A 52,634-nucleotide genomic window follows, 5' to 3' on the forward strand; every position below is an offset into this window, starting at 1 on the left:
CCCGCGCGGAGCCCGGGGTGGCCGGGATCGAGCACGCCCGGGTGCAGCGGCTGCTGGCCCGGGCGCTGGCCCCCGAGCCGGGCCGGCACGTGGTCGTCGACGCCGACGGCGACCCCGACGAGGTCGCCGCCCGGGTCGGCGACGGTGTGCTGCCGCTGTTGCCGGCCGCACCCGGCGTCGTCGTTTTGCCGGAGGGGGCGTCGTGAGCGTCTGGGCCGACGTCGTCGGCCAGCCCGCCGCCGTCGCCGAGCTGGGCGGTGCCGCGTCCGATCCCTCCGCGATGACCCATGCCTGGCTGTTCACCGGGCCCCCCGGATCCGGCCGCTCGAACGCGGCGCGGGCGTTCGCGGCCGCGCTGCAGTGCCCTTACCAGGGCTGCGGCGAGTGCGCGGCCTGCCGGACCGTGCTGGCCGGCACGCACTCCGACGTGCGCGAGATCGTCCCCGAGGGTCTGTCGATCTCGGTCGCCGAGATGCGCTCGCTGGTGCAGCTCGCGGCCCGCAGGCCGGCCACCGGGCGCTGGCAGATCGTGATCATCGCCGACGCCGACCGGCTCACCGAGGGCGCGTCGAACGCGCTGCTCAAGGCGGTCGAGGAACCGGCGCCGGAGACGGTGTTCCTGCTGTGCGCACCGTCCGACCATCCGGACGACGTCCCGGTCACCATCCGCTCCCGCTGCCGGCTGGTGCACCTGCGCAGCCCGTCCCCGGAGGCCGTCGCCGGAGTGCTGCGCGACCGCGACGGGATCGATCCCGAGCAGGCGCAGTGGGCCGCGTCGGTGTGCGGGGGGCACGTCGGCCGGGCCCGCCGGCTGGCCCGCGACGCCCAGGCCCGCGCCCGGCGGGAGGAGATCCTCGGTGTGCCGACGAAGCTGCGCCGGCTCGGCGACGCGTTCTTCCACACCGAGGTACTGATCCGCTCCGCCGAGGGCGAGGCCGAGGAGCTGCGCTCCTCCCGGGACGACGCGGAGCGCGAGGAGCTGGCCGTCGCCATGGGTGCCGGCGGGACCGGCAAGGGCGCCGCCGCGGCCGCCCGGTCGGCGAAGGCGGCCGAGCGCGACCTGGAGAAACGGCAGAAGAGCCGCGCCACCCGCACCCAGCGCGACGCCCTGGACCGGGCGCTGGTCGACCTGGCCGGTTTCTACCGGGACACGATCGTCGTGGCGTGCGGCGCGCAGGTCGCACTGACCAACCCGGACCGGGGCCGCGAGGTGCGGCTCGCCGCGGCCGAGTGGGGGGCGGAGTCGTCGCTGCGCAGGCTGGAGGCGGTGCTGGCCTGCCGGGAGGCGCTCGAACAGAACGTCAAGCCGCGGATCGCGGTCGAGGCGATGATGACCGCGCTGCACCGTGGATGACCGGCCGCTGATCCTCACCGCCCTGCTCGACGAGCCCACCCGGCTCCACCTCGACGGGCTCCGCACCCGGCACTTCCCGCCCGAGCGCCTGCTGGTCGGGGCGCACCTCACCCTGTTCCACGCGCTGCCCGCACCGACGCTGTCCGATGTGGTCGCCGACGTCACTGTCGCCACCGAGCGGGCACCGATGACCGCGCGGGTGTCCGGGATCCGCTCGCTCGGCCGCGGCGTCGCGTACACACTGGACTCGCCGGAGCTGCTCGCCCTGCGCCGGTCCCTCGCCGTTCGCTGGCACGAGCACCTGACCGGGCAGGACGCCGGCAAGTCCGACCTGCACGTGACCGTGCAGAACAAGGTGACCCCGGAGCGGGCCCGGGTACTGCACGCGTCGCTCACCGCGGGCTTCACGCCATGGGACGCGACGGTGACCGGGCTGGCGCTGTGGCGCTACGACGGCGGGCCGTGGGAGGCCGGTCCGCGGTTCCCGTTCGCCGGCGGACCGGTACCGGACGCCGGGGGCGCCGGGTGACGGGGGCTGCGCGGGAGGCTCGTGGGCGGTCGCTACACTTGACCCGCAGCACGCCGCCTTAGCTCAGACGGCCAGAGCAACGCACTCGTAATGCGTAGGTCGCGGGTTCGATTCCCGCAGGCGGCTCCGAGAATCCCCTGGTAGCTCGACTACCGGGGGATCTTTCATACACTAGACGAAGCCGGCAGTGTGACAACGCGACGACGACGCGCGTGCCGTATCGGTGCGGCCGTCGTGCCGCGGCCGCCATGAGGCTCCGCCGACCGCTCTGAGATCGAGGACCAGCGCCGAAGGCCTGGGCGGGACGGGTGGAACGCCGCGACCGGGCCGGTGATCCCCGGTCGGTTGCGCAGGACAGCGGACTTGACCCAGCGCTGATGCTCACGACTCGAAGAGGCCGGGCGTCCATGCCGCGGCGCGGGGACGCAGCGCCCACCAGGCGCGCGCATACCCGCGACGCACCACATGGGTCATTCGCCGGCTGCGACGGATGCGTCGAGCCGTCCGCTCGTCCGCGGCGTCCGTTCGAAGATCCCGCATCCGCATGCGTGAGAGTTCGATCCACACGTGCTCGTTCACGACGAGCCCTCGTGTGTGTCCTCGGTCGTTGCCTGCCCGGGTGCCGAGTAGTCCGGAGGGCGCGGCAGCCAGGTGCTGAGGAAGACCTCTGCCGGGCGTGCGCCTGCCGGTCGGGTTCCGGGGTCGTGCACCCGCTCCTCGTATCGGCGGAGGAATGTGCCGAACTGCTCGGTGAGGTCGGCCATCTCCTCGGCCGTGAGCCAGGTGGTTCCGGCCCAGAACCCGGCCGCGTGCCGCCACGGGGCGGCCTCCTGGCTCGACCGCCGGTGCCAGTGCTTCATCTTCTCCGCCGCACGGTCGATGTAGATCTCGGACAAGGTTTCGGAGGCCATGGCCGTCTCCGGCTCCATGTCGTCCTCGATGCCCCAGGTCTGTCCGTACTTCACCAGCTGCCACGGCTTCTCCCGCCCGCGTCCGCCATCGGCCGGTTCGACGAACCCGTACTTCGCGAGGATCCCCAGGTGATACGCGCAACTGGCCACACTCTGCCCGGTGAGCTCTGCGCAGCGGGTGGCGGTCGCCGACCGCTCCAACCCGATCACCTCCAGCAGCTCCACCCGCAAGGGATGCGACAGGGCACGCAGCCGGGCGGGATCGGTCAACGTGTACGGCTCTCGCGGCATGCGAATCAAGGTATCTTGATTAAGAGATGCTGAGCAAGATGTCTTGATTCGCCCGCACCGGATCGCGGGCCTAGGCGATGCTCGAACGGAGACACCCCCGGGCCGGACCGACGACGGTCCGTGGCCTCCACGTCACCGTCCTCGCACCGCTCACCGCCGCCGCCGGCGACATGGCTCCGAGTCATGACATTCGAGGTCCGGCGGCAGGGTCGAGGAACCGTGTTCTCCCCCGCTGACCGGGGGAGCAGGTCATCGGAGTTGATGAACTGCGGAAACGTTCCCGAGATCGTCCTCGAAGCGACCGCCGAACGGACCAATCAGGGTTCGTCCGTGCAGTGGAGGTCGGGGACGATGGACAAGCAGACCTGGGAGTCGATGACACCAGAGCAGCAGCACGATGCGTGGATTCGGTATCAGCAATGGCAGCCGCCCCGCCACCGGGCCGCGACCCCGAGCGAGATCCCACTGCAGCGGGTAGGGACAAGGGAGAACCAGGCGCAGCAGCCCGCCGGTCGGCGTCGACGTTGGCCCTGGGCAATCCTGATAGGAACAGTCGCGCTGGCCGCCGGAGTGTCCGTGGCACTGGCCACCGACCGTTCCACCGACACGGCGAACTCTGCTGCATCTACGAGTCCTACCGCGAGCGCACCTACTGCAGAGGAGGCGTTCGTCGCGGACGTGCTCGACACCCCCGGCCTGACGAGCACGATCAGCGAACAATCCATGATCGACGTGGGCTGGGGAGCATGTGACGTGATGGCTTTCCAGGCATACGGCCGGGAGGACTTCGTCGCCGAGTTCGGCACCACGAAGTTCGGTCCCGAGGTCGCCGCAGTGATGATCGACGCCGCGCACCGCAACCTGTGCCCGCAGTACGAGTTCCCGCTCGTCTCCTCGGCGGCCCCGGTCAATGCCGGCGACCCCTCCACCTCCGCGACGAGCGGCCCGGCGACATCGGCATCGGATGGCACGTACGAAGTCGGAGTGGACGTCGAGGAGGGCCGCTACAAGACCACCGGGCCCGAGCCCGGTGCACGCCGCTGTTACCAGGCGCGGCTCAGTGACGACACCGGCGACTCGTCGTCGATCATCGCCAACGACCTCAGCGACGCCCGACCTCGATGACGGTCAAGGTCGGCGAGTTCATCAAGTTCAACGGTGGCTGCACCTGGACCAAGCAGGACTAGCTGTTGGAGGTGCTCGTAGCGGCGCAGCTGCTCGTCGGCGACCCGGTCGATCCGGGAGAGCCGGTTCATCCGGCAACGCGCCAGGACCGCATGCACGGTCGCGGCAGGGATCCCGAGCAACCGGCGATCTGGACAGGGCACAGCCGATGCACCAGCCCAGCCGCACGATCAGACGGACCAGCCCAGGACTAGCGAGCTTCCTGGCGCGTCAACAGGTAGCCGGCCGGGGGCTTGCCCGGGGCGGGCGGAGCGATGCGCATGCGCCCGAGCTCGCGGAAGCCACGGACGCGCACCAGATCGCTGAGCACGTCCATGTTCCACAGGTAGGCGGGCGAAGCCTTGTGGTCGTACGGGATCCAGCCGTCGGCGCCCGCGGTGTCGGTGACCTGCACGCCAACGAGGAGCGGCCCGCCCGGCTCGATCGCTCGGGCGAACTCGGCCAGGATCCGGGGCAGGAGGTCCGGCGGCGTGTGGATCAGTGAGAAGCCGGCCAGGATGCCGGCGATCGACTGGTCCGGTGCGTCCAGCTCGAGCATGGAGCCGACCTCGAAGCGCAGGTCGGGGCGACGCCGACGGGCGATCGTGACCATGGCCGGCGACAGATCGATCCCGTGGGCCCGGACGCCCGCCCGATCCAGGTGGTCGGTCCACTGGCCGGGTCCACAACCGGCATCGAGCACGTCGTTCTCCGACCCGCCCGCGCGGACGAGACGAGCGAAGGTGTCGACCATCGCTGTGCAGAAGGCATCGGTGACGAGGTCACCCCGTCGCACCATCTCGTCGTAGATCTCGGCGACGGCGTCGTAGTCCCGACGTGTCCGATCGAATGCCTCCGGCTCGCCCATGTGGCGGACGATAGGCACGGGCACCGACACTTCCGCACCGGCCGGCCCACGAGCGTGCGCACGGCTCGCGTGATGATCAACGGCGGTTACCGGCGGATCGCTCCGTCCGGCGGATCCGGTGCTCACCGGACCGTGCGGTGCCGACCGCCGGATCAGCTCGACAGCGCTCGGTCCTCGGACCGCTCCGCCACCGGCGCGAACCGCCCGGTGGCGACGAGCAGGACGACCACGACCAGCGGGACGATCCACCCGCTCCAGCCGAGGACGGTCGCCTGCGTGGTGTCCACGGGTACCCCGGCCATCGCGAACAGCAGGAACGACCCGGCCGTCGCGTTGAACGCGGAGTGCGCCAGCGCCGCGGGCCACACCGATCCGGACCGCAGTCGCAGCCAGCCGAAGACCGCGCCCACCACGGTGCACATCCCGACCATCGAGAGCACGCCCAGCCAGCCCGGAGCGTCCGGGTAGTTGTAGCCGAGCAGCAGGACCGGGGCGTGCCAGGTGCCCCAGACGACGCCGGAGACCAGGATCGCCGGGACGGCGCCGAGCGGCATCAGCTTCGGCAGCAGCCAGCCCCGCCATCCGATCTCCTCGCCCAGTGCCGGGAGGACGCCGAGGACGGCGGCGACCGGCACCAGGGCGAGCTGGGTGGCGACGATGACGCCGACCGACCCGGGCACCAGGTCCGGGCCGACCTGGGCCGCCAGGGTCTCCCGGAAGGCGGAGAAGCCGGTGAAGTCGGCCGGGTACACCCCGAGCAGCGCCCCGACCGGGAGCGCGACGAGGACGAGCGCCATGGCCACCGCGATGCCCGCCGCGATGTAGCCGAACAGCCTCCCGAACGGTCGCAGCGGCCACAGTCCGAGGGCCTGCCACCGGTGCGCCGGCCGTTCCACGAGGAACATGACGACGAGGGCGGCGATCGCCGGGGTCGTCATCATGACCGCGGCCACGAGTGTGAACGAGGGCTCGGCGAGCCCGTCGCCGAGCCAGAGCGGGAGCGTGACGAGCCAGGCGAGCCCGAACGCCACGACGAGGAACACGAGGATCGACCGCAGGTCGATCCCGGCCGTGCGGCCGGCGCCCCCGGTCGCGGACGGGGCCGTGACCGGGTTCGCGCCGCCGGTGGACGTCGTGGTCACGACGCGTCCGCGGGGAGGATGTAGAGGCCCGCGATGGTGCGGTCGTCGCGGTAGCTGATGCGGGCGGTGTAGTCGCCGGCCTCCATCGTGAGCCGGGTGTCGGTGACGGTCAGGTCGCCGGCCCGCGAGACCTCCGGCTCGCCGTGCGCCTCGAAGGCCCCGGACAGGCCGATGATCTGTGCCCAGGCGGCGGCGAGCGCGTCCTCCGACAGGCCCTCGCGCATGGTCGGGTCGAACTGCGCGGTGACGCGCGACCAGCGGCCGGCGGCGAGGTCCTCGACCGTCGTGGTGGCGAGATCGGTGGCGCCGGCGAGGGGGGTGGTGTTCATGGGTTCTCCGGTTCTGGGGTCGATCGGTTTCCCGTAGCGCTGGAAGGCGGCCTGGCGGCTCACACCGAGTGCGTCGCCGATGACCTGCCAGGTCGCGCCGGCCCGTCGCGCCTCGTGCACGACGGCACGCACCACGTCGTCGGCGGCGGACCGGACGGCCAGCGCCCGCTCGACGGCGCCCGCCCAGTCCTCGTCGGCGGTGAGCACGCGGGCGGCGAGGAGTGCGTCGGCCCGGCCGCGCAGGGCCCGGACGGCTTCTGTCAGGTTCTCCTTCACGATGTCAACTCTACATTGACATCGTCAACCTGTCACACAGCGCGTCTGCGGTCGGGCAACCGGACGTGCGTTACCGGGGGCTTCCGCTGAGGTCGCCGGCGTCGAGCGGGAACTGGCCGCGCTCCAGGGCGAGCAGCGCCCTCTTGACGGGCAGGCCGCCGGCGTAGCCGGTGAGCGTCCCGGTGGCCGACACGATCCGGTGGCACGGGACGACGACCAGGACCGGATTGCGCGCGCAGGCCGCCCCGGCCCGGCGCGGGCCGTCCTCGGTCAGGCCCGCGGCGCGGGCGAGCTCCCCGTAGCTGCGGGTGCGCCCGTAGCCGGTCGTGCACAGCTCGTCGAGCACCCGGCGGTGCTCCGGCTCGACGCCGGACAGGTCGACCGGCACCTCCGAACGTGCTGCGGAGACCGGTCAGGTACTCGCCGAGCTCGGCGGCGGCCTGCTCCAGCAGCGCGTGCTCGGCGCTGCCGGGCCCGGGCCGCTGATCGTGCGCGGCCGCGGCGGGGCGGCCCAGGCGCAGGCGGGTCAGGCCCTGCGGGGAGGCGGAGAGGGTGATCGGCCCCAGGCTGGTGTCGCGGACGACGGTGCGGCGGGTGGCGGTCTCTCGGGCACCATCGCGTCGGACGGGTCGTGGCGCGGCGGGGGCGCCGGGCGGCGGCCGGCGTCCCGGGCCCGGTTGCGTGCGGTGTTGCGCAGGATCGTGAGCAGCCACGGGCGCACCCGCAGCGCCCGGATCCGTTCCGCCGGGTACCCGCAGAGCGCCCGGTAGGCGCGCAGCAGGGCGTCGGCGGCGAGGTCCTCGGCGTCGGCCGGGGTGTGGACGACGCTGCGGGCACCGAGAACAGCAGGTCCCGGTGGGTGTCGACGAGCCCGGCGAACCCGGCATCGAGATCGGCGGCGAGCGCGTCGGCACGGCCGTCGGTGCCCGCGCCGGGGTCGTCGGTCATGCCGTGCAGAACACCACCGCCGGCGGCCCGGTTGCACCCACCGGCTCAGCGCGCGTTGTGGAAGATGATGCAGAGCACGTGCCGGTTCCCGCTGTGCACGGCGCTGACCCCGTGCCGCATCTGGACCCGGTGGTCGCCCCGCGTGCCGCGGCGCGGCCGGGTGCGCACCGGGAAGATCACGGCCTGGCCCTGCCCCGGCCGCAGCACGATCGGGCGGGACTGCTGCCGGGGCCGCTGCTCGACGAACACGTTCTCGCCGCCGGTGAAGTCGACGTCCGGGCGGGACAGCATGACCAGGAACTGCAGCGGGAAGGTCAGGTCGCCGTAGACGTCCTGGTGCAGGCAGTTGTAGCCGGACTCGCCGTAGCGCAGCACCAGCGGCGTCGGCTTCGTCTGCCCCTGCGCGGCACAGGCGTCCAGCAGGCCGTCCAGGGTCTCCGGGAAGCCGTCCTCGCCGAGCCGGCGCGCCCAGCCGTTCGCGATCCGCGCCAGCGGCGGGTACAGCTCGGTGCGCAGCGTGTGCACCAGCTCCGGCAGCGGCTCGGTGAAGTACCGGTAGCTGCCCTCGCCGAACGCGTGGCGGGCCATCCGGACGGTGGAGCGGAACCGGTCGTGCTCGTCGAACATCGCGGTGATCTCGTCGCACCGCGCCGGGTCCAGCAGCGGCGGGGTCACGGCCACCCCGTCGGTGTCCAGCTGCTCGGCCAGCCGGGGCCAGTCGAGCGCGTCCAGGTGCGGGTCCGCCGGGATGGTGGTCATGTCGCTGCCTCCGGGTCGGTGAGGGGTGTCCGGTGGTCCGAACACCGCCGCCGCCGGTCCGGTTGCGGGCGGCCGCTAGATGGGGTCCAGGATGCGGGCGAGGAACTGCCGGGTGCGGGCCTGCCCGGGCTCCACCAGCACCTGCGCCGGCGGCCCGGACTCGGCGACCACCCCGCCGTCGACGAACAGCACCTGGTCGGCGACCTGCTGGGCGAACCGGATCTCGTGGGTCACGATCACCATCGTCCAGCCGCCGGCCGCCAGGTCCTTGATCACCCGCAGGACGTCCCCGACGAGCTCGGGATCCAGTGCCGAGGTGGGCTCGTCGAACAGCATCAGCTGCGGTTCCAGGGCGAGCGCCCGGGCGATCCCGACGCGCTGCTGCTGGCCGCCGGAGAGCTGGTACGGGTACTGGTCGGCCTTCTCGGCCAGGCCCACCTGGTCGAGCAGCCGCCGGGCGTCGGCGACCGCCTGCTCGCGCGGGCGCTTCTGGACGACGATCGGGCCCTCGACGACGTTCTGCAGCACCGTGCGGTGTGGGAACAGGTTGTGCGCCTGGAAGACCATCGCGCTCTGGGCGCGGAAGCGGGCCAGCGTCGCCCGGTCCACCGGGCCGCCGAAGTCGACGGTGACGTCGCCGATGCCGATCACCCCGGCGTCCGGCCGGTCGAGCGCGTTCAGCGAGCGCAGCACCGTCGTCTTGCCCGACCCGGACGGCCCGATCACCGCGGTGACGGACCCGGCCGGCACGTCGAACGAGATGTCGCGCAGCACCTCCAGCGTCCCGAAGGACTTCCGCAGGCCCCGCACGGTCAGCAGGTCGCTCATCGCGCCACGTACCTCTCCAGCCGTGTCTCCACCCGTACCTGCACCGAGGACAGCAGCAGGCAGAGCACCCAGTAGTACACCGCGGCGACGCCGTAGAGGGCGAAGAAGTCGAACGTCGGCGCCGCCGCCAGCTGCGCCACCCGCAGCAGCTCGGTGACCAGGATGGTCGAGGCCAGCGAGGTGTCCTTGACCAGCGAGATCAGCGTGTTCGACAGCGGGGGGACGGCGGTCCGCGCGGCCTGCGGGAGGATCACCCGGCGCAGCGTGGTGGGGTACCCCATGCCGATGGTCTGCGCGGCCTCCCACTGCCCCTTCGGGATGCTGAGGATCGCCGCCCGGATCACCTCGGCCGCGTAGCCGCCGACGTTCAGGCTGAACGCGATGATCGCCGACGGGAACGGGTCGATCACCAGCCCGAGCTGCGGCAGCGCGTAGAAGACGATGAACAGCTGCACCAGCAGCGGCGTGCCGCGGATGATCGAGATGTAGACCCGGGCGAGCCAGGACAGCGGCGCGATCGACGAGATCCGGGCCAGCGCCAGCAGCAGTGCCAGTACGAGACCGATGACGAAGCTGATCGCGGTGAGCGGGATGGTCATGGTGACCGTCGCCCGCAGCATCGGCCACAGGTTGCGGCCGATCAGCTCCCAGGTGGCGGGATCCACCTACCGGCCGCTGACGTCGGCGCCGAAGTACTTCTCGGACAGCTGGGCCAGCGTGCCCTCGGCCCGCAGCTCGGCCAGTGCGCGGTCGACGTCGGCGATCAGCCCGCTGTCCTTGCGGGCGGCGAACGCCTGCTCGCTGGTGTCGCCGGTGGTGCCGGCGACCTTCACTCCGGTGTCGCCGGTGGTCTGCTCGTACTCGCCGACGGCGAGGGTGTCGTTGACGGTGGCGTCGACCCGGCCGTCCTTGAGCAGCTGCACGGCCTGCACGAAGCCCTCGACGGCCTCGACGTTCGCGCCGGCCTCGCGGGCGACGTCGGCCCAGTTGCTGGTCGCGGACTGCGCGGTGGTGCGTCCCTGCAGGTCGGCGAGGGTGCTGATGGTGGTGTCGTCGGCGCGGGTGACGATCACGCCCTCGGACACGGTGTACGGGGTGGACAGGTCGTAGCGGGCCTGCCGCTCCTCGTTGATCGTGACCTGGTTGGCGACCAGATCGATGCGCTGGGACTCCAGCGCGGCGAAGATCGAGTCCCACGGGGTCTGGACGAACTCGACCTCGCGGCCGAGCTTGGCGCCGACGGCGCGGGCGACCTCGACGTCGTAGCCGGTGAGCTCGCCGTCCGGGCCCTGGAAGCTGAACGGGCTGTAGGTGCCCTCGGTGCCGATCCGCAGCGTGTCCGAGCTGTCGGAGCCACCGCTGCTGCAGCCGGCGAGAACGGTGAACGCCAGTAGGGCGGCTGCGATGGCCAGGAACGTGCGGCGCACGGGGGTCTCCTTCTCCGGGTGACGGGAGGACGGTCTGCGACACCCCCGCAAGATCGAGGGAACACTAGGCCGGACGGTCCAGCCGGTTCAACGTGCGGAGCCGAGCCGTTCATCCACGGGGACGGAGGCCGATGGTGTGCGGACAGCCCGCCGCATCACCGCAGCGGCCGCTCCGACGCGAACTCCCAGACGATCGTCGACAGGTCGGGCCCGGCCCGGTCGGTGAACGTCCCGGACGCCCGCGGCCCGGACCAGGTGTGCCCCATGCCCTCGACCAGGTAGGAGTCGATCGTCGCCTGGCCGGGGACCCGGTGGGTGGTGCGGGTGTAGGGGTGCGCACCGGGCGGTTCGACGCGTTCGACGGCGTGCGGCGTGGTGTCGACGTCCGGCCGGCCGGTCGCGACGAGCGCCCCGAGCACCAGCCACTGGTGCACCAGGCGTTCGGCCATGAACGGTCGCACGACGTCGTCCTGGTCGCCCTGCACGACGATCAGCGGGACCTGGCGGGCCCGCGGCCCCATCGCCGCCAGCGCGAGCTGCGCGGTGTCGACCGGCGAGACGCCGTCCAGGTCGTGCTCGGCCCGGTGGAAGCGGTACTCGCCGCCCGCCACCGAGGTGACGGTCGCGAACAGGTCGGGGTAGGTCGCGCCGAGGATCACCGCGGTCCCGGCACCGGACGACGCGCCGGACACGTGCACCCGGGCGGGATCCGCGCCGTACTCCTCGATCACCTGGCGGACGGCCCCGGCGAGCAGCTCCGGCTCGCCGCGGTCGCGGTCCTGGTGCTCGGGGGACAGCGAGTTCCAGCAGAGGAACCCGTTGCGCAGCAACGACTGGGTCGGGTAGACGACGAGGAAGCCCAGCCGGTCGGCGAGCTCGTCGAACCGGGTCATCGACTTCATCGAGTTCAGCCCGTAGCCGGTCATGCCGCAGCCGTGGACCGCCACCATCACCGGCATCGGCCGGTCCGGGCGCCAGGACGGCGGGACGTGCACCTGGTACGCCAGGTGCCCCTCGGACGAGGAGTAGCTGCCGATGCGGTCGGTCCCCGCGCCCGGGTCCCGGGCCGCGGCGGATCCGGCCGTGACGAGCCCGGCCAGCACCAGCGCCGCGGCGAGCGCCGCCACCAGCCGGCGCCCGGTCCGGCGCCCGCTCACGGCCGCGTCCGTTCCGTCGGGTCCCGGTCCACTGTGATCGCTGCACACACGGTGCTCGCCCCTCTCCGTCGTCGGTCCCAGTAGAGGCCGTGCCGCAGCGGCACGGTCAATGCCGGACGGGCCGGACGACCCGTCCGGTGCGGAGATCCGCGACACAGGGGCTAGCGTTCCCTCCGGACGCGCCCCGGCCGCAGCGGGCACCCGGGCCGACCGGAGGAGGGCTGCGCGATGCGGGAGGGATCGGCCCGGTTCTGGCTGCCCGAGTGGCGCCGCTCCGGTGCGAGCTCGGCCCTCGCCGTGCTCGGCGGGATCGTCACGGTCGTGGTCCTCCGGACGCAGGACACCACGCTCGCCGTCGTCGACGGCTGGGTGGTGGTCCTGCTCATCTACCTGAGCGCCTACCTGGTGCTGACGATCACCGCCTTCGTGTCGGCGACGCCGGCCCAGATCCACGGCTGGGCGCGCCGGGAGAGCCGCGGGACCGTCCTGGAGCGCTACGTGCTGGGCACCGCACCCGGCCCGGGTGTCTCGATCTTCATCGTGGCGACCGCGCTGGCCGTGGCGGTGCTGTGGCTGCCCGGCCACGGCGGCGGCAGCCTGCCCGACGGGGCCCGGATCGCGGTGGCGGTCGCCCTCATCGTGGTCGGGTGGGTGTGCGTGCTCGTCTCGTTCGCGGTCGCGTTCCACGCGGACGACCTCGTCGAGGACCGGGCCGCCCTGCGGTTCCCCGGCGGCGGCGTGCCCCAGTGGGCGGACTACGTGTACTTCGCGGTGTCGGTGATGACGACGTTCGGCACCACCGACGTCACCGTGCTCTCCCGCGAGATGCGCCGGACCGTCACGGCGAACGCGGTGATCGCGTTCGTCTTCAACACGGTGACGATCGCCGCGACCGTCTCCGCGCTGGCCTCCGGCTGACCGCCCGGCTCGTCATCAGAGTTGATGAGCTGGGGAAACACGCCGGACGCCGTACTCGACAGGACGTCTGAACAGCTCATACGGGTTCGTCCGGACGGTGGAGGTCGGGGAGTGGACAGGTCGGCCGGGGAGCCGATGGACCGGCTGGAGCACGAGGAGTGGCTCCGGTTCCAGGCGTGGCAGCGGCACCGCCACAGCGACCGGCACGCCGTCGCCGCGGCCCAGACGCCGCCCGAGGTACCCGGCATGTCGAACTGCCGGCGGGCCCTCGTCGTCACCGGGCTGGTGCTCGCCGCCGTGCTCGCCACCCTCGCCCTGTCGGCGGTGGACGACACGATCGCCGGCGGCGACGGCATCCGGCCGGCGTCCGCGGAGTTCGGCGCCCGGCCGTGGGACACCGCCGAGGTCCGCCACGGCCCGGGGTGACGGCGGGCCGCCCCGCTACCCGGTGTCGCGCAGCAGCGCGCGGTGCAGCGCGGCGGCCTCCGGGCCGGGCGAGATGCCGAGCTCGTCGCGCAGGGTCCGCTGCAGCCGCGCGAAGACGGCCAGCGCGGCGGCCCGGTCGCCCTGGGCGTCGAGCGCCCGCATCAGCAGCAGGTGACCGCGCTCGGCCAGCGGATCGGCCGCGACCAGCCGGCGCGCGCAGCGCTCGGCACCGGTCAGCTCGGCGCCGCCCAGCCGCAGGCACGCCTCGGCGTAGCAGGTCATGGCCCGGTCGTGGGCCGGCCGGAGCTCGGCCCGCCGCTGCTGGACCCACTCGTCGTCGAACCCGGGCAGGAACTCGCGCTGGGTGACGAACACGGCGCTCAGCGCCTGCGCCCACGCCCGCCGCCAGTCGCCGCGGCCCGCCGCGGACTCGGCGTCGTGCAGGGCGGCCGCCGCCCGGTCGGAGTCGACGGACGCGCCGGACGGCAGCACCAGCCGCAGCCCGGACCGGCCGCGGATCTCGGCGGGGGCGAGCGCGCCGCGGGTCTTCGACAGCACCGAGTCGAACACCCGTGGCGCGCCGGGGTCCGGGACGCCGGGCCGCCACAGCACCTCGATCAGCGCGGACCGGTCGACCGCCGCCGACCGGTGGGCAGCCAGGTAGGCCACCAGCAGGCGGCCCCGCCGGCCGGGCAGCCGCGCGTCGACCGGACGGCCGTCGTGCTCGACGACGAAGGCCCCATGCAGCTGGATCCGCACCGTGTCATGGTGACAAGGTCGCTGCCACGTCGCGACAACGTCGCCGCAACGACCTCCGGGACCCTTCGGATATCCACAGTTCGACGGACGGGGCGCGATCCCGTCCCTGCCCGCAGGGGAGTCCGCCATGCTCCATCAGGTCAGCTGCGAGTGCGGCTACGAGGTCCGCGACGGCGACGAGCAGGTGCTGGTCCGCCGGGTCCAGCAGCACGTCCGGGAGAACCATCCCGAGCTCGCCGACCAGGTGACGCCGGAGGTGATCCGGGGCTGGGTCGAGCTGGTCCCGTAGCGGCGGCTCAGCGGCCGGGCGCGTAGGCGCGGAGGAACGCGTCCACGCCGAGCGCCACCGCCGAGGCGACGAGGTCCTCGTCGGCCTCGGCGGATCCGCCCGCCGTCAGCTCGGGGAGCTGGGACTGGGTGAGCGCGATGAAGTGCTGGGCGGCGACGTCGGCGTCGTCGATGTCGAGCAGCCCGGCGTTGCCGAGCCGGGCGAGCCGCCCGGCGAGCGCCTCCCGGATCGGCCCGAATCCGGCCCGGCGGACCTCCTCGAACACGGCCGGATCACGCCGGCTCTCGGCGAGGACCAGCCGGGACAGCGACGCGGCGCACCCGTCGCGCTGGCAACGGGTGAGTGCGACGCCGAGCTCGTGCAGTCCGGCCCGGAACCGGTCGGGATGCAGGTCGAGCGCGATGACGTGCCGGTAGGAGACCTCGTTCACCTGCCGGGCGACGTCGGCCATGGTCTCCCGGAACAGCTGCTCCTTGCCGCCGAAGTAGGAGTAGACGGTCGGCTTCGAGACACCGGCGTCCCCGGCGATCGCGTCCACGCTCGCCCGCTCGTAGCCCGCCTCGCCGAACACGGGTGCGGCGGCGTCGAGGATGGCGCGCCGCTTGTCGCGTGCATGACAACCGAGTCGGCGCGGGTCGCCGGTGCACCGGGGACGCGCCGGGTCCTCGCCTCGATGGCGCTGGCCGCGTTCATGGCCGTGCTCACCGGGACCACCGTCACCTCCACGCTGGGGGCGCTCGGCGCCGAGCTGGGTGCGCCGGTCTCCGGCATCGTCTGGGTCACCGTCGTCTACCTGGTGCCCGCGTCCGCCTCGGTCCCGCTGGTCGGCTGGCTGTCCGCGCGCTGGGGCCCGGCCCGGCTGCTGCAGGCCGCGCTGGTCGGCTTCGCGCTGAGCTCGCTGCTGTGCGGGTTCGCCTGGGACCTGCAGAGCCTGGTCGTGTTCCGGGCGGTACAGGGCCTGTCCGGCGGGTTGCTGGAGCCGGCCGCGATCGCGGTGGTCGGCATGGTGGCACCCGCCGACAGCCTCGGCCGGGTGATGGGGCTGGTCTCGCTGGTGATCAACGTCGGCCCGGTGGCCGGCCCGCTGATCGGTGGCGCGCTGGTCGGGGCGGGCGCGTGGCCGTGGATCTTCTGGCTGAACGTCCCGCTCGCCGGGCTGGTGGCGCTCGGGGCCTGGCGGCTGGTGCCGGGCACGCGCTCGACCGGCGAGCGGGCCGCCGTCGACGTCCGCGGGCTGCTCCTGCTGCCACCGGGGTTCGTGCTGCTGCTGCTCGGGCTGAACCGGGCCGGTGCGGGCAGCGGCGCGGTGACCGTCGGCGTCTGCGTCGTGCTCGGGCTCGCGCTGCTGGCCGGCTACGTCCGGCACGCGCTGCGCGCGCCCGCCCCGCTGCTGGACGTGCGGCTGCTGCGGATCCCGTCGTTCGCGGCGGCGCTCGGCGTGATGAGCGCGGTCGGCCTGGTGATGTACACCCAGCTCACCGTGCTCCCGGCGCTCGATCCGGCTGGCCGGGCGTTCCCGGTGGCCGTGCTCGGGCTGGGCTTCGGCGCGGTCGCCGCACCGACCTTCGCCGGGCTGTACCGGGTGCTCCCCCGGGAGTCGATCGCGCAGGGCACCGCGGCGCTGTTCATCGTCGTCCAGCTGTTCGCCTCGGCCGGGGTGACGCTGGTCGGGTTCCTGACCGCGGCCTCGGCCGATCCGGTCGGCACCGCCTACGGGGTGGTCGCGGTCGCCGCGCTGATGGTGGCGGTGGCGGCGCGGCTGCTGCCGGGGCGGCCGGTCGCCGTGCCGTGATCCGGACCGGATCCGGCACGACCACGGACGGGTGCTCGTCGCCGCTCCGCCGCGCGGGTGCCCCGTTCCGGGCGACAGGGTGTCCACATGCGAACCACACGCGCACCGTTCATGGCCGGTCTGCTCGCCGCCGGTCTGCTGCTCGCCGGCTGTGGCGGGGACCCGGCGCCGTCGGCGTCCGGGGAGATGGCCGCGCCGCCGGAGCAGGCGGCGCCGGAGCAGGCGGCCGGATCGGCGGACCAGGCCACCGCGGCGGCCCCCTGCACCGACGCGATCCTCACCGCCACCGTCAACGAGCCCACCGGTGAGGGGCAGCAGCGGACGATCCTGTCCTGGCGGAACACCTCCGACCAGCCGTGCACGATGACCGGCTTCGGCGGCGTCGACCTGCGCGGACCGGACGACCCGACGTTCGGGCCGTCGTACTCGCTGCCGCGCTCGGCGGAGGAGCCGTCCGCGATCACGCTGCAGCCCGGCGGCACCGGGATCACTACGATCACCACGCTGTCCGGCGGGGACTGGACGCCCACCGAGGTCGTGGTCACCGCGCCGGACGAGACGACGTCGCAGACGGTGCCGTGGCGCGGCGGGCCGGTGCAGCGTCAGGACGGGGCGACCCGGCCGGGCTCCTTCATCGGACCGGTGGAGCAGGGCTCGGTCTGAGCTCCGGGCCGGACGACGACCACGCCCGCGTCGTCGTCCATCCGGCCCCGGGAGTGCTCCAGCGCCGCGGCCACGACGTGCCGCGCGATCCGGCCGGCGCCGGCGTCCGGGGGCGCCGCGGTGAGGGCTGCCCGGACGCCGTGCTCGTCGAACTGCACCGGGCTGCGGTGCTCCCGGGCCTCGGTGACGCCGTCGGTGTGCAGGACCAGCGCGTCCCCCCGGTCCAGGGTGAACTCCTGGCAGGAGACCGGCGTGTCGGTCAGCAGGCCGAGCACGGTGCCGCCGCCCTCGAGGTCCTCGACCGTGCCGTTCCGGCGCAGGACGTAGCCGTGCGGATGGCCCGCCCCGGCGAGGACCACCCGGCGGCCGGTCGCCGACCCGCCGGTGCCCTCGGGGTGCAGCTCGGCGTAGACGGCGGTGACGAAACCGGTGGGGCCGTCGCGGAACCAGTCCCGCAGGACCGTGCCGACCGCACGCAGGACGTCGTCGGGCCGGTCCAGCAGGTGCGCCGCGGTCCGGATCGCGGACCGGGCCATCGCGGTGGCCCGGGCGGCGGTGGCACCGTGCCCGGACACGTCGCCGATCAGCAGGCCGGTGATCCCGCCGCGCCGCACGACGTCGTAGAAGTCGCCGAGCACCTCGGTCCCGGTGCCGGCCGCGCGGAACGCCACCCCGATGTCGAGCCCGGGCACCCGCGGGGTGCGGGCCGGGATGAGGCTCTCCTCCAGGACGGCGGCGAGGGCCGCGGACTCGGCGGCGAGCGTCTCGCTGGTGTGCAGCGCGGTGCGCAGGGCGATCTCGCTGTCGGCGGCCAGCGCCAGGGTGCGCAGCGACTCGCGGTCGGCGTCGGTCCACTCCCGCACGTCCGGGTCCATCGCGCAGAGGTTCCCGACGACCTGGCCGGACGGCCCGCGCACGGGCGTGCCGAGCCAGGCCCGCGCGCCGAACGCGATCATCTGCGGCAGGTCGCGCAGGCGCGGGTCGAGCCGGACGTCGGCGGCGCTGACCTCGGCGCCGGTGTCGATGATCAGGTGGCAGGCGGCCTCGTCGAGCGGCCGGACGTAGGTGCCGTCGGGATCGCAGACCGCGTCCGGGGCGGGGGTGCCCTTCAGCACGGTGCGGACGTCGTCGGCGACGGTCAGCGCGACCATCGGGGTGCCGAGGAGCTGGGCGGCCAGCCGGGTGATCCGGTTGAACGCCTCCTCCGGCCCGGACTCCAGCAATCCGGCGGTCCGCACCGCGTCGAGCCGGCTCTGCGTGTCGATCCCGAACCGTTGCACCTGTGTCCCTGATCGTCTCGTGCGGGCGCCGCAGGCTACAGAGCCGCGTGCCCCGGCCACCAGACCCGCCGGGGCGACACGCCGCCCGGCCGGATCAGCAGTTCGGGTCGTGGTTGTCCCTGCCCTGCATGCACGGCTCGCCGTCGCTGTTCCGCGGACCGTCGGCGCGTCCTTCGAAGTAGCCGTACTCCGGTGACCACGGGCGCCCCTCGGTCGGACCGGTGTAGGTCGGCGCCCCCGGTCCGGCGGACGCCGCCGGGCAGTCCAGCTCGCCGGGCATGCAGGCGGTCGCACCACGGTCGACCCAGTACCGCCAGGTCCCGCACGCGGCGACGTAGTCGCTGGGGTCACCCGCACCGCGCGCGTTCCACCAGGCCGGGTCGTCGCACCGGTCGGCCGGAGCAACGTCCACCGGCTCCGGTTCGTCGGCCCGCAGCGGGAACTCGGGGACGACGCGTGCCGGGACGGGCGGTGCCGGGACGAGCTCGGCGACCGTCGCCCCGGGCACGACCACGGGCGCCCCGGCCGCCTGCACCCGCGGTGCCGCCGTGGCGAGCGACAGCGACCCGGCGACGACGGTCGCGGCGATGAGCAGCGCAGCCAGCACGCCGACGAGGACGGCGCGCTGCTCGGAGGGCTCGTGCCGACGGTGTGCGTTCATCGCTGCGGTCCCCGCTCGGTCCGGGCCGCCCGACACGACCCACCTGCGGCGTACATCGCGGCGACCGGAGCAGCGTTAGGCGTCCGATCGGACGCTCATCGGATCTGATGACGGCGCGACACGCCGCTCACAGGGCGAGCTGCCCCACGAGCAACCCCGCCCCCATCGCGACCATCGCCCCACCGGACACCCGGGACACCGTCCGCGTCCAGGACGGCCGGGCCGCGAGCACCCGGCGGGCGCCGATCCCGACCGCCAGGTACACGACGCCGCAGCAGGCCACGTGCACCGCGCCGAGCACCAGGATCTGCCCGGCGACCGGCCAGTCGCCGGCCGGATCGGTGAACCGGGGCATCAGGGTCAGGAACAGCAGCAGTGCCTTCGGGTTCAGCCCGCTGGTCCCGGCACCCTTCGCGGCCGCCCGCAACCGGCCGCCGCTCCCGGAGCCGGTCCCGGTCCCGGAGCCGGTGCCGAGGCCGGTGCCGGTGCCGGCCGGACGGGCCAGGCCGGTCGCGCCGAGCCAGATCAGGTAGCCGGCGCCGATCCCGGTGAGCACGGTCAGCGTGGCCGGGGAGCCCGCGACCAGCGCGGCGATCCCGGCGGCGACCGCCCCGGTCAGTGCCAGGTGCCCGGTGAGCAGCCCGGCCACCGCCGGCAGGATGGTCCGCTGCCCCAGCCCGGCGCCGATCACGTACGCCCAGTCCGCCCCGGGGGTGAGCACCAGCAGCAGCGACAACCCCCAGAACGCGACGACCGCGTCCACCGCCATGTCCGTCTCCCCCGCTCGTTCCGACCCGGGAAACGCTATGGCGGAACCGCCGGAAGGTGTTTCCAAGCTTGCGCGGATCGGCCCTGTATGAGGGAAGATTCGGGCTGTGGACGCGATCGACCGGAAGATTCTTGCCGAGGTGCAGCGGGACGGCCGGATCACCATCACCGAACTGGCGGAGCGGGTCCGGCTCAGCGTGTCGCCGTGCCACCGGCGGCTGCGCGCGCTGGAGGAGTCCGGCGCGATCGCCGGCTACCGGGCGCATCTCGATCCCGGCGTGCTCGGCCTGGGCTTCGACTCGCTGGTCTTCGTCACCATGCGCGACGCCGACCGGGTCACCGTCACCGCGTTCGAGGCGGCGGTCGCGGGCATCGACAACGTCGTGCAGGCGCAGCGGCTGTTCGGCGATCCCGACTACCTGCTCCGGGTGATCACCCGGGACCTGTCGGCGTTCCAGCAGCTCTACGACGACCGGCTCGCCGCGCTGCCCGGCGTGCAGCGGCTCAGCTCGACCCTGGTGATGAAGAGCATCGTCGAGGACCGGCCGCTGCCGGTGTGAGCCGCGGGGTTCACGACCGTCCGGCACGGGAACCCGGTGCGCACCGTCCCCGACCGGAGGTGACCCGTGTACCTGGCCGACCGCCCGCTCTGCCCGCGCTGCGGCGTGCAGTTCCCGCTCGGCGACGGCACCGGACCGTGCCCGGTCTGCACCGACGAGCGCGAGTACGTCGACTGGGACGGCCAGCGCTGGACCACCCCGGCCCGGCTGCGCGCCGACGGGTTCCGCGGCGAGGTCCGCGAGGAGGTCCCCGGCCTGTGGGGCGTCGGGACGACTCCCGACCTCGGGATCGGGCAGCGGGCGCTGCTGGTGCCCGGCGACGGCGGGAACGTGCTGTGGGACTGCACGGCACTGCTCGACGACGACACGGTGGCCCGGGTGCACGAGCTCGGCGGCATCGCGGCGATCGCGATCTCGCACCCGCACTACTACTCGACGATGTCGGCGTGGAGCCGCGAGTTCGGCGACGTGCCGATCCACGTGCACGCCGCCGACCTGGACTGGGTGCCGCGCGGCGCCGAGGTCGAGCCCTGGAGCGGGACCGAGCGCGAGATCCTGCCCGGCCGCACCCTCGTCCACCTCGGGGTGCACTTCGCCGGCGGCGCGGTGCTGCACTGGGCCGACGGCACCGACGGGCACGGCGCGATCTGCGCCGGCGACATCGTCACCGTCGTCCCGGACCGGCGCTGGGTGGGCTTCATGTACAGCTACCCGAACCTGATCCCGGCCCATCCGGACGTGGTGCGGCACGCCGTCCGGACGCTGTCCGGGTACCGCTACCGCGCGCTCCACGGCGCCTGGTGGGGGCACGTCGTCCAGGGGGACGCGCACGCCGCCGTGGTCCGGTCGGCCGCCCGCTACCTGCGGCACCTGGGCCTCGAACCGGACACCGAGGGCGGCTGAGCGGTTACGGTCGGGGGTTCGCCCCCGCCCGATCCCGACTTCCGGAGGAGCCGCCGGCATGAACGACCTCGATCCGGAGGAACTGCACCGGGTGCTGTCGCGCAGCGCGGCCGCACTCGTCGAACGGGTGGCGGACGACGCGCCGGAGGCGGTGCTGACCCGGCTGTGCTCGGCCGCCGTGGTCAACGTGCCCGGCGTCGACCACGCCGGGCTGACCATGTGCGACCGGGACGGCAACCTGTTCTCGTACGGTTCCGCCGATCCGCTCGTGGCCGAGCTGGACGCGCTGCAGGCCGAGCTGGCCGAAGGCCCCTGCGTCGACGCGGCGCTGCCCGGGACGACGACGACCGTGCACGTCGAGGACTTCGTCGGCGAGACCCGCTGGCCGCGGTTCTCCGCGGCGGCCCGCGACCGCGGCGTGCGCGGGCTGCTGTCCTTCGCGATGGCACCGGTGGAGGAGTCGCCCGGCGCGCTGAACCTCTACGCCCGCACACCCCGGGCGTTCGGCGAACCGGCCCGGCTGATGGCGGGGGCGTTCGCCACCCAGGCGGCGATCGCACTCTACGGGGCCCGCCGGATCGAGGGCCTGACCGACGCCGTCGAGACGCGCGACGTGATCGGCCAGGCCAAGGGGATCCTGATGGAGCGGTTCACCATCGACGACCGGGCCGCGTTCGATCTGCTGGTCAGCCTGTCGCAGGACTCGAACCGCAAGCTCGTCGACGTCGCACGCTGGCTCACCGCCGAGGCCGGGACGGCCGCGGGCCGGACGGCCGCCGATCCGGTGCCCGCCCGGCGTCCGGAACCGGTGCCCGGCGATCCGCACCGAAAAGGTGAATAACCACACGGAAAGTAATATGCGGGCACGATGGTGTGGCCGGGTTTGATGGCGACGATTCCGGCCGTTACGTTGTCTCCAGCCGGCACGGGCTCCCCCTTTTTTGTCAGCGTGCCGGCAGGTGCCGGGAACGCGGATCCGCGTCCCGTAACTCATCAGGAGAAGAACTGTGCTGAAGAAGAAGGCCGGCCTCGTCGTCGCCGCGTCCGCCGCGGGCCTGCTCGCGCTGTCCCCGCTCGCGTTCGCCGACGGCAACGTGATCGACAAGGACGCCAAGGGCGTCGTCGCGGGCCTGAACGGCAACAACGCCCAGGTTCCGGTCCAGGCGTGCAACAACAACGTCCCGGTCAACGTCCTGGGCGTCCAGGTTCCGGTCGAGGACGCGGCTGCGGCCAACGGCCTGACCGGCGCGGCCGGCATCGCGGGCGAGGGCGCTGCGCTCTCCGGCGACTCCGCCACCGACCAGTCGGACGCCTGCGCGCAGGAGGCCGGCGCCGGGGACTCGATCAACTGATCGACCCGGATCACCGGGGTGCCCCGGGACCGCTTCGGTCCCGGGGCACTTTCGTGTCCGGCGGACCCCTCGCGAACACGCTGGGTGGCCGTCGTGAGTGGTCGGTACCACTTCGTCCGGTTCACCGGAGAACCGGATCGAGGGAGTATCCGAACGGAAAGTGATTTCGCCACCCGATGGGGTCACCGAAATTGTTTCCGGGGCGACCGGTGGATAGATTGCAGCGCAGCAGGCACGGGCTCCCCCATTTTGTCAGCGTGCCGGCAGGTATCCGGGGCCGTCGTCGCACGGGCTCGAGAGTCATCAGGAGAAGAACTGTGCTGAAGAAGGCCGGAATCATCGTCGCGGCGTCCGCCGCCACCCTGCTCGCGGTCAGCCCGCTGGCGTTCGCCGGCGACTACGCCGCCGAGAGCTCGAAGGACGCGAAGCACCACGGTTCGCACGACGGCGGCGCGATCGACAAGAGCGCCGACGGCGGCCTGGTCGGCGCCCTGAACGGCAACAACGTGAACGTGCCGATCCAGGTCTGCAACAACAACATCCCGGTGAACGTGCTCGGCGGGCAGGTCCCGGTCGAGAGCGGCGCGCTGCTCAACGGCCTGACCGGCGCCCTGGGCCTCGGCGGCGACGCGAAGACCAAGTCCGGCGACTCGGTCACCGACCAGTCCGACGCCTGCGCGCAGGAGTCCGGCTCGGGCGACGCGATCGGCTGATCCACCGCTCTCCCCCGTGCCCCCGCCGACCGTCCCGGTCGGCGGGGGCACGCGCACGTCCGGGACCGGGCGGCCTCAGCCCGCCGCCCGGCGCTGGTCGCGCCGGGCCTGGGCGTCGCTCCAGCGGCGACGCTCCTCGTCGGTGGTGGGCACCAGCTCCGGCACCGGCACCGGGCGGCGGTGCTCGTCCATCGCGACCATCGTGAAGTAGCAGCTGTTCGCGTGCCGCTGGGTGTGCTCGGTGATGTTCTCGGTGGTCACCCGGATCCCGACCTCCATCGAGCTGCGGCCGGTGTGGTTGACCGACGCCTGGAACGTCACCAGCTCCCCGATGTAGATCGGCTCGCGGAAGCGCACCCGGTCCACCGACAGCGTCACGACGTAGGTCTGTGCCCAGCGGCTGGCACAGCTGAAGGCGACCTGGTCGAGCAGCTTGAGGATGGATCCACCGTGGACGTTGCCGGAGAAGTTGGCCATGTCCGGGGTCATCAGGACGGTCATCGCGAGCTGGTGGCGGGGCAGCCCCCCGGGAGCGGTCACCCGTCGGAGGTTAGCGGTCCCGGCGCGGGTGTCCCGAACGTTGCGATCCGGGCGGTCCGGCACGATCGGCCGGGCGTCGCGCGCGGACCATCTTGCGCACCTCGATCCAGGACACCGCGACGACCGGCACCAGCACCGCCGCGAGCCACTGGCCGCCGGTCAGCGGGACCAGCCGCAGCGCCTCGCGCAGCGGGTCCACCGTCGTCACCACGACCAGCGACGCCGCCGTGACCAGCGTCCACAGTGGCAGGAACCGGTTGGAGAGCAGGCCGGCCCGCAGCAGCGGCGTGCGCTCGGTCCGCATCACCCAGGCCAGCGCGAGATAGCCCGACATCCAGCCGACGAAGGCGAGCGTCTGGGCGGTCGCGGCGTCCGTCCCGGTGAAGGAGGAGACCAGGTAGAGCCCGCCGACCGCGGCGAACAGCGACGCGCCGCCGGCCAGCAGGTCGGTCACCAGCGGCCGGTCCAGGAAGCGGTCCGTCCGGCCGCGCGGCCGCCGGTCCATGGCGTCGCGCTCGCTGCGCTCCGCGGCGAAGGTCGCCGTCCCCGCGACGTCCATGTACATCTCCAGCACGACGATCTGGATCGGCGCGAACGGGATCGGCAGGCCGGCGGCGACCCCGGCCGCGGCCGTCGCGACCAGGCCCGCCTTGCAGGCCAGGTAGTACTTCACGCCCTTGCGCAGGTTGTCGTGCAGCGTGCGGCCCTCGCGCAGCGCGCGGGTAAGGGTGGAGACGTCGTCGTCGGCGAGGACGAGATCGGCGGCGTCCCGGGCGACGTCGGTGCCCGACGATCCCATCGCGACGCCGACGTCGGCGCGGGCCAGCGCGGGGGCGTCGTTCACCCCGTCGCCGGTCACCGCGACCACCTCCCCGCCGTCCTGCAGCGCGGTGACCAGCCGCAGCTTGTGCGCGGGCGTCACCCGGGCGAACAGGGTCACCCGGGTGACCGCGGCGGCGAGCCCGTCGTCGTCGAGCAGGTCCAGCTCGGGGCCGGTCAGCAGCTCGTCGCCGTCGATCCCGACCTGCCCGGCGATCGCCCGGGCGCACGCCGGATGGTCGCCGGTCACCATCAGCACCCGGATGCCGGCGCGGTGCGCCGCGGCGACCGCGTCCGCCGCGCCGGGCCGGGGCGGGTCGGACAGCGCGACCAGGCCGATGAGCTCCAGGTCCCGCTCGGCGTCCTCCACCCGGGTGGGGATCTCCGCGGCCGTCCGGCCGGCGACGGCGATCACCCGCAGGCCGCGGGCCGCCAGCTGCTCGGCCCGGGCGAGCACCGCCGGGTCCGCGTCGCGGCACCGGGCGAGCACGGACTCCGGGGCGCCGGTGGTGACCACCCGGCGGTCCGGCAGCACCACCGTCATCGATTCGCGGACCGGGTCGAAGGCGAACCGGTGCACCGGTTCCGGCGGCGGTGCCAGACCGCGGTCCCGGGCGGCGACCAGGAACGCGACATCGGTCGGGTCGCCGGCCCAGCCACCGTCCGGTTCCGGGGTGGCCTCGGTGCAGGCCGCCCCGGCGGCGAGCAGCTCGTCGGCGCTGCCGCGCACCGGTTCGGCGTGGTCGACGGCCATCCGGTTCTCGGTCAGCGTGCCGGTCTTGTCGGTGGCGATGACGGTGACCGCGCCGAGCGACTCGGCGGCGCGCAGCCTGCGGACCAGCCCGCGGCGCCGGGACAGCCGGTACGCGCCGAGGCCCAGCACCAGGCTGATGATGATCGGCAGCTCCTCCGGGATGGTCGCGAACGCGAGCGTCAGCCCGGTCAGCACCATCTCCCGCCACGGCTGCCCGCTCAGCACGCCGATCAGCGGGACCAGCACGCTGAACGCGATCGCCAGCGTCGCGAGCGCCTTCGACAGGTCGCGCATGGCCTGCTGCAGCGGGGTGCGCGGCGGCCGCCCGGCGACGACCAGGCCGGTGATCGCGCCGAGCTCGGTGGCGGTCCCGGTGGCGACGACGACGCCGCGGGCCCGCCCGGCGACGACGGTCGTCCCGGCGAAGGCCAGGTTGGCGCGGTCGCCGAGCGCGGCGGTCTCGTCGAGCACCCGCCGGGCGTCCTTGGCGGCGGCGACCGACTCGCCGGTCAGTGCGGACTCGTCGATCCGCAGGCCCCAGGTCTCGGTCAGCCGGACGTCCGCGGCGACCCGGGTGCCTGCCGCCAGCGGCAGCACGTCGCCGGGCACCAGGTCCTCGGTCGGCACCGAGCGGGTGCGGCCGCCGCGCAGCACCGGCGTGGTCGGCGCGGTCAGCGTGCCGAGCGCGGCGATCACCGACTTCGCGCGGAACTCGGCGAACACCTCGACCAGCACGACCACCACGATGATCGCGACGATGGCGACGGTGTCCTCGAGCCGGCCCCAGATGCCGTAGAGCACCGCCACCGCGACCAGCAGCAGCATCATCGGCTCGGTGATCTCGTCGGCGAGCACCTGCCGGAAGGTGACCCGGCGCGGCAGGATCCACCGGTTCGGGCCGTGCTCGGCGAGCCGGGCGGCGGCCAGCTCGACGTCCAGCCCGACGGCCGGGTCGGTGCCGAGATCCTCCGCGACCGCGCCCGCGGTGGCGGAGTGGGCGCTCATTCCGCGCGCGGCGGCAGGTCCGGCGCGACACCCTCGGCGCGGTAGACGGCCTCGGTGAAGGCCTCCAGCGACCGGCGGCAGCGGTCCAGCATGGACTCGGCGTCCTTGATCCGCTCGTCCGGGAAGAAGTCCCGGGCGGCGATCTTGGCGAGCCAGCCGGTGAGCCGGTCGAGGTCCTGCTCGTTCTCCTCCAGCTCGGCGAAGGAGAAGTTGTCCCGCGCCGACTCCTTCTCCAGCTCGGCGAGCAGCGCGCCGGTGCGTTCGGCGAACTCGGCGAACTCCTTGGCCCGCTCGGCGCGGAACCGGGCGACGATGCCGTCGTCGTCACGGGCGACGGTCTCCATCGCGTACGCGGTGCCGCCGTGCTCCCGGACGTAGCGGGCGAGGCCCTCGACGAACTCGCGGTGCGCGTCGGTGGCGGGCAGCACCCACGCGCCGTTCTGCAGGCCGACGGCGCCGGCGGCCCGGGCGCGCCGCCACAGCGTCACCCGCGGACTCGACGGCGAGGCCGGCAACTGGGCGAGCAACAGGACCCAGCCCTCGGTTGGCATGCCAGGGACGCTACGGGCGGGGTCAAGCACATGCAACAGGTGTTTCATCGACGGTGGCAGCTCCCGGCCCGGGACGGCAGGCTGTCCCCATGCCCGACCCCGCGTCCCGGCTCGGCCTCGGCCTGGCCGCCATCGCCCGCCCCGCCTACATCACCTCCGGCCGCGCCGAGCGGCTCGGCGCCGACCGGGACGTCGAGACCCTGCGGGCGCGCACCCACGAGCTGCTCGACGCCGGCCACGCGGCGGGCATCCGCTATCTCGACGTCGCCCGCTCCTACGGTCGCGCGGAGGAGTTCCTGGCCGGCTGGCTGGCCGCCCACCCGGAGATCGACGACGTCGAGATCGGCTCGAAGTGGGGGTACCGCTACGTCGGCGAGTGGCGGATGGACGCCGACCGGCACGAGATCAAGGACCACTCGCTGGACGCCTTCACCGAGCAGTACGCACTGACCGGCCAGCTGCTCGGCGACCGGCTCGGGATCTACCACGTGCACTCGGCGACGCTGGACACCGGCGTGCTCGACGACGCCAGGGTGCACCGCGCGCTCGCCCACCTGCGCGACCGCGGCATCCGGGTCGGGATCTCCACCTCCGGTCCGGAGCAGGCCGACGCGGTGCGCCGCGCGCTGGACGTCCGGGTGGGCGGCGAGCCGCTGTTCACCTCGTTCCAGTCCACCTGGAACCCGCTCGAACCCTCGGCCGGGCCCGCGCTCGCCGAGGCCGCCGACGCCGGTGCCCGGGTGATCGTCAAGGAGGTGTTCGCGAACGGCAGGCTGGCCCCGGGCGGTGACGCCGCCGCCGTCGCGCTCGCCGACCGGCTCGGCCTGCCGGCGGACCAGCTCGCCGTCGCCGCGGCGCTGGCCAACCCGTGGGCCTGGCGGGTGCTGCTCGGGCCGGTGGACACCGCACAGCTCGCCAGCAACGTCGCCGGTGCGGCCCGGACGGTCCCGGCCGGTGCGGCGGACGAGCTCGCCGCGCTGGCCGAGCCGGCCGAGGCGTACTGGGCGGCCCGTTCGGCCCGCCCCTGGTCGTGACGCCGGAGCCCCCCGTACGGCTGATGGTTGCGCCGCGGACCGGTGCCGCGTTTCCCATGGGACGGACGCTCGTTTACCTTTCAGACACCTGACGGCCGACGTCCCGACGCCCGTCCTGCGCCTCCCGTTCCCCGAACGACGCGGAGTCACGCGGGCCCGGTGCCGGGACGAATCCCCCGGCCGCGCAGAAGGAGGGGACATGACCGCCCAGCACCACCTGGCGCGCAGCGCCGACGAGGATCCGGCGACCGAGGTGATCCCGCGGTTCGACGAGCGCGAGGCGGGTGCGGCGCCGACCGGCGCCCGGGCACCCGCGCCCGCCGAGCCCTCCCCGGCTGCGCAGCCGCCGGCCGGGGCACCACACCTGGCCCTGCTCCGGCCGTCCCGGGTGGTGGTGGCCGCCGGAGCGATCGCGGCGCTGCTGGCGACCGCCCACTTCGGGGCCGCCGTGTACGGGATCGGCCGGCCCGGGTTCGAGATCCCGGCGCCGATCCGGCTCGGCAACGAGCTGAACATCTCCACCTGGTTCAGCTCGGCGATGCACCTGGCGAACGCCGCGATCCTCGCGCTGATCGCGGCCAACTCGGTGCGCCGCGAGCGCTGGCGGTGGATCCTGCTGAGCCTGGCCTGCGCGGTCGTCGCGATGGACGAGACCGCCGCGAACCACGAGCAGGTCAGCTGGGTCATCCACACCACGTTCGGCACCAGCGGCCTGCTGACCTACGCCTGGATCGTCCCGGCGTCGGTGCTGGTCCTGGTGCTCGCCGCGCTCTGCCTGCCGATGCTGCTGCGCCGCCCGGGCAGCTGGATCGTGGTGGCCGGTGCCGCCGTGTTCCTGTTCGGCGCGGTCGGCCTGGAGGCCGTCGGCGGGCTGGTGTTCGAGCAGACCGGCGACGTGCACGCGTTCGGCTACAACCTGCTGGCCGGCGCCGAGGAGACCTGCGAGATGGCCGGGCTGGTGATCGCGATGGCCGGGCTGCTGCGGATGGCGGGCGGCAGCGGCCTGCGGATCGCCGGGACCACCTTCGTGGACGGTTCCCGCTAACCGACGCGGGTGGTCCGCTTCGGCTCCACCAGCCGCAGCACCAGCTCGGTCCGGCCGCCGTCGGCGCCGAGCGCCGCCCGCAGCCGGGGCAGTGCGTGGTCGTCGATCAGGTCGCGCAGCGCGGCCAGGTCGGCCCCGGTCTCCGCGGTGACGTCCAGGTGCACCTCGGGCCGGGCCCGGTCGCCGACGAGCACGGCGGCGGCCCGCTGGACGCCGTCGTAGGACTCGACGTCGGCGGCGATCGCGGCGGCGGCGTGATCGGAGTGCAGCCGGGTGATGCCGGCGTCGCGGCCGGCGACCTGCGCCGCGGGCAGCGTCCAGTCCGAGGTCCGCGGCCGGCGCCGGGCCTGGGCCAGCAGCCAGCGCAGGGCCAGCAGCCCGACGACGACGGCCGCGCCCAGCGTCACCCACGGCACCCAGGACGGCGGATCGAGCGCGGCGGGCAGCAGCGGCACCGAGGAATCGAGACCGGGCAGTAGCGCCCGCAGCGATCCGGTGCCGAACGCCAGACCGGCCGCGCCCGCCACCAGCAGCACGAGGCCGATCAGCAGCAGCAGGCTCCGGTTGAGGCGGGCCGGGGGATTGGCGGCGGCCATCACGACTCCTTCGTTCCGGTGACCTTCACCCGGACCCGCGGGCTGCGGGCCGGGCCGATCGCGGCGAGCCGCTCGGACACCGCGTCCCGGACGGCGGTGCGCAGCGCGGTCGCGTCGCCGAACGACGCGTGCGCCGACACCGTCGCCCGGCGGCGGGTGCTGGACACGTTCGCCCGGACGATCCCGTCGACGCCGGTGGCGGCGTCGGACAGCGCCCGGTCCAGGCTGCGGCGGGTGATGCCGGTGTCGGTCGCGGCGGTGCCGCCCCTGCCGGCCAGCGGCAGCACGGTGGGGGTGCCGGGCCGCAGCGCGACCAGGACCAGGACGAGACCGGCCAGCGCGAGCACCCCGGACAGCACCAGGAACGCGAGGTCGGCCCCGGTCAGGCCGGCCGCGAGCGCGTTCAGGTCGGTGAACGGCAGCACCGGCTGCTGACCGAGCAGCTGCTGCACCACGGCCACCGCCAGCAGCACGCAGGCCGCCAGCAGCACCAGCGCGACCAGCGACGCGGCGACCGAGCGGCGGGGACGGCGGATCATGCGAGATCCCTCCCCGTCGAGGCCGCCCGCGGGTGGGTCAGCGCGGCGACCGCGATGTCCACCCGGGCCACGTCCAGGCCGGTCAGCGACTGCACCTGCTGCACGACGTGTGCGCGAGCCTGGTCGCAGGTCGAGGCGACCGGGGACGGGTAGCCGACCGAGATCCGGGCGTCGAGCCGGACCGACCGGCCGGACACCGAGGCGGTCACCCGGGGGCGGCCGCCGCTCTCGTCGCGGCCGAGCATCCGGTCGACGGTCCCGGTCGCGCCGCCGACACCGTCGGTCTCGACGAGCGCGGCGACCGCGATCTTCTCGACGACCCGGTCGGCCACGTCGACCCGGCCGCGCTGCTCGGCGGCCGGATCGACGGTGGGGGCGCCGGGCGACTCCGGGACGGTGGTGGTCACGGCCGGATCACCGGACCCGGTCGGAACCGCGCCCGGTCAGCCCGGAGCGCTCGGAGAGCTCGGTCAGGTCGAGCCCGCCGTCCAGCCAGCGTCCGGCGAGCAGGCCGACCGCACCCAGTACGAGTGCGACGACGAACCCGCCGAACCCGCCGACCACCCCGGCGATACCGAGGAGCAGGCCGGCGAGCAGGCCGATCTGGGTGTTGGTGAGAGTGGGCATCGCGGTCACGTCCTTGAAGAGGTGGATGGAGCCGGGTGGATGGAGCTCCGGCGGCGATTCAGCCGCGGTCCGCGGACGGGTGCTCGATCTCGCCGGTGGCCGGTGTCGAGTCCGATGGCCGGACGGGTGCCGGTTCGGTCTCGCCGGCGTAGTCGCCGACCACCACGTCCACCCGGGCCGACCCGACGATCGGGCGCAGCGCGGTGCGGACCTGGTCGGCGATCTCGGCGACCGCTGCCGGGTAGCGCCCGACGACGTGCACCTCGACCTGCACGCCGGCCGGATCGCCGTCCGGTGTGGACCGCAGACGGACGCCGCCGATCCGGCGGCCGGGCAGGTAGGTTGCTACCTCGCCGAACCGGCCGCCGTGCAGCCGGGCCACCGCGGGGCAGCTCAGCGTGGCGACGGCGATCCGGTCGGCATCGGTTCCGGCCGCGGCGACCGGGGCGTTCACGCCACCCGCGACGGGGTGTCGATCCGCTTCGTCTCCTTGGCGTCCTCGTGGTCGTCGTCGGACGGCAGGTGCACGTCGTCGACCGAGATGTTGACCTCGACGACCTCGAGCCCGGTCATCCGCTCCAGCGCGGAGATGACGTTGCGGCGCACGGCCTTCGCCAGGTCCGCGATGGACACGCCGTACTCGACGACGACGTTGATGTCGACCGCGGCCTGCTTCTCGCCGACCTCGACCGAGACGCCCTGCGAGGCGTTGGTGGTGCCGCCCGGGATGCGCTCGCGCAGCGCGCCGAACGCGCGGGCCGCGCCGCCGCCGAGTGCGTAGATGCCGTTGACCTCGCGGGCGGCCAGCCCGGCGATCTTCGAGACGACGGTCTCGGCGATCCGGGTGCTGCCGTGCTCGGACTGCAGGGCCGATGGGGTGCCGGTGACGGCGGGGGCCTTCGCTGCGGTGGTCTTCGCGTCGGTGGTGGTGCTCATGGTGTTCACGCCTCCTGATCGTGGCCCGAGATCCGTCGGGCCGGGTGAGGGAACCGGATCGGGCCTGGTGACATCCAGTGCCCCGTCGATCCGCCCGACACACGTGTGAGGCCCCGCAACGACCGATCCTCACGCGAAGGTGTGAGTGACCGTGGTCACTATCGTGGAGGGAGGCCGATCGTCCAGGCGGTGACCTCGCGCAGCGCCACCTGCCAGCAGGCCGGATCGACGTAGTTCGGCCCGGCCGCCGCCGTCGGCACGATCAGCGCGTCGGTGAAGTAGATCCAGTGGATGTCCTTCACCGGGACGTCCACGCCGGGGCGCTCGTCGCCCCGGCCGTCGGCCATGTCGTCGAACATCTGCGCCATCGCCTGCGCCGACTCGTTGCGCGGGTCGTCGGCGGTCAGGGCGCGCAGCTGGTCGCCGAGCCGGCGCAGCCAGGCGGCGGGATGCACCGCGTTGCCGAACACCAGCCCGGCCGGGGTCGCGACGGTGAGCGGGACGCTGTTGCGCTCGTCGCGGTAGGCGACCGAGAGCACCGCCTGCAGGTAGCTGGGCGCCGAGAGCTCCGGGATCGTCACCACCCGCCGGGCGTCGGCCATCCCGGCGGGACCGTCCGCGTCGACCGTCATGGGGCGCAACGCTAACTGCGTTCGCGCAGGCCGCGACAGGTCCACGTCGCCCTGACGACAACTGCCGGACGGTCCAGCGGACGCTCTGCCGTCCGGTGCAGCCCGGTACTCAGGAACGCGGGCGGGCGGGTGCGTCGGTGCCCGCGGTGCGCGGCTGCGGCACCGCCGCCGCACCGCCGACCGGCGGCTGCGCGGTGACCGGCCGCACGACCAGCGAGAACCGGGCCCCGGCCGCCCCGGGGCCGACCCCCTCGACGGTCTCCTGTTGGCGGGTGTCCAGGCCGCGCGCGGTGCCGGCCGCGTGCAGCCCGTCGTGCACCGCGTCGGCGGTGTTCACCTGCCCGAAATCGCCGCGGTAGTGGTAGGCCAGCAGCGCACCGCCCGGCCGCAGCCGGTCCAGCAGGGCCGCGATGCCGACCCGCAGGGTCACCGGCTCCCAGTAGTAGAGGACGTCGCTGCAGACGATCAGGTCGAACGTGCCGTCCGGCATCTCGCGCGGCAGCGTCCGGCGGACGAACGTCCCCGACGGGACCCGGGCGGCCGCCCGCTCCACCGCCGCGGTGCAGATGTCCACGCCGAGCAGCGCGTCGGCGTGCCCGGCGAGCCGCACCGACAGGTCGCCCTCGCCGCAGCCGACCTCCAGCACCCGCCGGAACCGGCGGCCGGACAGCGCGTCCATCACGGCGGCGTACTTCTGCTGCTCGTAGGGGTTGAGCCCGATCGAGTACGGATCCGGATGCCGGTAGAGCCGGTCGTGCGTGCGCCGCCCCCAGCCGGGCTGCCAGAGCCAGGTCTGCCCGGCCCAGCGCGGGTCCGCGTCGTCCCGGCCGAGCCGGGCGAGGCCGCGGACCGGCGCCGCGGTGGCCCGGACCCCCGCGCTGAGCGTCAGCCGGGCGGCCCGGCGGGCGAGTGCGACCGGCGACGGGCGTGCGGTCTGGTCATCAGCCATCGGGGCGCTCCGGAAAGGGTGGGGAACGGGCGGTACGACCGGTGTGTCGCGCCTGGGCGGGTCGCGCGTTACCCGGAAGGCGGAGCAACCCCCGATGCGGTGATCGTCCGGGCCCGCGGTCAGCGCGCGGAGCTGCGGGCGGCGGCCTCGGCCGCGGCGCTGACGACCTGCACCTGGTCGCCGATCTGCAGGTGCTCGAAGTACGCGCGGGCGTCGGCGTCGTCGAGGTGGATGCAGCCGGCCGACGCGCGTTCCGGGTCGCCGCCGTGGAAGGCGATCCCGCCGTCCTCGAAGAACACCGACCACGGCATCTGCGCGGGCCGGCCGTCGGCGCCGAGGAACTCCTGGCTGACGTGCGTGGCCTCCTTGCGGTAGACGCGCAGCGAGTGGCCGACCGGGGTCTCCCGGCCCTGCCCGCCGGAGGCGATCGGGACCGGGCCGCGGACCACCTTCCCGTCGGTGATCAGCCAGGACCGCTGGGTGTCCAGGTCGACGCAGGCGCTGGCGGTGATCGAGCAGGGGGTGCCCGGCACCAGCGGCTGGGACCAGGCCGCCAGCGCGGCCGGGGAGGCGGCGACGGCGGTGCCGCCGAGCGCGACGCCGGCGACGGCGGTGATGCCGAGCGCGAGTGCGGCGGTGCGGCGGGTGCGCTGCCGGTCGGGGGTTGCGGCGGTGGGGGTGTCCATCCCGGGTGCTCCTCGTCGGTCCCGCGCCGCTCGGGGTGTGCGGCGCCGTGCGGTCGTCGTCGCACCGTCCGGCTGTCCGGCGCAAAGATCGACTTCTGGGGAGAGTCTGCCCGGTCGCCGGGAGGCGCCCGCAGGCGGTGCGCCCCCGTCCCGATCGTCCCCGGCTGCCCGGCGTGCCCCGGAACGCGACGACGCCGGCGTCCCTGCGGCGGGGCGCCGGCGTCGGTGGGTGTGCGCGGGTGTGCGCGGGGTGCGCCGCTACTGCGGGGTCACCTCGGCCATCTCGTTCCACACGTCGCCGTCGATGTCCTGGTAGTTGATCTTCGGCTTCTCCGAGACCACGGTCGACATGAACGGGAAGAACGTCTGCGCGTGGTCGGTGTTGACGTGCGCCGTGCCGGCGTCGCCGTCGCGGAACACCTCCACGATCACGAACTCGTTCTCCTTCTCGACGTTCTCGTGGTAGTCGAAGGAGATGTTGCCCGGCTCCGAGTTCACGTTCTTCTTGTACTCGGAGATCCCGGACAGCCACTCGTCGCGCTTGTCGGGGCGGATCTGTGCCTTGAGGACGATGAGGATCACGCCGGCCTCCTGTTCACGGTCGTCTGTTCACGGTCGTCGGGAACGTCGCGGGCGATCCTTCCACGGACCGCCCCCGCCCGTGCGTCTCAATGCGGGACGCCCGGCGCGGGCGGTGGGGGCCGAAAACCGGCTGCGCGGGATACTCCGTCCGGCCTAGGGTCCGTCGGTTGTGAGCACCCCGGGGGCCGGTCCGACGTCCGCTCGTCCACGGTGGAGGACCGTGCTGTGGGTGCTGCACGGCCTGCTCCGGTTCCTGCTGATCGTCTGGATGATCCCCTACAGCTGGTCCAAGCTGAACCTGACGCAGATGGGCCGGCTGGACTGCTCCGCGGCGCTGACCACGGTCGGCGAGAAGAGCCCGATGGGTCTGCTGTGGACGTTCATGGCGTACTCGCCGGTGGTCCAGTTCCTGGCCGGCCTGGCCGAGCTCGTCGTCGCGCTGCTGCTGGTGTTCCGGCGGACGGCGTGGCTCGGTGGCCTGCTCGGCACGGCGGCGCTGGGCACGGTCTTCCTGCTCAACATGACCTTCGACGTGCCGGTGAAGCAGCCCGCGCTGCTGCTCACGATCGGCTTCCTGCTGGTCGCGGTCCCGGAGCTGGGGCGGGTGCTGCGGTTCGTGGCCGGCCGTCCGGTCGCCGGGACCGAGGGGACGCCCCGGCTGCTGCCCTGGCCGCGGGTGCGGGCGGTGACCCGGTGGACGTCCCCGGCGCTCGGCGTGCTGGTCGTGCTGCTCGGCGGCGTCCTGTTCTGGCAGGGGCAGCCGCCGCGGGTGGAATCGGAGCTGGCGCTGCCGGGCGTCTACCGGGTGGTCGAGGACCCGGCCCCGACTGCGGCCCGGCTCGCCGACGACCCCCGCTGGCAGTCGGTCGCGTTCGGGCAGTGGGTGTACGACGGCCCGGAGATCCCGATCCCGAGCTACCCGGTCCCCGGGGCGGCCGGGCTGTCGGTCCGGCTCGCGAACGGCGATCTGGTCACCGGGAACTACCGGCCGGTCCGCGACGGCGTCGTCGAGGCCACGCTGCGGCCGGTGACCGCCGGGGCGCAGCCGATGTTCGGCGACACCGAGCGCACCGTCGAGCTGAGCTGGGAGGTCCGGCCGGACGGCCGGGTCGCACTGCGCGGCGACGGGCAGGACCTGCTGCTGGAGAGCGATCCGGAGCTGAGGTTCCTCTACGACCGCGGCTTCTCCTGGGACCTGGGCAACGAGGCCGCCGTCAACCGGTGAACCTAGGCTGGGACGCATGACGCAGGTCCGGCTCGGGCTCGCCGAGTGGACGGTCCTCGCCGTCACCGGCGAACGGCCGGTGCACGGCTTCGCGATCGCCGCGCTCACCGCCGCCGACGGGCACCTGGGCCGGGTCTGGCAGATCCCGCGGCCGGTGGTCTACCGGGCGATCGGGCGGCTGGTCGACGCCGGCCTGATCACCGCCGAGGCGGTCGAGACCGGCGGCGGGCCGCCGCGCACCCTCTACGCGTCCACCGCGTCCGGTCGCGAGCGCGTCGAGGCCTGGCTGGCCGCCCCGGTGCCGCACGTGCGGGATCTGCGCTCGGAGTTCCTGCTGAAGCTGGCCGTGCTGCACCGGCGCGGCGAGGACCCGGCGCCGCTGGTCGCGGCGCAGCGCCGGGAGCTGGAGCCGATCGTCGCGGCGCTGCGCAGCGAGCGGGACGGCACCGGGCAGGACGCCACCGGGGACTTCGACCGGATGCTCGTCACCTGGCGGCTGGTGTCCGCCGAGGCCGCGCTGGCCTTCCTCGACGAGATGTGATTCCGGCTTGACGACCCCGAACGGATACCGGATAGTTCTGGTATCCAATCGGAGGGAGCGGGCGGATGGACCTGCGCATCGGGGACCGCGAGCGCGAGCAGGCGATCGACCAGCTCGGACGACACGTCGGGGACGGCCGCCTGGACCTGGCCGAGTTCACCGAGCGCAGCGGCCGGGTGACCGCGGCCCGCACCCGGGCCGAGCTGGCCGCCGTGCTGGCCGACCTGCCGCGACTGCCGGATCCGGCGCGCGCCGCCCGGGGCAGGCGGATCGCGCTCACCGCCGCCTGGGGCCCGTGGCTGCTCACCGGCCTGATCTGCCTGGTGGTCTGGACGGCCGTCGCGCTCGGCGGCGGGGGCCTGCACAGCTGGCCGCTGTGGGTGCTCGGGCCGTGGGGTGCGCTGCTCGTGCTGGGCACCGTCGTGGCACCGGCGATGCCGGTCCCGCCGTCCTGGGATGGGCCGCGCCCGGAGCGGGTATGCCGGATGCATGGCCCGACGTGACCTGACCTGGATCCCGCGCCTGCTCGGCGCGGCCACCGCCGCCTACGGCGCGGCGATCACCGCCAAGCCGGAGCTGTTCCTGCGCCCCACCGGGCTGGTCGGCGACGGCGGCGAGCCGACCTCCGAGCAGCGGACGTTCACGATGGCGGTCGGCGGCCGGGACATCGCATCCGGCCTGGCCATGCTGTTCGCGCCGGCCGGCACCCCGTTGAAGACGGCGATCGCCGTCCGGGTCGGTGCCGACGTCGCCGATCTCGCGGTGCTCGGCTCCCGGCTGCCCGACCGGGACGCCCGGGAGAAGGCGACCATGGTCGCGGCCGGCTGGGGTGCGCTCTGCGCGCTGTCGTTCCTCGCGGCCGGCCGGCCGCAGCGGGGGTTGCTCCGGCGCTGATCATCGGGCTGCTCCCGGCGCTGCGGTGCACCCCGGCATATGACAGCCGGGCCGGTCTCCACGATGATCGGCGGATGGCCACGAGTACCGGGGGCGACCCCCACCTGGAACGCGCGTACACGCTGAGCGGCCCGGACGACGCCCGTGCCCTCTACGACGACTGGGCCGCCACCTACGACGCCGACCTGACCGGCGACGCCCAGGGCTACGTCGCACCGTCGGTGACCGCCGACGCCGTCGTCGCCGCGGCCGGGACCGGCGGCGAGGTGCTGGACGCCGGCTGCGGCACCGGCCTGGTCGGCGTCGAGCTGAACCGGCGCGGGGTCGGCACGATCGACGGGCTGGACCTCTCGCCCGGGATGCTGGAGCAGGCCCGCGCGACCGGCGTCTACCGCGACCTGCGCGAGGCCGACCTGACGGCCGCGCTGGAACTCCCGGACGACCGCTACGACGTCGTCGTCTGCGTCGGGACGCTCACCCACGCACATGTCGGGCCGTCGGCGCTGGCCGAGTTCGCCCGGGTGATCCGGCCGGGCGGGTTCCTGGTCGCGACCGTGCTGGACGACGTGTGGGAGTCCGGCGGCTACCGCGCCGAGGTGGACCGGCTGTGCGCGGGCGATCTCGTCGAGGCGGTCTCCATCGAGATCGCCCCCTACCGCTCCGGCCAGCAGGTGGACTGCCGGCTGCTGGTCCTGAGGGTGCGGTAGCGGTGAGCTCCGCGAGTGTCGATCGCGGCCCGGTCGTCGGGCGCCGCATCCTGATCGTGCTGCTGGCGCTCACCGCGCTGGTGCACGCCCGGCTGGCCGCCGGCACCGGCGCCGAGGGGCCGATCCTGGCCGCGCTGGACGGGATCGTCGCCATCGTCGCGGGTGTCGCGCTGGCCATGGTGGTCCGCCACGCCGACGCGTCGGCGCTGCTGACCGCCGCCGTCGCGGGTGGTCTCGGGGTGGCGCTGTTCCTGGTGCCCGGCCTGGTCTCGGTCGCCGGCGGCGGTTCCTGGACGGCCTGGCTGGACCCGTGGATGTTCGGCGCGCTGCTGCTGGACGCGATGGTCGTCCGGGTCGCCGTGTTCACCATGCGCAAGGTCGGTGATCCGGGCCGGAAACCCCGCTGAACATCTCCGGAATGAAAGCAAGACGATCCGGGCCGTGATCGTCCGTGATCGTCGTTATCCGGTTCTGACCTGGAACGACGGGGATTCTCGTTATCCCGGTGTGATACGTCACCGGGGCTCGGCTTGACCCGATCTCGGGATGTCGGCGACCTTCGTGGTCGCTCCCCGCCGTTCCGCGGTGGGAGCGTGCACCGAAGCGCCGGAACCACCACGCCAGGACGGCCCCGTCCCATGGTCACCGGCCAGTCGATCCGCCACGGACGGGACGGGGCCGCGGGCCACGGGCGCAGCTCCGTGAGACCGGACGTCGCTCCCCGCGTCGGACGGCCCGCCCGGAAAGCCGTGGGTCCGGATCCAGGTGAGAATCACGATGAGCAGCACCCGTATGTCCATCCGTGGGCGTTTTGTCGGAACTCTGACGGCCGGCATCCTCGCGTTCGGGGCCCCGCTCGCCCTGGCCGGCACCGCGAACGCCGCCCCCGAGACCTCGACCCCGGTCGCGCCGGCCGCCGCCGTCGCGCCCGGCCAGTCGGTGCCCACCTCCACGTGGGACAAGCTCGCCGAGTGCGAGTCCAGCGGCGACTGGAGCATCAACACCGGCAACGGCTACTCCGGTGGCCTGCAGTTCCTGCCGTCGACCTGGAAGGCGTACGGCGGCAGCGGCGAGGCGCACAACGCCAGCAAGGCCGAGCAGATCCGCGTCGCGGAGAACGTGCTCGAGGGCCAGGGCTGGGGCGCCTGGCCGTCCTGCGCCAGCCAGCTCGGCCTGCGCTGAGCCACGGCACCCGCGGGGACGGGCGGCGACCGGTGCGTCCGGCGCCGCCCGTCGTCGTCCGCGGGACCGGTCAGGCGGTGCGCAGCCCGGCGACGGTGTCGTGCACCAGCGCCGGATCGGCGTCGTAGGGGGTGTTCAGCGACACCCGGTCGACCAGCCCGTCGTAGCGCGCGACGATCCCGGCGGCCACCTCCTGCGGGGTGCCGGAGACCGCGAACAGGTCCAGCACGTCGTCGTCGACGAGACCGGCCATCTCGTCCCAGGCCTGCTGCCGGGACAGCCGGTTGAGCCGGTCCGCCAGCTCGCCGCGGCCGTGGTGCTCCAGCACCGGCCGGTACGGCGGGGTGGACGCGTAGAACGCGATCTGCCTGCGCACCCCGGCCGCGGCGGCGGCCCGGGCGTCCGGATCGGCGCCGAGCACCACGAACACCGGCAGGCACACGTCGAAACCGTCGAGCGTGCCGGTGTCGCCGCGGCCGCGGCGCAGTGCGGGCAGGGTGACCTCCGCCAGGTACGACGGCGAGGTCAGCGAGTGCGCCAGCAGGCCGTCGGTGACCCGGCCGGCCACCTCGGTCATCCGCTCGCCGACGGCGGCGAGCATCACCGGCGGCGTGCCGTGCGGGTTGGGGCCGGGCGAGAAGAACTCGGTCATCAGGGTGTGCGAGTAGAACTCGCCCTCGTAGCGCAGCCGGTCGCCGGTCGCCCACGCGTCCCAGATGGCGCGCAGCGCCAGCACGAAGTCCTCCATCCGCGCCGCCGGCCTGCTCCACGGCATCCCGAACCGGCGCTCGATGTGCGGCTTCACCTGCGAGCCGAGCCCGAGATCGAACCGGCCGCCGGAGACCAGCGTGACGTCGTTGGCCTGGTAGGCGAGCGTCATCGGGTTCCGGGCGAAGGCGACCGCGATCGCCGACTGCAGCCGGATCCGGCTGGTCGCGCGGGCGGCGAGGGCGAGCGCGACGAAGGCGTCGTGCGAGGTCTCCGGCACCGAGAGGGTGTCGTAGCCGTCCTTCTCCGCCTCGACCGCGGTCTGCTCGGTCTCCAGCGGGCCGGCCGAGAAGCCTCCGGTGGTGTCGACGCGCACTATTCGTCCTTCCGTTCGGGGACGACCCGGTCCAGCCAGGTCTGCAGGTCCGCGACGATCTCGTCGCGGTTGGTCTCGTTGAACACCTCGTGCCGGGCGCCCGGCCAGATCCGGAGCGTCACGTCGTACAGCCCGGCCGCGGCGTAACGCTCGGTGAGCGGGCGGACCAGTGCCAGGCCCGCGTTGACCGGGTCCTCGTCGCCGAGGACGACGTACACCGGCAGGCCGCCGGGGATCCGCTTCAGGGTCGCGACGTCGGCGAGCGGGCGGGCCGCGGCGAACATCGCCCGGGTGCCGGGCAGGTCCAGGCCGAAGCCGCAGCGCGCGTCGCCGACGTAGGCGTCCACCTGGGCCGGGTCGCGGGACAGCCACTCGAACCCGGTGCGCTGCTCGAACGGCGCGTTGAACGACGACAGGTCCAGCGGGCCGGACAGGTCCAGGCCCTGCTCCATCAGGTCGAGCACGGCGGTGCCGGACAGCACGACCGCGTCCGGCGGGTCGACGTCGGCGACCAGGTGCTGCTGCACCGCGAACGACCCCATGCTGTGCCCGAGCAGCACCAGCGGGGCGCCCGGGTGCGCTGTCCGGGCGTGCCCGGACAGCAGCCCGACGTCGGTGACGAGCTGGTCCCAGCCGTCCTCGCCGAGCACGCCGTAGCCGTCCGGGCCGCCGGCCGTCGCGCCGTGCCCGCGGTGGTCCTGGGCGTACACGGCGAAGCCGCGCCCGGTCAGCTGCTCCGCGAGCGCGACGTAGCGCAGCGCGTGCTCGCCCATGCCGTGGGTGAGCTGGACGATCCCGCGCACGGCCCCGCCGTCCGCGTGGTCGGGGAGCCACCGGTAGGCGGTGACGGCGGTGCCGTCGCGGCCGGTGAAGGTGAAGGTCTCGGTCGTCATGGGAGCGCACCGCCGTTGGTGTCGGATCGGACTCGCCCGGATCGTCCGCCACGGCGTGACGGGTGGTCAATGCCCGCTGGTCAACCCCCGCTGGGGACCGCCGCGGCCGCCTCGCACCCCGGAGGTTGTCTCGCACCCCGTCGTCGGTGTCGCACCGTCTCCACACGGTGCGCCGTCGAGCCGGAGGTGCGATGTGGTCCGGTCGGGGTGCGGCGGCGCGGTCGGGGTGCGGCGCGGGCCGGACCCGGTGGCGGGATCAGGGTGCGGTCCGGTCCAGCCCGGCGGCCAGCCTGCGGGTCAACGGGTCCGGCGCGTCCCACCGGGCGCCCGGGATCCCGTCCTCCCGCACCTCGCGCACCCACTGGATCCCGCGCAGCGCGTTGACCAGGAAGAACCCGTCGGTGCGGGCCAGCGCGGCGAGCGGCAGCGGGGCGATCCGGACGGCGTCCGGCGGCAGCAGGTCGAGCACCGCGCGGCGCCCGACCCCGGGCAGGATCCGCCCGTCCAGCGGGGGCACCCACAACCGTCCGTCGTGGACGGCGGCGATCGCGGAGCGGGCCGACTCGAGGATGTTCCCGGCCGGATCGCACAGCAGCGGGGTGTGCTCGCCGGACGCCTCCTCGTGCCCGGTCAGCCAGCGCCGGTCGGCGAACTTGTGCGACTCGCCGTCGGTGCCGCGGCGGACGTCGAGCACCAGCCCGGGCCGGCCGTCGAGCGGCACCGGGCCGGGCCAGGCGGTCGCGTGCACGACGACCCGCGCCGGATCCCCGGGCAGCGCCTCGACCCGGAGCCGGTGGTGGCCGGTCAGCCCGCCGGCCGCGGCGGTGATCTCGGCCTCCAGCGGCGCGGTCAGCACCCGGCCGGTGACGGCCAGATAGCTGCGCCGCAGCCGGGCGGCGTGTTCGCCGATCCGGCCCACCCGGCCGTCGGTGCAGGCCAGCGTCTCGAACAGGCCGGCAGCGCGCTCCGCGGGGCGGGTCACCGTGACCGGCGGCGGGGGCGGCGGGCCGCCCAGCGCCGCGAGCACCGGCGCCGCCTTGGTGAGGCACTCGGCGAACTCCTCGGCCGGGTCGGAGTCGACGGTGATCCCGCCGCCGACGCCGAGCCGTCCGCGCCGGGTCCCGTCCGGACCGGCCGGGCCGAGATCGAGGGTGCGGATCGCGACGTTCAGCTCCAGCCCGGCCAGCGGGCTGATCCCGCCGACGGCCCCGGTGAACAGGCCGCGCTCCCGGCCCTCGCACTCCGCGATCACCTCGCACGCCCGGATCTTCGGTGCGCCGGTGACCGAGCCGGGCGGGAACGCGGCGGCGAGCAGGTCGTGATCGGTGACGTCCTCGCGCAGCGTCGCGCACACCTCGGAGACCAGGTGCCACACCCCGGGATGCGGCTCCACCCCGAGCAGCCGACCGGTCCGGACGCCGCCGGGTACCGCGACCCGGGCCAGGTCGTTGCGCATCAGGTCGACGATCATGACGTTCTCCGCGGCGTCCTTCACCGAGGCCGCGAGCCGGCGCCGCTCCTGCTCGTCGTCCGTGCCGGTGCGCGGGCGGGTGCCCTTGATCGGCGCCGTGCGGACCCGGTCCCCGGTGCGGTGCAGGAAGAGCTCGGGGCTCGCGCTGAGCGCGACCCGGCCGGGCGCGACGACGAGTGCCGAGCGGGCCGGCGGCGCGTCGCCGACCAGCGCCGCCCACGCGTCGTGCACGTCGCCGTGCAGCCGGACCCGCAGCTCGGTCGCGATGTTCGCCTGGAAGATCTCGCCGCGCCGGATCTCGGAGATGCACCGCTCGACGGCGGCCAGGTGCGCGTCCCGGTCCGGCCACCGCTCGACCTCCAGCCGCACCGGCGCGGCGGGGCCGGGCCGCTCCGTGGTGCTGCGCGCGCCCCGGTCCTGGTCCAGGTCCGCGAGCAGCTCGGCGAGCCGTCGCTCCGCCGAGTCCTCGTCGGGGTGCACCGGGAGATCCCCGGACCCGCCGGTCCCGCCGGACACCAGCGCCTCGAACCACCAGCGTTCCCCGTCGTGCCGCAGCACGTCCCGGTACCAGCCCAGCACCGATCCGGGCCGGATCCCGGGCTCGGCGTAGTCGAGCGCGCCGAACCAGCCGCCGCCCACCCCCCGGTGCCCCGGGCCGGAACCCGGCCGGGGCACCGAACCGAGCACCGCGAACGGATCCGCCCCCGGCGGTGCGACCAGCGCCGGATCGCAGGCCACCAGCGCACCCCAGGCCCAGCCACCGGCGAACGCGACCATCCGCTCACGGTGGGCGAGCCGGCGGACCAGCTCGGCGACCCCCGCGGTGACGGGCAGCGGTCGCGCGTGCAACCGGGTCCGGGCCGGTGCGGGAGCAGGGGTGGTCACCGCCAGAGCATGCTGACCCGATCGGCGGCCGGGAAGGGGCCGGTGGCGTAGTGCACGTCGACGCAATGACCCACAGAGCCCCCGGCCGGCCCCCTCAGACCCAGCTCGCGGGCCGGCGGGCGATCGCGTGGATCCGGTCCACCTCCCCGGGATCGAGTACCGGGGCCATCCCGCGCAGGGCGGGCACCAGCGCGCCCTCGGTCGCGACGACCACGTCGTCCGGCCAGCGGCGCACCCGTACCGGCGTGCCCACCACCGCGATCACCGGACGCACCGGCACCCCGGCACCGTCCGGCCCCAGCCGGGGCAGCAGCAGCTCGCGCACCCGGTCGGCCTCGGTGCGGGCCCGCGGCACGGCGTCGGTCGCGGTGCCGGAGACGACCAGCCGGTCGCCGTCGAGCAGGACCGTGCGGTGCCGGTGGTGCCTGGTGTTGATCACGCAGATCCCCGGCGGGCCGATCAGCACGTGATCGAGATCCGCGGCCCCGCCGTCCAGCGGGACGGAGTGCAGCACCCGCCAGCGCGGTGGCCGGTGCAGCAGCCGGTCGCGGCGGGTGCGGCCGGTCAGCGGCTCCAGGAGCCGGGCGGTGCGCAGCTCGCCGTCGGCGCCGAGCCGCCAGTTGCGGTCCGGCAGGCCGGTGCCGCGGACGTGCGCGGCGACGTGCCCGGCCCGGCGGCCGGGGTGGTGCCGGGCGAGGTCGATGGTGCGGGAGCGGTCGATCAGCGGGCTGGTGTCGGTCATGCCGGGAGTGTGGACCCGACCCCCGACAGGAAACGTCTGCGCGGCGGTACCGTCGGTCCCGGGGTGATCGCCGATGGACGATGCGGACCCGCGTTCCGAGTCGCCGGTGGAGCGCGCGATCCGGGAGGCCGTCGAGCGGGGCGAGTTCGACGACCTGCCCGGCCGGGGCAAGCCGCTCCCGGGCGCCGGGCGGACCGGCCCGGTCGACGCGAACTGGTGGGTGCGCGGCTACCTGGAGCGCGAGGGCCTCCCCGGCGAGGCGCTGCTGCCGCCGGCCGTCCAGCTCCGCAAGGAGCTCGACCGGATCGACGGGACCGTCGCCCGGTTCACCGACGAGCGCCGGGTCCGCGACCACGTCGAGGAGATCGACGCGCGGGTCGTCGATCACATGCGGTACCCGGTCGGGCCGTGGGTGCCGATCCGCAGGCCGGACGCCGACGCGATCGTCGCCCGGTGGCGGGCCGCCCGGGAGCGTCCCCGGCCGACGCCCGCCGGACCGTCCGCCCGGTCCGGCGCCGGGGACGACGGCACCGCGGCGCCGGACCGGCGCCGGTGGTGGTCCCGGCGCCGCTGACCGCCGGCCGGCCGGCCACCACCCGGTCAGGCGCGGGCCGGGATCCGGGGCGCGAAGTGCCCCGGCGACGCCAGCGGCCGGTCGGTCTCCAGCAGCGTCTTCAGCGCGGCGAGGATCGCGGGCCAGCCCTCGCCGACGTCGCGCATGTCCTGGTCGCCCTGCTCGTCCGGGGTGAACCCGGTGTGCACGACCCGCAGCCGCACCGCCTCGTCGCCGAACGGGTCGACGGTGAACTCGACGAGCGTCGGCGGTCGTCCGCGCTCCTCCTCGGCACGTCCGGTGAAGGTGTAGGAGAGCCGGCGCGGCGGCTCGACGGCGACGATCTCGCCGACGAAGTCCTCCCGGTCCGGATGCAGTGCCTCCAGCCTGCTGCCGACCCGCCAGTCCGAGGTCAGCTCGGCGCCGCCCCAGTACTGCATCGTGAACTCGGGCGTGGTCAGCGCCCGGAACACCTGTTCGGCGGTGCTGCGGATGTAGGTGGTGTAGACGTAGCTGCGGTCACTCGGTTCGGTCATCGCCGTCCTCCAGCGCGGCGCGCAGGGCGGTGATCGCCTGCACCCGGCTGCGCTCGAACTTCCCGATCCACCGGTCGTGGATCTCCTGGATGGGCACCGGGTCGAGATGGTGGAGCTTCTCCCGGCCGCGGCGTACGGCGGACAGCAGCCCGGCCGACTCCAGCTGCGCGACGTGCTTGGACACGGCCTGCCGGCTCATCCCCAGCCCCTCGCACAGCTCGCCGAGCGTCTGCCCGCCCCGTTCGTGCAACCGGTCGAGGATGCGGCGCCGGGTCGGGTCCGCGAGGGCCCGGAAGACGGCGTCCACGTCGGTCACGGGACCAATTATGCAACCAAATGGTTGCGTGTCAACCGCGGCGCAGCCGTCCCCACGGCTTCTCCACCGACAGCACGGTGGCCGACAGCAGCATCACCTGGTGCAGTGCCGCGCTGAGCAGCAGCGGCCACAGCAGCGACGGATCGGCCGCGGCGGCGTCGATCCAGCCGGTGTTCAACGCGACCGAGCCGGCGATGACGGCGAGCGAGAGCACCGTCTTGGCGACGACCCAGCGGTACCGGAACAGTCCCCACGGCGTCCCGATCCCGAGCGCGGCCCCGGTGAGCACGGTCCCGACCGCGAAGAACGGGACGAGACCGCCGCCGACCAGCGCCATCGCGGGCACCGCGAACTCCGATCCCGATCCCTGGAGCAGTGCCGCGGCCGGGAGCACGAGCAGCACCGTGGACAGGCCGGTCCAGCCGATCGCCAGCACCACGTGCGCGGTCCGCAGCACCGCGCGCGGGCGGCGGCCCAGCCGGCGCGGTGCCGCCGCCGTGCCGGCCCGCCGCTCGACTGCCCCGGTCACCGGAGCTCGTCGGGCACGGTCGCGTCCGGCGAGGGCTCCCGCTCGGCCCGGCGGGAGTGCACGAACAGGATCAGCAGCATCAGCAGCACCGGTCCGACCGGCACGAACGGGGCGGCGCCGAGCAGCCAGGGCAGCACCATCAGCAGGAACACCGCGGCGGTCACCCCGCCGTGCACGGCCAGGATCCGGCGGGCCCGCGGCGTCAGCGGCCCGCGCCGGGGGCGCGGCGGCCGGGCCGGCCGGGGCAGGTCGGAGACCAGCGGGACCAGCTCGTCGCGGGTCCGCGCGGCGTACGCGGCGGCCTGCCGCTCGTCGGCCTCGACCAGGGTCAGCCTGCCCTCGGCGGCGGCCGCCCGCAGCCGGTTGGTCACGTGCTCGCGTTCGGCGTCCGAGGCGAGCACGGCGTCCCCTCCGGGCGGGACGGTCCGGTGCGCACCGGCCGGTGCGGCCGGGGCGGGCGGGGCGGGCGGGGCGGGCGGGCCGGAGGTGTCTGAGGTGTCGGATGCGTCGGGATCGGTGGTCACTGTGTCGGTCATGCCGGTCAGCGTGGCGGCGGGGCCGGGGCCGGCGCGTCCGTCGGTGGTCGCCGATCGGCCTGCTGCCCCGGTGCCGGTCGGACCCTCCCGGGTACTCCCGGTGCGGTAGCGCGGCCGTCTCCGCGCGGACGACGCAGATCGTCGGTCCTCCGGTCTACCGTGACGCCCGTGCCCACCCCGACCCGTCCGAGCTGGTGGGGCGGGGTGCTGCGGACCCTCGTCCTGCCGGCCGTGGTCGCGCTGCTCACCGCGGGCGGCACCGCGTTCGCGCTGCACCGGCCGTGGGACGCGGCTCCGGCCGGCACGCTGGACGGGATCGGGATCGCGCTGCTCGCGGCCGGGCCGCTCGCCCTGGTGTTCCGCCGGGCGAACCGGGTCGCGGCGCTCGCGGTGGCCGCCGGCGCGGTGGTCGTCTACTTCGGGCTGGGCTACCCGCCGGCCGGGCCGACCGGGCTCGCCTTCGCGGTCGCGCTGGTCTCCGCGGTGGCGGCCGGGCACCACCATCGGGCGCTCGCGGTGGTCGGTGCCGCAGCCGTGACGCTGCTCGGCTGGCTGCTGCTGACCGGCCGTGCGGTGCCGTGGGCCGCGACCGGGCCGCTGCTCGCCTGGATCGCCGTGCTGTTCGCCGCCGGGCTGCTGTGGCGGGTCCGCCGGGAGCAGATCGAACAGGCCCGCCTCGCCGCCGAGCAGGAGCGCCACCGCCGGATCGGGGAGGAGCGGCTGCGGATCGCCCAGGAGCTGCACGACGTGCTCGGCCACCACGTGTCGCTGATCAACGTGCAGGCCGGGGTGGCGCTGTTCCTGATGGACGACGACCCGGAGCAGGCCCGCACCGCGCTCACCGAGATCAAGCGGGCCAGCCGGGACCTGCTGCGCGAGATGCGTTCCACCCTCGGCGTGCTGCGCGGGGTCGACGAGGCGGCGCCCCGGTTGCCCACCCCCGGACTGGACCGGCTCGACGCACTGCTCGACGAGGCCCGGGCCGCCGGGCTGCCGGTGCGCCGGGACACCACCGGCGAGCCGCGGCCGCTCCCGACCGGCACCGATCTCGCCGCGTACCGGATCGTGCAGGAGTCGCTGACCAACACCCGCAGGCACGCCGGTGCGGCGACCGCGGTCGTCACCCTGACCTACTCGGCGGACTCCCTGGAGCTGCGGATCGACGACGACGGCCGCGGCCCGGCCGAGGGCGTCGCCGACGGCACCGGACTGACCGGCATGCGGGAGCGGGCCCGCTCGGTCGGCGGCACCCTGGAGGCCGGCCCGGGGCCGTCCGGCGGGTTCCGGGTGCTCGCCACCCTCCCGGCGGGGAGGGTGGACCGGTGATCCGGGTGCTGCTGGCCGACGACCAGGCCCTCGTCCGGTCCGGGTTCCGGGCGCTGCTCGGGTCCCAGCCGGACCTGGCCGTCGTCGCCGAGGCCGCCGACGGCGCCCAGGCGATCGCCGCCACCCGCGAGCACCTGCCGGACGTGGTGCTGATGGACATCCGGATGCCCGGCACCGACGGCATCACCGCGACCCGCGAGATCAGTGCCGATCCCGCGCTGGGCGCGGTGCGGGTGATCGTGCTGACCACCTTCACCGACGACTCGTACGTGTTCGACGCGATCCGCGGCGGCGCCAGCGGCTTCCTGGTGAAGGACGCCGAGCCGGCCGACCTGATCCGGGCGATCCGGGTCGTGCACGACGGCGAGGCGCTGCTCGCGCCGGGCGTCACCCGTACCCTGATCGCCGAGTTCGCCGCCCGGTCCCGCGGCGGCCCGGCCGGTGCCGCGCGCCTGGGCGCGCTGACCGACCGGGAGCGGGAGGTGCTCGTCGAGGTCGCCGCCGGACTGTCCAACGACGAGATCGCCGCCCGCCTGCACATGAGCCCGACCACCGCGAAGACGCACGTCAGCCGCTCGATGAGCAAGCTCGGCGCGCGGGACCGGGCGCAGCTGGTGGTGCTGGCCTACGAGTCCGGGCTGGTCCGCCCGGGCTGGACCGGGTGAGGTGGCAGGATCGCGGGGGTGACCACCGTGTACGTGTTCAACGGTCCGAACCTCAACCTGCTCGGCGTCCGCAAGCCGGAGGTGTACGGCACGACCGTGCTCGCCGACGTCGAGGCGCTCTGCGCGACGACCGCCGCCGGGCACGGCCTGGAACTCGACTTCCGGCAGACCAACCACGAGGGCACCCTGGTCGACTGGATCCAGGAGGCCGGCGCCGCGGTGAAGCGCGGCGACGCGCTCGGCCTGGTGCTGAACGCGGCCGCCTACACCCACACCTCGGTGGCGCTGCACGACGCGATCGAGGGCGCCGAGCTGCCCACCGTCGAGGTGCACATCTCGAACGTGCACGGCCGGGAGGGCTTCCGGCACCACTCCTACGTGTCGCCGGTGGCGGCCGGGATCGTCGTCGGGTTCGGGGTGGACGGCTACGCGCTCGCCATCGACGGCCTGGTCCGCAAGCTCCGCCCGGTGCGCTCCGCCTGATCGCGCGCTGCGCCCGGCCCGGGCGCGCAGCACTCCCGGGCCGCGGCCGGCTCAGCCCTCCATCGCCGAGACGTCCATCCACACGAACTCCCAGCGGTGACCGTCCGGGTCGTCGACGCTGCGGCCGTACATGAAGCCGTGGTCCTGGGTCTTCCCGCCCTGGGTGCCGCCGGCGGCCAGACCCGCCTCGGCGAGCCGGTCCACCTCGTCCCGGCTCTCCACGCCCAGCGCGTTGATCACCTCGCGGGCGCCGCCCGGGTCGGCGGTGCCGGACTGCTCGGTGAACTCGATGAACCGCTTCTCCACCATCACCATGACGACGATCGCGTCGCTGATCACGAAGGACGCGGTCTGCTCGTCGGAGAACTGCTCGTTCAGCGTGAAGCCGAGCGAGGAGTAGAAGGTCGTGGCGACCGCGAGGTCGGCGACGGGCAGGTTGACGAAGATCGAGCTGGGCATCGCGGGCTCCTGTGCTCCGGGGCGCCGTCGTCGGCGCCGTTACGAGAGGAAGGACCGGGACGGCGCCGGGAAGTCATCGGTGACGATCCGGCAGGATCGGGGCATGACCGTCAGGTGGGGAATCGTCGGACCGGGCCGGATCGCCGACGCCGTCGTGCGGGACTTCCCGCACGTGCCCGGCGCCGAGGTGGTGGCCGTGGCGTCGCGTTCCGCGGAACGCGCCGCGGCGTTCGCGGACCGGCACGGCATCGCCCGCACGCACACCGGGTACCGGGCGGTCCTGGACGACCCGGAGATCGACGTCCTCTACGTCGCCACCCCGCACCCGCAGCACCGCGCCGTCGCGCTGGCCGCGATCGAGGCCGGCAAGGCGGTCATGGTCGAGAAGTCGTTCACGGTCAGCTCGGTGGCCACCCGGGAGATCGCCGCGGCGTCCCGGCGCACCGGTGTCTTCGCGATGGAGGCCATGTGGACGCGGTTCTTCCCGGCGATCGTCCGGCTCCGCGAGCTGGTCGCCGAGGGCGCGATCGGCGAGGTCCGGTCGGTGCAGGCCGATCTCGGCGTGCGGAACCTGTCCGACGCGGGCGACCGCTACCTCGCCCCCGAGCTCGGCGGCGGCGCGCTGTTCGATCTCGGCGTCTACCCGATCTCGTTCGCGCAGATGGTGCTGGGCGATCCCTCGGTGATCGCCGCGACCGGCGCGCTCGCGCCGACCGGCGTCGACCTGGAGGAGTCGATCCTGCTGGGCTGGCCGGACGGCCGCAGCGCCGCCCTGCAGGCGAGCCTGCGGTGCGCGATGCCCGGCTCGGCCCGGGTGATCGGCACCGAGGGCTGGATCGAGGTGCCGCCGCGCTTCCACCATCCGGACCGGATCGAGCTGCACCGGCACGGCGCCGAGCCCGAGGAGATCGTGCTGCCCGCCACCGGCGGCGGTTACTCGCACGAGATCGCCGAGGTCACCCTGCGGGTCGCGGCCGGGGAGCAGGAGAGCCCGGTGATGCCGCTGGCCGACACGATCACCGTGCAGGACGTGATGGCGGCCGTCGCCGACCAGCTCGGGATGGTCCCGGAGGAGGGCCCCGCCACCCTGTGACCGGTCCGGGTGGACGATCTTTACCCGGCGCAACGACGGGTGTAGACCGGGCGGGTGCCCGATCCCACGACGACCCCACCGCGTGAGAAGACCTTCCTCGGTCATCCCGCCCAGCTCGGGACGCTGTTCGGCGTCGAGATGTGGGAGCGCTTCTCGTTCTACGGCATGCAGGCGATCCTGCTGCTGTACATGTACTACTCCGTCACCGACGGCGGCCTCGGCTACGACCAGGGCGTCGCGGCGGGTGTGGTGGGCGCCTACGGCGGCACCGTCTACCTCTCGACGATCCTCGCCGCCTGGGCCGGTGACCGGCTGTTCGGCCCGGAGCGGGTGCTGTTCGGCAGCGCGATCTCGGTCATGGCCGGGCACGTCGCGCTGGCCCTGCTGCCCGGCGGGACCGGCCTGGCCGTCGGCCTCGTCCTGGTCGCGCTGGGCAGCGGCGGCATCAAGGCGAACGCCTCGACCATCATCGCGATGCTCTACGCCCCCGGCGACGACCGCCGCGACGCCGGGTTCTCGATCTTCTACCTGGGCATCAACATCGGCGCGCTGGCCGGCCAGCTGCTCACCCCGGCCCTGCAGACGGCCGCCGGGTTCCACTGGGGCTTCGGCCTCGCCGCCGTCGGGATGGCGCTCGGCCTGGTCCAGTACACGGTCGCCCGCCGGAACCTGCCGCCCGAGGGGCGGATCGTGCCCAATCCGCTCCCGCCCGCCGGACGGATGCGGGCCGGCCTGATCGGCGCCGCCGCGGTCGTCGTGCCGGTGGCGCTGACGCTCGCCGGGGTGATCACCGCCGGGCGGCTGGACTACATCGTCACCGGCATCGTCGCGGTCGCCGCCGTCGGCTACTTCACGCTGCTGCTCACCAGCCCGAAGGTGGACCGGACCGAGCGCAGGCGGGTGCTGGCGTTCCTGCCGATGTGGGTCGCCAGCGCCGTGTTCTGGGCGATCTTCCAGCAGATCTTCACGGTCCTGACGATCTACGCCGACCAGCGGCTGGACCGCTCGGTGTTCGGCCTGTTCGTGCTGCCCGCGGGATCGGTGCAGGCGATCGAGCCGCTGTTCGTCGTGCTGCTCGCCGGGGTGTTCGCGACGGTCTGGACGCGACTGGGGCCGCGCCAGCCGTCGTCGCCGACGAAGATGGCGATCGGCACGATCGTGGTCGGGATCGGCTTCCTGCTGTTCGTCCCCCTGGCCGGCACCGGCCCGAACGGCACCCCGCTGCTCGCGGTCGCCGGCATCCTGCTGGTCTTCTGCGTGGCCGAGCTGTTCACCTCGCCGGTCGGCCAGTCGCTGTCCACCAAGCTGGCGCCGCAGGCGTTCCGGACCCAGATGGTGGCGCTGTTCTTCCTGTCCGTCTCGATGGGCACGGTGCTCGCCGGGGTGCTCGCGCAGTTCTACAGCGCGGAGAACGAGATCGCCTACTTCGGCATCACCGGCGCCGTCGCGATCGTGGTCGGGCTGGTGGTGATCGCGGCGGTCCCGCGGCTGAAGGTGCTCATGGCCGGCGTCCGCTGATCGAACGCCGGTTCGAGTTGTCCCCAGCTGTGTGCACACCTGTGGACAACCCGGACCGGCCTGTGGACAACCATCACCGACGACGGGTGCGCCGGACCGAGGGCTGGTCCAGTCCGTCCCCGGTCATCTCCCGGGCGACCCGCACGACGTGCGCGCGGACGTCCGGATCCAGGTCGGCGACCCGCAGTGCCAGCAGTTCGAGGATCGAGGCCAGGCCGAAGGCGAACTCCGGGCGGGCCAGGCCGGCGTAGTGCGCCTGGACCGCCTCGTGGCGCAGCCGGGCGGCGGCCGCGAGCACGGTCTCCCGGTCGGTGCGCAGCGCGGCGGACCGGCGTCGTTCGTGGGCGTTCATGCTCCCCCGTGGGTGGGCGTCGGGTCCGGCCCGGGGGAGCGGGCGCCGGACCAGGGTGCATCCCGGCCCCGCCCCGCCGCCAGGGGTGTGCCCGAGATGTCGCACACACGTTCGACTGGATGTGGACTCAGAGCAGCAGCAGCGCCACGGCGAGTGCCGAGGTCGCCGTCCGGAGGTGGTTCGCCCGCGTCCATCGCCGGTCGAACGCCGACCACGGGCCGCCGCGGTCCAGCGCGGTGTTGAGCGGGATGTTCACCGCCGCGGTGACGGCGAAGCCGGCCA

General features: G+C 74.3%; 70 protein-coding genes, 1 tRNA gene and 1 pseudogene (2 of these 72 cut by a window edge). 30 read left to right on the forward strand and 42 right to left on the reverse strand.

What is annotated here, in order from left to right:
• From ACVJO7_RS25600 to ACVJO7_RS25615, 4 genes are all read left to right on the forward strand, one after another.
• Positions 1-206 carry the 3' portion of a bifunctional MFS transporter/dTMP kinase gene (locus ACVJO7_RS25600; RefSeq protein ID WP_491674990.1) on the forward strand. 1,735 nt of this gene lie to the left of the window's left edge, so only the last 206 of its 1,941 coding nucleotides appear in the window; its start codon lies beyond the left edge, outside the window; it ends in the stop codon at positions 204-206.
• A complete protein-coding gene (locus ACVJO7_RS25605; protein WP_491674991.1) occupies positions 203-1,354 on the forward strand; it encodes a DNA polymerase III subunit delta' in 1,152 nt (383 codons plus the stop codon). Before ACVJO7_RS25600 ends, ACVJO7_RS25605 begins: the two co-directional genes overlap by 4 nt.
• Positions 1,347-1,883: a 2'-5' RNA ligase family protein gene (locus tag ACVJO7_RS25610; RefSeq protein ID WP_491674992.1), complete on the forward strand. Its 537-nt coding sequence runs from the start codon at positions 1,347-1,349 to the stop codon at positions 1,881-1,883. Before ACVJO7_RS25605 ends, ACVJO7_RS25610 begins: the two co-directional genes overlap by 8 nt.
• Before the next feature lie 52 nt (positions 1,884-1,935).
• A tRNA-Thr gene (locus ACVJO7_RS25615) sits at positions 1,936-2,009 on the forward strand.
• A gap of 255 nt (positions 2,010-2,264) precedes the next feature.
• Here the strand turns inward: ACVJO7_RS25615 and ACVJO7_RS25620 are convergent.
• Both ACVJO7_RS25620 and ACVJO7_RS25625 read right to left on the reverse strand, forming a co-directional pair.
• Positions 2,265-2,462 (reverse strand): hypothetical protein, encoded by a 198-nt coding sequence (locus ACVJO7_RS25620; RefSeq protein WP_491674993.1) that lies wholly within the window; start codon positions 2,460-2,462, stop codon positions 2,265-2,267.
• Complete coding sequence (locus tag ACVJO7_RS25625; RefSeq protein WP_491674994.1) at positions 2,459-3,085, reverse strand: winged helix-turn-helix domain-containing protein; 627 nt, start codon at positions 3,083-3,085, stop codon at positions 2,459-2,461. The genes ACVJO7_RS25620 and ACVJO7_RS25625 overlap by 4 nt, the downstream gene beginning before the upstream one ends.
• Before the next feature lie 351 nt (positions 3,086-3,436).
• Between ACVJO7_RS25625 and ACVJO7_RS25630 the strand changes: the two genes are divergently transcribed.
• Positions 3,437-4,210, forward strand: a complete 774-nt coding sequence (locus ACVJO7_RS25630) for a DUF732 domain-containing protein (protein ID WP_491674995.1) — start codon at positions 3,437-3,439, stop codon at positions 4,208-4,210.
• A gap of 250 nt (positions 4,211-4,460) precedes the next feature.
• On the opposite strand, the gene ACVJO7_RS25635 is transcribed toward ACVJO7_RS25630, so the two are convergent.
• The 11 genes and pseudogenes from ACVJO7_RS25635 to ACVJO7_RS25685 all read right to left on the reverse strand — a co-directional run bounded on the left by ACVJO7_RS25635 (position 4,461) and on the right by ACVJO7_RS25685 (position 11,983).
• Positions 4,461-5,117, reverse strand: coding sequence for a class I SAM-dependent methyltransferase (locus ACVJO7_RS25635; protein WP_491674996.1), 657 nt, complete (start codon positions 5,115-5,117; stop codon positions 4,461-4,463).
• Between the two features lie 152 nt (positions 5,118-5,269).
• Positions 5,270-6,259, reverse strand: coding sequence for a CPBP family intramembrane glutamic endopeptidase (locus ACVJO7_RS25640; protein WP_491674997.1), 990 nt, complete (start codon positions 6,257-6,259; stop codon positions 5,270-5,272).
• Positions 6,256-6,864: a DUF3887 domain-containing protein gene (locus ACVJO7_RS25645; RefSeq protein ID WP_491674998.1), complete on the reverse strand. Its 609-nt coding sequence runs from the start codon at positions 6,862-6,864 to the stop codon at positions 6,256-6,258. Before ACVJO7_RS25645 ends, ACVJO7_RS25640 begins: the two co-directional genes overlap by 4 nt.
• Positions 6,865-6,934: 70 nt before the next feature.
• Positions 6,935-7,252, reverse strand: a complete 318-nt coding sequence (locus ACVJO7_RS25650) for a methylated-DNA--[protein]-cysteine S-methyltransferase (protein WP_491674999.1) — start codon at positions 7,250-7,252, stop codon at positions 6,935-6,937.
• A gap of 16 nt (positions 7,253-7,268) precedes the next feature.
• Positions 7,269-7,430, reverse strand: a pseudogene (locus ACVJO7_RS25655) (hypothetical protein); the annotation flags it as partial.
• A complete protein-coding gene (locus ACVJO7_RS25660) occupies positions 7,391-7,849 on the reverse strand; it encodes a sigma factor (protein ID WP_491675000.1) in 459 nt (152 codons plus the stop codon). The pseudogene ACVJO7_RS25655 and the gene ACVJO7_RS25660, both read right to left, overlap by 40 nt.
• Positions 7,850-7,857: 8 nt before the next feature.
• Positions 7,858-8,571 carry a 2OG-Fe(II) oxygenase gene (locus tag ACVJO7_RS25665; protein WP_491675001.1) on the reverse strand — a complete coding sequence of 238 codons (714 nt, stop codon included), beginning with the start codon at positions 8,569-8,571 and terminating at the stop codon, positions 7,858-7,860.
• 75 nt (positions 8,572-8,646) lie between these two features.
• The gene (locus tag ACVJO7_RS25670; protein WP_344021652.1) at positions 8,647-9,399 is read right to left on the reverse strand and encodes an amino acid ABC transporter ATP-binding protein; all 753 of its coding nucleotides are present in this window, start codon (positions 9,397-9,399) and stop codon (positions 8,647-8,649) included.
• Entirely contained in the window at positions 9,396-10,064 is a 669-nt protein-coding gene (locus ACVJO7_RS25675; RefSeq protein WP_344021650.1) for an amino acid ABC transporter permease, read from the reverse strand. The genes ACVJO7_RS25670 and ACVJO7_RS25675 overlap by 4 nt, the downstream gene beginning before the upstream one ends.
• Positions 10,065-10,826 carry an amino acid ABC transporter substrate-binding protein gene (locus ACVJO7_RS25680; RefSeq protein WP_491675002.1) on the reverse strand — a complete coding sequence of 254 codons (762 nt, stop codon included), beginning with the start codon at positions 10,824-10,826 and terminating at the stop codon, positions 10,065-10,067. It lies immediately after the preceding gene.
• 155 nt (positions 10,827-10,981) lie between these two features.
• Positions 10,982-11,983, reverse strand: a complete 1,002-nt coding sequence (locus ACVJO7_RS25685; RefSeq protein ID WP_491675003.1) for an extracellular catalytic domain type 1 short-chain-length polyhydroxyalkanoate depolymerase — start codon at positions 11,981-11,983, stop codon at positions 10,982-10,984.
• Positions 11,984-12,211: 228 nt separating this feature from the next.
• Between ACVJO7_RS25685 and ACVJO7_RS25690 the strand changes: the two genes are divergently transcribed.
• Positions 12,212-12,901, forward strand: coding sequence for a DUF1345 domain-containing protein (locus ACVJO7_RS25690; protein WP_491675004.1), 690 nt, complete (start codon positions 12,212-12,214; stop codon positions 12,899-12,901).
• A gap of 111 nt (positions 12,902-13,012) precedes the next feature.
• Positions 13,013-13,327, forward strand: coding sequence for a hypothetical protein (locus ACVJO7_RS25695; protein ID WP_491675005.1), 315 nt, complete (start codon positions 13,013-13,015; stop codon positions 13,325-13,327).
• 15 nt (positions 13,328-13,342) lie between these two features.
• Here ACVJO7_RS25695 and ACVJO7_RS25700 read toward each other — a convergent pair whose 3' ends face one another.
• Positions 13,343-14,086, reverse strand: coding sequence for an AfsR/SARP family transcriptional regulator (locus tag ACVJO7_RS25700; protein ID WP_344021641.1), 744 nt, complete (start codon positions 14,084-14,086; stop codon positions 13,343-13,345).
• Positions 14,087-14,213: 127 nt separating this feature from the next.
• Here ACVJO7_RS25700 and ACVJO7_RS25705 point away from each other — a divergent pair, with 127 nt between their 5' ends.
• Positions 14,214-14,375, forward strand: coding sequence for a DUF1059 domain-containing protein (locus ACVJO7_RS25705; protein ID WP_344021639.1), 162 nt, complete (start codon positions 14,214-14,216; stop codon positions 14,373-14,375).
• A 7-nt stretch (positions 14,376-14,382) separates the two neighbouring features.
• On the opposite strand, the gene ACVJO7_RS25710 is transcribed toward ACVJO7_RS25705, so the two are convergent.
• A complete protein-coding gene (locus tag ACVJO7_RS25710; RefSeq protein WP_491675064.1) occupies positions 14,383-14,967 on the reverse strand; it encodes a TetR/AcrR family transcriptional regulator in 585 nt (194 codons plus the stop codon).
• Between the two features lie 21 nt (positions 14,968-14,988).
• Here ACVJO7_RS25710 and ACVJO7_RS25715 point away from each other — a divergent pair, with 21 nt between their 5' ends.
• Positions 14,989-16,167, forward strand: coding sequence for an MFS transporter (locus tag ACVJO7_RS25715; protein ID WP_491675006.1), 1,179 nt, complete (start codon positions 14,989-14,991; stop codon positions 16,165-16,167).
• An 87-nt stretch (positions 16,168-16,254) separates the two neighbouring features.
• Positions 16,255-16,830, forward strand: coding sequence for a DUF4232 domain-containing protein (locus ACVJO7_RS25720; protein ID WP_491675007.1), 576 nt, complete (start codon positions 16,255-16,257; stop codon positions 16,828-16,830).
• Here ACVJO7_RS25720 and ACVJO7_RS25725 read toward each other — a convergent pair.
• The 3 genes from ACVJO7_RS25725 to ACVJO7_RS25735 form a co-directional block, all read right to left on the reverse strand.
• The gene (locus tag ACVJO7_RS25725; RefSeq protein ID WP_491675008.1) at positions 16,770-18,110 is read right to left on the reverse strand and encodes a PP2C family protein-serine/threonine phosphatase; all 1,341 of its coding nucleotides are present in this window, start codon (positions 18,108-18,110) and stop codon (positions 16,770-16,772) included. The two genes, ACVJO7_RS25720 and ACVJO7_RS25725, sit on opposite strands and share 61 nt — an antisense overlap.
• A gap of 94 nt (positions 18,111-18,204) precedes the next feature.
• On the reverse strand, positions 18,205-18,771 hold the full coding sequence (locus tag ACVJO7_RS25730; protein WP_491675009.1) for a hypothetical protein: 567 nt from the start codon (positions 18,769-18,771) through the stop codon (positions 18,205-18,207).
• Between the two features lie 127 nt (positions 18,772-18,898).
• On the reverse strand, positions 18,899-19,540 hold the full coding sequence (locus ACVJO7_RS25735) for a LysE family translocator (RefSeq protein ID WP_491675010.1): 642 nt from the start codon (positions 19,538-19,540) through the stop codon (positions 18,899-18,901).
• A gap of 106 nt (positions 19,541-19,646) precedes the next feature.
• Here ACVJO7_RS25735 and ACVJO7_RS25740 point away from each other — a divergent pair, with 106 nt between their 5' ends.
• The 5 genes from ACVJO7_RS25740 to ACVJO7_RS25760 all read left to right on the forward strand — a co-directional run bounded on the left by ACVJO7_RS25740 (position 19,647) and on the right by ACVJO7_RS25760 (position 23,067).
• Complete coding sequence (locus ACVJO7_RS25740) at positions 19,647-20,099, forward strand: Lrp/AsnC family transcriptional regulator (protein ID WP_358486737.1); 453 nt, start codon at positions 19,647-19,649, stop codon at positions 20,097-20,099.
• 66 nt (positions 20,100-20,165) lie between these two features.
• Complete coding sequence (locus ACVJO7_RS25745; protein WP_491675011.1) at positions 20,166-21,002, forward strand: MBL fold metallo-hydrolase; 837 nt, start codon at positions 20,166-20,168, stop codon at positions 21,000-21,002.
• Between the two features lie 58 nt (positions 21,003-21,060).
• Positions 21,061-21,843 (forward strand): GAF and ANTAR domain-containing protein, encoded by a 783-nt coding sequence (locus ACVJO7_RS25750; RefSeq protein WP_491675012.1) that lies wholly within the window; start codon positions 21,061-21,063, stop codon positions 21,841-21,843.
• Positions 21,844-22,009: 166 nt separating this feature from the next.
• On the forward strand, positions 22,010-22,354 hold the full coding sequence (locus tag ACVJO7_RS25755; RefSeq protein ID WP_344021619.1) for a hypothetical protein: 345 nt from the start codon (positions 22,010-22,012) through the stop codon (positions 22,352-22,354).
• A 317-nt stretch (positions 22,355-22,671) separates the two neighbouring features.
• Entirely contained in the window at positions 22,672-23,067 is a 396-nt protein-coding gene (locus tag ACVJO7_RS25760; protein WP_344021617.1) for a hypothetical protein, read from the forward strand.
• Positions 23,068-23,142: 75 nt separating this feature from the next.
• Here the strand turns inward: ACVJO7_RS25760 and ACVJO7_RS25765 are convergent, their stop codons facing one another.
• Genes ACVJO7_RS25765 through ACVJO7_RS25775 form a run of 3 tightly spaced genes read right to left on the reverse strand, consistent with a single transcriptional unit; the run spans position 23,143 to position 26,736 of the window.
• On the reverse strand, positions 23,143-23,607 hold the full coding sequence (locus ACVJO7_RS25765) for an acyl-CoA thioesterase (protein WP_491675013.1): 465 nt from the start codon (positions 23,605-23,607) through the stop codon (positions 23,143-23,145).
• Between the two features lie 10 nt (positions 23,608-23,617).
• Complete coding sequence (locus tag ACVJO7_RS25770) at positions 23,618-26,185, reverse strand: cation-translocating P-type ATPase (RefSeq protein ID WP_491675014.1); 2,568 nt, start codon at positions 26,183-26,185, stop codon at positions 23,618-23,620.
• A complete protein-coding gene (locus ACVJO7_RS25775) occupies positions 26,182-26,736 on the reverse strand; it encodes a Chromate resistance protein ChrB (protein ID WP_491675015.1) in 555 nt (184 codons plus the stop codon). Before ACVJO7_RS25775 ends, ACVJO7_RS25770 begins: the two co-directional genes overlap by 4 nt.
• 89 nt (positions 26,737-26,825) lie before the next feature.
• Between ACVJO7_RS25775 and ACVJO7_RS25780 the strand changes: the two genes are divergently transcribed.
• The gene (locus ACVJO7_RS25780) at positions 26,826-27,770 is read left to right on the forward strand and encodes an aldo/keto reductase (RefSeq protein WP_491675016.1); all 945 of its coding nucleotides are present in this window, start codon (positions 26,826-26,828) and stop codon (positions 27,768-27,770) included.
• Positions 27,771-27,969: 199 nt separating this feature from the next.
• Positions 27,970-28,815: a DUF8692 domain-containing protein gene (locus ACVJO7_RS25785; RefSeq protein WP_491675017.1), complete on the forward strand. Its 846-nt coding sequence runs from the start codon at positions 27,970-27,972 to the stop codon at positions 28,813-28,815.
• On the opposite strand, the gene ACVJO7_RS25790 is transcribed toward ACVJO7_RS25785, so the two are convergent.
• The 10 genes from ACVJO7_RS25790 to ACVJO7_RS25835 form a co-directional block, all read right to left on the reverse strand.
• Positions 28,812-29,411 carry an alkaline shock response membrane anchor protein AmaP gene (locus ACVJO7_RS25790; protein WP_491675018.1) on the reverse strand — a complete coding sequence of 200 codons (600 nt, stop codon included), beginning with the start codon at positions 29,409-29,411 and terminating at the stop codon, positions 28,812-28,814. The two genes, ACVJO7_RS25785 and ACVJO7_RS25790, sit on opposite strands and share 4 nt — an antisense overlap.
• Positions 29,411-29,950 carry a DUF6286 domain-containing protein gene (locus ACVJO7_RS25795; protein WP_491675019.1) on the reverse strand — a complete coding sequence of 180 codons (540 nt, stop codon included), beginning with the start codon at positions 29,948-29,950 and terminating at the stop codon, positions 29,411-29,413. The genes ACVJO7_RS25790 and ACVJO7_RS25795 overlap by 1 nt, the downstream gene beginning before the upstream one ends.
• Positions 29,947-30,357, reverse strand: coding sequence for an Asp23/Gls24 family envelope stress response protein (locus ACVJO7_RS25800; protein ID WP_491675020.1), 411 nt, complete (start codon positions 30,355-30,357; stop codon positions 29,947-29,949). The genes ACVJO7_RS25795 and ACVJO7_RS25800 overlap by 4 nt, the downstream gene beginning before the upstream one ends.
• Before the next feature lie 7 nt (positions 30,358-30,364).
• Positions 30,365-30,577 (reverse strand): hypothetical protein, encoded by a 213-nt coding sequence (locus ACVJO7_RS25805; protein WP_491675021.1) that lies wholly within the window; start codon positions 30,575-30,577, stop codon positions 30,365-30,367.
• A gap of 58 nt (positions 30,578-30,635) precedes the next feature.
• The gene (locus ACVJO7_RS25810; protein WP_491675022.1) at positions 30,636-31,031 is read right to left on the reverse strand and encodes an Asp23/Gls24 family envelope stress response protein; all 396 of its coding nucleotides are present in this window, start codon (positions 31,029-31,031) and stop codon (positions 30,636-30,638) included.
• A complete protein-coding gene (locus ACVJO7_RS25815; RefSeq protein WP_344021599.1) occupies positions 31,028-31,513 on the reverse strand; it encodes an Asp23/Gls24 family envelope stress response protein in 486 nt (161 codons plus the stop codon). Before ACVJO7_RS25815 ends, ACVJO7_RS25810 begins: the two co-directional genes overlap by 4 nt.
• Before the next feature lie 158 nt (positions 31,514-31,671).
• Entirely contained in the window at positions 31,672-32,145 is a 474-nt protein-coding gene (locus ACVJO7_RS25820) for a hypothetical protein (protein ID WP_491675023.1), read from the reverse strand.
• Between the two features lie 109 nt (positions 32,146-32,254).
• A complete protein-coding gene (locus ACVJO7_RS25825; protein ID WP_491675024.1) occupies positions 32,255-33,094 on the reverse strand; it encodes a class I SAM-dependent DNA methyltransferase in 840 nt (279 codons plus the stop codon).
• Between the two features lie 119 nt (positions 33,095-33,213).
• Positions 33,214-33,780: a L,D-transpeptidase gene (locus ACVJO7_RS25830; RefSeq protein WP_491675025.1), complete on the reverse strand. Its 567-nt coding sequence runs from the start codon at positions 33,778-33,780 to the stop codon at positions 33,214-33,216.
• Between the two features lie 258 nt (positions 33,781-34,038).
• Complete coding sequence (locus ACVJO7_RS25835; protein ID WP_344021591.1) at positions 34,039-34,362, reverse strand: putative quinol monooxygenase; 324 nt, start codon at positions 34,360-34,362, stop codon at positions 34,039-34,041.
• A 220-nt stretch (positions 34,363-34,582) separates the two neighbouring features.
• Here ACVJO7_RS25835 and ACVJO7_RS25840 point away from each other — a divergent pair, with 220 nt between their 5' ends.
• The 7 genes from ACVJO7_RS25840 to ACVJO7_RS25870 all read left to right on the forward strand — a co-directional run bounded on the left by ACVJO7_RS25840 (position 34,583) and on the right by ACVJO7_RS25870 (position 38,911).
• The gene (locus tag ACVJO7_RS25840) at positions 34,583-35,587 is read left to right on the forward strand and encodes a hypothetical protein (protein ID WP_491675026.1); all 1,005 of its coding nucleotides are present in this window, start codon (positions 34,583-34,585) and stop codon (positions 35,585-35,587) included.
• A 16-nt stretch (positions 35,588-35,603) separates the two neighbouring features.
• A complete protein-coding gene (locus tag ACVJO7_RS25845) occupies positions 35,604-36,128 on the forward strand; it encodes a PadR family transcriptional regulator (RefSeq protein ID WP_344021588.1) in 525 nt (174 codons plus the stop codon).
• Between the two features lie 65 nt (positions 36,129-36,193).
• Entirely contained in the window at positions 36,194-36,631 is a 438-nt protein-coding gene (locus ACVJO7_RS25850; RefSeq protein WP_344021586.1) for a DUF1707 SHOCT-like domain-containing protein, read from the forward strand.
• Positions 36,618-37,022, forward strand: a complete 405-nt coding sequence (locus ACVJO7_RS25855; RefSeq protein ID WP_344021584.1) for a hypothetical protein — start codon at positions 36,618-36,620, stop codon at positions 37,020-37,022. Before ACVJO7_RS25850 ends, ACVJO7_RS25855 begins: the two co-directional genes overlap by 14 nt.
• Before the next feature lie 74 nt (positions 37,023-37,096).
• Positions 37,097-37,729: a class I SAM-dependent DNA methyltransferase gene (locus ACVJO7_RS25860; protein ID WP_344021582.1), complete on the forward strand. Its 633-nt coding sequence runs from the start codon at positions 37,097-37,099 to the stop codon at positions 37,727-37,729.
• A gap of 2 nt (positions 37,730-37,731) precedes the next feature.
• Positions 37,732-38,136, forward strand: a complete 405-nt coding sequence (locus ACVJO7_RS25865; RefSeq protein ID WP_491675027.1) for a hypothetical protein — start codon at positions 37,732-37,734, stop codon at positions 38,134-38,136.
• A 370-nt stretch (positions 38,137-38,506) separates the two neighbouring features.
• The gene (locus ACVJO7_RS25870; RefSeq protein WP_425563604.1) at positions 38,507-38,911 is read left to right on the forward strand and encodes a transglycosylase family protein; all 405 of its coding nucleotides are present in this window, start codon (positions 38,507-38,509) and stop codon (positions 38,909-38,911) included.
• Between the two features lie 70 nt (positions 38,912-38,981).
• Here ACVJO7_RS25870 and ACVJO7_RS25875 read toward each other — a convergent pair whose 3' ends face one another.
• From ACVJO7_RS25875 to ACVJO7_RS25890, 4 genes are all read right to left on the reverse strand, one after another.
• The gene (locus ACVJO7_RS25875) at positions 38,982-39,995 is read right to left on the reverse strand and encodes a TIGR03617 family F420-dependent LLM class oxidoreductase (protein ID WP_491675028.1); all 1,014 of its coding nucleotides are present in this window, start codon (positions 39,993-39,995) and stop codon (positions 38,982-38,984) included.
• A complete protein-coding gene (locus tag ACVJO7_RS25880) occupies positions 39,995-40,888 on the reverse strand; it encodes an alpha/beta fold hydrolase (protein ID WP_491675029.1) in 894 nt (297 codons plus the stop codon). The genes ACVJO7_RS25875 and ACVJO7_RS25880 overlap by 1 nt, the downstream gene beginning before the upstream one ends.
• Before the next feature lie 256 nt (positions 40,889-41,144).
• Positions 41,145-43,244, reverse strand: a complete 2,100-nt coding sequence (locus ACVJO7_RS25885; protein WP_491675030.1) for a chorismate-binding protein — start codon at positions 43,242-43,244, stop codon at positions 41,145-41,147.
• 94 nt (positions 43,245-43,338) lie between these two features.
• On the reverse strand, positions 43,339-43,986 hold the full coding sequence (locus ACVJO7_RS25890) for a nuclease-related domain-containing protein (protein WP_344021572.1): 648 nt from the start codon (positions 43,984-43,986) through the stop codon (positions 43,339-43,341).
• Positions 43,987-44,059: 73 nt separating this feature from the next.
• Between ACVJO7_RS25890 and ACVJO7_RS25895 the strand changes: the two genes are divergently transcribed.
• Positions 44,060-44,560: a DnaJ family domain-containing protein gene (locus ACVJO7_RS25895; protein ID WP_491675031.1), complete on the forward strand. Its 501-nt coding sequence runs from the start codon at positions 44,060-44,062 to the stop codon at positions 44,558-44,560.
• Between the two features lie 26 nt (positions 44,561-44,586).
• Here the strand turns inward: ACVJO7_RS25895 and ACVJO7_RS25900 are convergent, their stop codons facing one another.
• The 4 genes from ACVJO7_RS25900 to ACVJO7_RS25915 are packed head-to-tail and all read right to left on the reverse strand — an operon-like array spanning position 44,587 to position 46,456.
• Entirely contained in the window at positions 44,587-45,075 is a 489-nt protein-coding gene (locus ACVJO7_RS25900) for an SRPBCC family protein (protein ID WP_491675032.1), read from the reverse strand.
• Positions 45,059-45,391: an ArsR/SmtB family transcription factor gene (locus tag ACVJO7_RS25905; protein ID WP_344021568.1), complete on the reverse strand. Its 333-nt coding sequence runs from the start codon at positions 45,389-45,391 to the stop codon at positions 45,059-45,061. Before ACVJO7_RS25905 ends, ACVJO7_RS25900 begins: the two co-directional genes overlap by 17 nt.
• A 31-nt stretch (positions 45,392-45,422) precedes the next feature.
• On the reverse strand, positions 45,423-45,920 hold the full coding sequence (locus tag ACVJO7_RS25910) for a hypothetical protein (RefSeq protein ID WP_491675033.1): 498 nt from the start codon (positions 45,918-45,920) through the stop codon (positions 45,423-45,425).
• Positions 45,917-46,456, reverse strand: coding sequence for a DUF1707 SHOCT-like domain-containing protein (locus ACVJO7_RS25915; protein ID WP_491675034.1), 540 nt, complete (start codon positions 46,454-46,456; stop codon positions 45,917-45,919). Before ACVJO7_RS25915 ends, ACVJO7_RS25910 begins: the two co-directional genes overlap by 4 nt.
• Before the next feature lie 168 nt (positions 46,457-46,624).
• Here ACVJO7_RS25915 and ACVJO7_RS25920 point away from each other — a divergent pair, with 168 nt between their 5' ends.
• Genes ACVJO7_RS25920 through aroQ form a run of 3 tightly spaced genes read left to right on the forward strand, consistent with a single transcriptional unit; the run spans position 46,625 to position 48,930 of the window.
• A complete protein-coding gene (locus ACVJO7_RS25920; RefSeq protein ID WP_491675035.1) occupies positions 46,625-47,782 on the forward strand; it encodes a sensor histidine kinase in 1,158 nt (385 codons plus the stop codon).
• Positions 47,779-48,447: a response regulator transcription factor gene (locus tag ACVJO7_RS25925; RefSeq protein WP_344021561.1), complete on the forward strand. Its 669-nt coding sequence runs from the start codon at positions 47,779-47,781 to the stop codon at positions 48,445-48,447. The genes ACVJO7_RS25920 and ACVJO7_RS25925 overlap by 4 nt, the downstream gene beginning before the upstream one ends.
• 9 nt (positions 48,448-48,456) lie before the next feature.
• The gene (aroQ, locus tag ACVJO7_RS25930; protein WP_491675065.1) at positions 48,457-48,930 is read left to right on the forward strand and encodes a type II 3-dehydroquinate dehydratase; all 474 of its coding nucleotides are present in this window, start codon (positions 48,457-48,459) and stop codon (positions 48,928-48,930) included.
• Positions 48,931-48,981: 51 nt separating this feature from the next.
• Here aroQ and ACVJO7_RS25935 read toward each other — a convergent pair whose 3' ends face one another.
• Positions 48,982-49,389, reverse strand: a complete 408-nt coding sequence (locus tag ACVJO7_RS25935; protein ID WP_344021559.1) for a VOC family protein — start codon at positions 49,387-49,389, stop codon at positions 48,982-48,984.
• A 103-nt stretch (positions 49,390-49,492) separates the two neighbouring features.
• On the opposite strand from ACVJO7_RS25935, the gene ACVJO7_RS25940 reads away from it, so the two are divergent.
• Both ACVJO7_RS25940 and ACVJO7_RS25945 read left to right on the forward strand, forming a co-directional pair.
• Complete coding sequence (locus ACVJO7_RS25940; RefSeq protein ID WP_491675036.1) at positions 49,493-50,482, forward strand: Gfo/Idh/MocA family protein; 990 nt, start codon at positions 49,493-49,495, stop codon at positions 50,480-50,482.
• Between the two features lie 54 nt (positions 50,483-50,536).
• A complete protein-coding gene (locus ACVJO7_RS25945; RefSeq protein ID WP_491675037.1) occupies positions 50,537-52,000 on the forward strand; it encodes a peptide MFS transporter in 1,464 nt (487 codons plus the stop codon).
• 73 nt (positions 52,001-52,073) lie between these two features.
• Here ACVJO7_RS25945 and ACVJO7_RS25950 read toward each other — a convergent pair whose 3' ends face one another.
• Together ACVJO7_RS25950 and ACVJO7_RS25955 are read right to left on the reverse strand one after the other, a co-directional pair.
• Positions 52,074-52,352 carry a hypothetical protein gene (locus ACVJO7_RS25950; protein WP_344021554.1) on the reverse strand — a complete coding sequence of 93 codons (279 nt, stop codon included), beginning with the start codon at positions 52,350-52,352 and terminating at the stop codon, positions 52,074-52,076.
• 127 nt (positions 52,353-52,479) lie between these two features.
• Positions 52,480-52,634 carry the 3' portion of an anthrone oxygenase family protein gene (locus tag ACVJO7_RS25955; RefSeq protein ID WP_491675038.1) on the reverse strand. 256 nt of this gene lie beyond the right edge of the window, so the window shows 155 of its 411 coding nt (coding positions 257-411); its start codon lies off the right edge, out of view — the gene reads right to left on this strand; the stop codon is at positions 52,480-52,482.

It is taken from the genome of Pseudonocardia sp. DxW, from assembly GCF_058448985.1.

Coding starts and splice junctions, on each gene's coding strand:
- ACVJO7_RS25625 (WP_491674994.1), bottom strand. CDS start 3,085: ATGCCGCGAGAGCCGTACACGTTGACCGATCCCGCCCGGCTGCGTGCC.
- ACVJO7_RS25630 (WP_491674995.1), top strand. CDS start 3,437: ATGGACAAGCAGACCTGGGAGTCGATGACACCAGAGCAGCAGCACGAT.
- ACVJO7_RS25635 (WP_491674996.1), bottom strand. CDS start 5,117: ATGGGCGAGCCGGAGGCATTCGATCGGACACGTCGGGACTACGACGCC.
- ACVJO7_RS25665 (WP_491675001.1), bottom strand. CDS start 8,571: ATGACCACCATCCCGGCGGACCCGCACCTGGACGCGCTCGACTGGCCC.
- ACVJO7_RS25670 (WP_344021652.1), bottom strand. CDS start 9,399: ATGAGCGACCTGCTGACCGTGCGGGGCCTGCGGAAGTCCTTCGGGACG.
- ACVJO7_RS25690 (WP_491675004.1), top strand. CDS start 12,212: ATGCGGGAGGGATCGGCCCGGTTCTGGCTGCCCGAGTGGCGCCGCTCC.
- ACVJO7_RS25705 (WP_344021639.1), top strand. CDS start 14,214: ATGCTCCATCAGGTCAGCTGCGAGTGCGGCTACGAGGTCCGCGACGGC.
- ACVJO7_RS25715 (WP_491675006.1), top strand. CDS start 14,989: ATGACAACCGAGTCGGCGCGGGTCGCCGGTGCACCGGGGACGCGCCGG.
- ACVJO7_RS25720 (WP_491675007.1), top strand. CDS start 16,255: ATGCGAACCACACGCGCACCGTTCATGGCCGGTCTGCTCGCCGCCGGT.
- ACVJO7_RS25730 (WP_491675009.1), bottom strand. CDS start 18,771: ATGAACGCACACCGTCGGCACGAGCCCTCCGAGCAGCGCGCCGTCCTC.
- ACVJO7_RS25735 (WP_491675010.1), bottom strand. CDS start 19,540: ATGGCGGTGGACGCGGTCGTCGCGTTCTGGGGGTTGTCGCTGCTGCTG.
- ACVJO7_RS25750 (WP_491675012.1), top strand. CDS start 21,061: ATGAACGACCTCGATCCGGAGGAACTGCACCGGGTGCTGTCGCGCAGC.
- ACVJO7_RS25770 (WP_491675014.1), bottom strand. CDS start 26,185: ATGAGCGCCCACTCCGCCACCGCGGGCGCGGTCGCGGAGGATCTCGGC.
- ACVJO7_RS25775 (WP_491675015.1), bottom strand. CDS start 26,736: ATGCCAACCGAGGGCTGGGTCCTGTTGCTCGCCCAGTTGCCGGCCTCG.
- ACVJO7_RS25780 (WP_491675016.1), top strand. CDS start 26,826: ATGCCCGACCCCGCGTCCCGGCTCGGCCTCGGCCTGGCCGCCATCGCC.
- ACVJO7_RS25785 (WP_491675017.1), top strand. CDS start 27,970: ATGACCGCCCAGCACCACCTGGCGCGCAGCGCCGACGAGGATCCGGCG.
- ACVJO7_RS25790 (WP_491675018.1), bottom strand. CDS start 29,411: ATGGCCGCCGCCAATCCCCCGGCCCGCCTCAACCGGAGCCTGCTGCTG.
- ACVJO7_RS25795 (WP_491675019.1), bottom strand. CDS start 29,950: ATGATCCGCCGTCCCCGCCGCTCGGTCGCCGCGTCGCTGGTCGCGCTG.
- ACVJO7_RS25805 (WP_491675021.1), bottom strand. CDS start 30,577: ATGCCCACTCTCACCAACACCCAGATCGGCCTGCTCGCCGGCCTGCTC.
- ACVJO7_RS25815 (WP_344021599.1), bottom strand. CDS start 31,513: ATGAGCACCACCACCGACGCGAAGACCACCGCAGCGAAGGCCCCCGCC.
- ACVJO7_RS25820 (WP_491675023.1), bottom strand. CDS start 32,145: ATGACGGTCGACGCGGACGGTCCCGCCGGGATGGCCGACGCCCGGCGG.
- ACVJO7_RS25825 (WP_491675024.1), bottom strand. CDS start 33,094: ATGGCTGATGACCAGACCGCACGCCCGTCGCCGGTCGCACTCGCCCGC.
- ACVJO7_RS25830 (WP_491675025.1), bottom strand. CDS start 33,780: ATGGACACCCCCACCGCCGCAACCCCCGACCGGCAGCGCACCCGCCGC.
- ACVJO7_RS25845 (WP_344021588.1), top strand. CDS start 35,604: ATGACGCAGGTCCGGCTCGGGCTCGCCGAGTGGACGGTCCTCGCCGTC.
- ACVJO7_RS25850 (WP_344021586.1), top strand. CDS start 36,194: ATGGACCTGCGCATCGGGGACCGCGAGCGCGAGCAGGCGATCGACCAG.
- ACVJO7_RS25855 (WP_344021584.1), top strand. CDS start 36,618: ATGGCCCGACGTGACCTGACCTGGATCCCGCGCCTGCTCGGCGCGGCC.
- ACVJO7_RS25860 (WP_344021582.1), top strand. CDS start 37,097: ATGGCCACGAGTACCGGGGGCGACCCCCACCTGGAACGCGCGTACACG.
- ACVJO7_RS25870 (WP_425563604.1), top strand. CDS start 38,507: ATGAGCAGCACCCGTATGTCCATCCGTGGGCGTTTTGTCGGAACTCTG.
- ACVJO7_RS25880 (WP_491675029.1), bottom strand. CDS start 40,888: ATGACGACCGAGACCTTCACCTTCACCGGCCGCGACGGCACCGCCGTC.
- ACVJO7_RS25890 (WP_344021572.1), bottom strand. CDS start 43,986: ATGACCGACACCAGCCCGCTGATCGACCGCTCCCGCACCATCGACCTC.
- ACVJO7_RS25895 (WP_491675031.1), top strand. CDS start 44,060: ATGGACGATGCGGACCCGCGTTCCGAGTCGCCGGTGGAGCGCGCGATC.
- ACVJO7_RS25900 (WP_491675032.1), bottom strand. CDS start 45,075: ATGACCGAACCGAGTGACCGCAGCTACGTCTACACCACCTACATCCGC.
- ACVJO7_RS25915 (WP_491675034.1), bottom strand. CDS start 46,456: ATGACCGACACAGTGACCACCGATCCCGACGCATCCGACACCTCAGAC.
- ACVJO7_RS25935 (WP_344021559.1), bottom strand. CDS start 49,389: ATGCCCAGCTCGATCTTCGTCAACCTGCCCGTCGCCGACCTCGCGGTC.
- ACVJO7_RS25940 (WP_491675036.1), top strand. CDS start 49,493: ATGACCGTCAGGTGGGGAATCGTCGGACCGGGCCGGATCGCCGACGCC.
- ACVJO7_RS25950 (WP_344021554.1), bottom strand. CDS start 52,352: ATGAACGCCCACGAACGACGCCGGTCCGCCGCGCTGCGCACCGACCGG.